At 72.3% G+C, this 54,310-nt stretch carries 50 protein-coding genes and 2 tRNA genes (2 of these 52 running past the window's edge); 27 read left to right on the forward strand and 25 right to left on the reverse strand.

Going from position 1 to position 54,310, the window contains the following annotated elements:
• The 3 genes in view from LOC65_RS06970 to LOC65_RS06980 are tightly spaced (at most 2 nt apart) and all read left to right on the forward strand, a layout consistent with a single transcriptional unit that may run on beyond the window.
• A protein-coding gene (locus LOC65_RS06970) for an ABC transporter substrate-binding protein (protein WP_230247035.1) crosses the window boundary here: on the forward strand, window positions 1–274 show its end. The gene continues 653 nt to the left of window position 1, outside the view; the window shows 274 of its 927 coding nt (coding positions 654–927); the start codon falls outside the window, past its left edge; it ends in the stop codon at window positions 272–274.
• Window positions 271–1,233, forward strand: coding sequence for an iron ABC transporter permease (locus LOC65_RS06975; protein ID WP_230247036.1), 963 nt, complete (start codon window positions 271–273; stop codon window positions 1,231–1,233). The genes LOC65_RS06970 and LOC65_RS06975 overlap by 4 nt, the downstream gene beginning before the upstream one ends.
• Before the next feature lie 2 nt (window positions 1,234–1,235).
• The gene (locus tag LOC65_RS06980) at window positions 1,236–1,973 is read left to right on the forward strand and encodes an ABC transporter ATP-binding protein (RefSeq protein ID WP_230247037.1); all 738 of its coding nucleotides are present in this window, start codon (window positions 1,236–1,238) and stop codon (window positions 1,971–1,973) included.
• 58 nt (window positions 1,974–2,031) lie between these two features.
• Here LOC65_RS06980 and LOC65_RS06985 read toward each other — a convergent pair.
• The 6 genes from LOC65_RS06985 to rsmB form a co-directional block, all read right to left on the reverse strand.
• Window positions 2,032–2,107: transfer RNA gene (locus LOC65_RS06985), tRNA-Gly, on the reverse strand.
• 1 nt (window position 2,108) lies between these two features.
• Window positions 2,109–2,184: transfer RNA gene (locus tag LOC65_RS06990), tRNA-Phe, on the reverse strand.
• A 26-nt stretch (window positions 2,185–2,210) separates the two neighbouring features.
• Window positions 2,211–2,924: a response regulator gene (locus LOC65_RS06995; protein ID WP_029718855.1), complete on the reverse strand. Its 714-nt coding sequence runs from the start codon at window positions 2,922–2,924 to the stop codon at window positions 2,211–2,213.
• Between the two features lie 9 nt (window positions 2,925–2,933).
• Entirely contained in the window at window positions 2,934–5,225 is a 2,292-nt protein-coding gene (locus tag LOC65_RS07000; protein ID WP_164963454.1) for an ATP-binding protein, read from the reverse strand.
• Window positions 5,222–5,800: a DUF4390 domain-containing protein gene (locus LOC65_RS07005; protein WP_009855748.1), complete on the reverse strand. Its 579-nt coding sequence runs from the start codon at window positions 5,798–5,800 to the stop codon at window positions 5,222–5,224. The genes LOC65_RS07000 and LOC65_RS07005 overlap by 4 nt, the downstream gene beginning before the upstream one ends.
• Before the next feature lie 19 nt (window positions 5,801–5,819).
• A complete protein-coding gene (gene rsmB, locus LOC65_RS07010; RefSeq protein WP_405048241.1) occupies window positions 5,820–7,151 on the reverse strand; it encodes a 16S rRNA (cytosine(967)-C(5))-methyltransferase RsmB in 1,332 nt (443 codons plus the stop codon).
• Window positions 7,152–7,242: 91 nt separating this feature from the next.
• Between rsmB and folE the strand changes: the two genes are divergently transcribed.
• Together folE and LOC65_RS07020 are read left to right on the forward strand one after the other, a co-directional pair.
• Complete coding sequence (folE, locus tag LOC65_RS07015; protein ID WP_164963455.1) at window positions 7,243–7,992, forward strand: GTP cyclohydrolase I; 750 nt, start codon at window positions 7,243–7,245, stop codon at window positions 7,990–7,992.
• 10 nt (window positions 7,993–8,002) lie between these two features.
• The gene (locus tag LOC65_RS07020; protein ID WP_009855751.1) at window positions 8,003–8,428 is read left to right on the forward strand and encodes a BLUF domain-containing protein; all 426 of its coding nucleotides are present in this window, start codon (window positions 8,003–8,005) and stop codon (window positions 8,426–8,428) included.
• Between the two features lies 1 nt (window position 8,429).
• Here the strand turns inward: LOC65_RS07020 and LOC65_RS07025 are convergent, their stop codons facing one another.
• From LOC65_RS07025 to LOC65_RS07035, 3 genes are all read right to left on the reverse strand, one after another.
• Window positions 8,430–8,975, reverse strand: coding sequence for a LemA family protein (locus LOC65_RS07025; protein ID WP_230247038.1), 546 nt, complete (start codon window positions 8,973–8,975; stop codon window positions 8,430–8,432).
• A gap of 4 nt (window positions 8,976–8,979) precedes the next feature.
• The gene (locus tag LOC65_RS07030) at window positions 8,980–10,263 is read right to left on the reverse strand and encodes a glutamate-5-semialdehyde dehydrogenase (RefSeq protein WP_230247039.1); all 1,284 of its coding nucleotides are present in this window, start codon (window positions 10,261–10,263) and stop codon (window positions 8,980–8,982) included.
• Between the two features lie 141 nt (window positions 10,264–10,404).
• Complete coding sequence (locus LOC65_RS07035) at window positions 10,405–10,872, reverse strand: Lrp/AsnC family transcriptional regulator (RefSeq protein ID WP_230247040.1); 468 nt, start codon at window positions 10,870–10,872, stop codon at window positions 10,405–10,407.
• A gap of 92 nt (window positions 10,873–10,964) precedes the next feature.
• Here LOC65_RS07035 and LOC65_RS07040 point away from each other — a divergent pair, with 92 nt between their 5' ends.
• Entirely contained in the window at window positions 10,965–11,582 is a 618-nt protein-coding gene (locus LOC65_RS07040; RefSeq protein WP_230247041.1) for a LysE family transporter, read from the forward strand.
• A gap of 1 nt (window position 11,583) precedes the next feature.
• Here the strand turns inward: LOC65_RS07040 and LOC65_RS07045 are convergent, their stop codons facing one another.
• Both LOC65_RS07045 and LOC65_RS07050 read right to left on the reverse strand, forming a co-directional pair.
• Window positions 11,584–11,895: a DUF167 domain-containing protein gene (locus LOC65_RS07045; protein WP_230247042.1), complete on the reverse strand. Its 312-nt coding sequence runs from the start codon at window positions 11,893–11,895 to the stop codon at window positions 11,584–11,586.
• Window positions 11,892–14,486: a DNA topoisomerase III gene (locus tag LOC65_RS07050; protein WP_230247043.1), complete on the reverse strand. Its 2,595-nt coding sequence runs from the start codon at window positions 14,484–14,486 to the stop codon at window positions 11,892–11,894. The genes LOC65_RS07045 and LOC65_RS07050 overlap by 4 nt, the downstream gene beginning before the upstream one ends.
• A gap of 98 nt (window positions 14,487–14,584) precedes the next feature.
• On the opposite strand from LOC65_RS07050, the gene LOC65_RS07055 reads away from it, so the two are divergent.
• The 3 genes from LOC65_RS07055 to LOC65_RS07065 are packed head-to-tail and all read left to right on the forward strand — an operon-like array spanning window position 14,585 to window position 16,642.
• Window positions 14,585–15,073 carry an SET domain-containing protein gene (locus tag LOC65_RS07055; RefSeq protein WP_029718853.1) on the forward strand — a complete coding sequence of 163 codons (489 nt, stop codon included), beginning with the start codon at window positions 14,585–14,587 and terminating at the stop codon, window positions 15,071–15,073.
• Window positions 15,074–15,077: 4 nt separating this feature from the next.
• On the forward strand, window positions 15,078–16,001 hold the full coding sequence (locus tag LOC65_RS07060) for a biotin--[acetyl-CoA-carboxylase] ligase (protein WP_230247044.1): 924 nt from the start codon (window positions 15,078–15,080) through the stop codon (window positions 15,999–16,001).
• The gene (locus LOC65_RS07065) at window positions 15,995–16,642 is read left to right on the forward strand and encodes a hypothetical protein (RefSeq protein ID WP_009855760.1); all 648 of its coding nucleotides are present in this window, start codon (window positions 15,995–15,997) and stop codon (window positions 16,640–16,642) included. Before LOC65_RS07060 ends, LOC65_RS07065 begins: the two co-directional genes overlap by 7 nt.
• Window positions 16,643–16,832: 190 nt before the next feature.
• Here the strand turns inward: LOC65_RS07065 and gap are convergent, their stop codons facing one another.
• Complete coding sequence (gap, locus tag LOC65_RS07070) at window positions 16,833–17,828, reverse strand: type I glyceraldehyde-3-phosphate dehydrogenase (RefSeq protein ID WP_009855761.1); 996 nt, start codon at window positions 17,826–17,828, stop codon at window positions 16,833–16,835.
• A 168-nt stretch (window positions 17,829–17,996) separates the two neighbouring features.
• A complete protein-coding gene (gene tkt, locus LOC65_RS07075; RefSeq protein WP_230247045.1) occupies window positions 17,997–20,024 on the reverse strand; it encodes a transketolase in 2,028 nt (675 codons plus the stop codon).
• Between the two features lie 78 nt (window positions 20,025–20,102).
• Here tkt and murU point away from each other — a divergent pair, with 78 nt between their 5' ends.
• Entirely contained in the window at window positions 20,103–20,795 is a 693-nt protein-coding gene (gene murU, locus LOC65_RS07080; protein WP_164963460.1) for an N-acetylmuramate alpha-1-phosphate uridylyltransferase MurU, read from the forward strand.
• 18 nt (window positions 20,796–20,813) lie between these two features.
• Here murU and LOC65_RS07085 read toward each other — a convergent pair whose 3' ends face one another.
• Window positions 20,814–23,003, reverse strand: a complete 2,190-nt coding sequence (locus tag LOC65_RS07085) for a PhoX family phosphatase (protein WP_230247046.1) — start codon at window positions 23,001–23,003, stop codon at window positions 20,814–20,816.
• A gap of 90 nt (window positions 23,004–23,093) precedes the next feature.
• Complete coding sequence (locus LOC65_RS07090; RefSeq protein WP_009855765.1) at window positions 23,094–24,074, reverse strand: aldo/keto reductase; 981 nt, start codon at window positions 24,072–24,074, stop codon at window positions 23,094–23,096.
• 92 nt (window positions 24,075–24,166) lie between these two features.
• On the opposite strand from LOC65_RS07090, the gene LOC65_RS07095 reads away from it, so the two are divergent.
• Both LOC65_RS07095 and LOC65_RS07100 read left to right on the forward strand, forming a co-directional pair.
• Window positions 24,167–24,835 (forward strand): histidine phosphatase family protein, encoded by a 669-nt coding sequence (locus tag LOC65_RS07095; protein WP_230247047.1) that lies wholly within the window; start codon window positions 24,167–24,169, stop codon window positions 24,833–24,835.
• Between the two features lie 32 nt (window positions 24,836–24,867).
• Complete coding sequence (locus tag LOC65_RS07100) at window positions 24,868–26,019, forward strand: FAD-dependent monooxygenase (RefSeq protein WP_230247048.1); 1,152 nt, start codon at window positions 24,868–24,870, stop codon at window positions 26,017–26,019.
• On the opposite strand, the gene LOC65_RS07105 is transcribed toward LOC65_RS07100, so the two are convergent.
• Window positions 26,020–26,820, reverse strand: a complete 801-nt coding sequence (locus tag LOC65_RS07105) for a carbon-nitrogen hydrolase family protein (RefSeq protein ID WP_230247049.1) — start codon at window positions 26,818–26,820, stop codon at window positions 26,020–26,022. It lies immediately after the preceding gene.
• A gap of 124 nt (window positions 26,821–26,944) precedes the next feature.
• Here LOC65_RS07105 and glnE point away from each other — a divergent pair, with 124 nt between their 5' ends.
• Entirely contained in the window at window positions 26,945–29,674 is a 2,730-nt protein-coding gene (glnE, locus tag LOC65_RS07110; protein WP_230247050.1) for a bifunctional [glutamate--ammonia ligase]-adenylyl-L-tyrosine phosphorylase/[glutamate--ammonia-ligase] adenylyltransferase, read from the forward strand.
• An 8-nt stretch (window positions 29,675–29,682) separates the two neighbouring features.
• The gene (locus tag LOC65_RS07115; RefSeq protein WP_230247051.1) at window positions 29,683–30,582 is read left to right on the forward strand and encodes a DMT family transporter; all 900 of its coding nucleotides are present in this window, start codon (window positions 29,683–29,685) and stop codon (window positions 30,580–30,582) included.
• 30 nt (window positions 30,583–30,612) lie between these two features.
• On the opposite strand, the gene LOC65_RS07120 is transcribed toward LOC65_RS07115, so the two are convergent.
• A complete protein-coding gene (locus LOC65_RS07120; protein ID WP_009855771.1) occupies window positions 30,613–31,452 on the reverse strand; it encodes a ferritin in 840 nt (279 codons plus the stop codon).
• Window positions 31,453–31,527: 75 nt separating this feature from the next.
• Entirely contained in the window at window positions 31,528–32,466 is a 939-nt protein-coding gene (locus tag LOC65_RS07125) for a MerR family transcriptional regulator (protein ID WP_009855772.1), read from the reverse strand.
• A gap of 480 nt (window positions 32,467–32,946) precedes the next feature.
• Here LOC65_RS07125 and LOC65_RS07130 point away from each other — a divergent pair, with 480 nt between their 5' ends.
• The 8 genes from LOC65_RS07130 to LOC65_RS07165 are packed head-to-tail and all read left to right on the forward strand — an operon-like array spanning window position 32,947 to window position 39,830.
• Window positions 32,947–34,239, forward strand: a complete 1,293-nt coding sequence (locus LOC65_RS07130; RefSeq protein WP_009855773.1) for an NAD(P)/FAD-dependent oxidoreductase — start codon at window positions 32,947–32,949, stop codon at window positions 34,237–34,239.
• On the forward strand, window positions 34,239–35,000 hold the full coding sequence (locus tag LOC65_RS07135; RefSeq protein WP_230247052.1) for a DUF1365 domain-containing protein: 762 nt from the start codon (window positions 34,239–34,241) through the stop codon (window positions 34,998–35,000). The genes LOC65_RS07130 and LOC65_RS07135 overlap by 1 nt, the downstream gene beginning before the upstream one ends.
• A gap of 13 nt (window positions 35,001–35,013) precedes the next feature.
• On the forward strand, window positions 35,014–36,237 hold the full coding sequence (locus LOC65_RS07140; RefSeq protein ID WP_230247053.1) for a cyclopropane-fatty-acyl-phospholipid synthase family protein: 1,224 nt from the start codon (window positions 35,014–35,016) through the stop codon (window positions 36,235–36,237).
• On the forward strand, window positions 36,238–36,777 hold the full coding sequence (locus LOC65_RS07145; RefSeq protein ID WP_009855776.1) for a chalcone isomerase family protein: 540 nt from the start codon (window positions 36,238–36,240) through the stop codon (window positions 36,775–36,777).
• Complete coding sequence (locus LOC65_RS07150) at window positions 36,774–38,072, forward strand: MFS transporter (protein WP_230247054.1); 1,299 nt, start codon at window positions 36,774–36,776, stop codon at window positions 38,070–38,072. Before LOC65_RS07145 ends, LOC65_RS07150 begins: the two co-directional genes overlap by 4 nt.
• Entirely contained in the window at window positions 38,069–38,596 is a 528-nt protein-coding gene (locus tag LOC65_RS07155) for a DUF3833 domain-containing protein (RefSeq protein ID WP_164963465.1), read from the forward strand. Before LOC65_RS07150 ends, LOC65_RS07155 begins: the two co-directional genes overlap by 4 nt.
• Before the next feature lie 5 nt (window positions 38,597–38,601).
• Window positions 38,602–39,387 (forward strand): SDR family oxidoreductase, encoded by a 786-nt coding sequence (locus tag LOC65_RS07160; RefSeq protein WP_009855779.1) that lies wholly within the window; start codon window positions 38,602–38,604, stop codon window positions 39,385–39,387.
• Entirely contained in the window at window positions 39,384–39,830 is a 447-nt protein-coding gene (locus LOC65_RS07165) for a nuclear transport factor 2 family protein (protein WP_230247055.1), read from the forward strand. Before LOC65_RS07160 ends, LOC65_RS07165 begins: the two co-directional genes overlap by 4 nt.
• 183 nt (window positions 39,831–40,013) lie before the next feature.
• Here the strand turns inward: LOC65_RS07165 and LOC65_RS07170 are convergent, their stop codons facing one another.
• The 5 genes from LOC65_RS07170 to LOC65_RS07190 all read right to left on the reverse strand — a co-directional run bounded on the left by LOC65_RS07170 (window position 40,014) and on the right by LOC65_RS07190 (window position 45,895).
• Window positions 40,014–40,496 (reverse strand): hypothetical protein, encoded by a 483-nt coding sequence (locus tag LOC65_RS07170; protein ID WP_029718848.1) that lies wholly within the window; start codon window positions 40,494–40,496, stop codon window positions 40,014–40,016.
• Window positions 40,497–40,620: 124 nt separating this feature from the next.
• Window positions 40,621–41,598 carry a magnesium/cobalt transporter CorA gene (gene corA / locus LOC65_RS07175; RefSeq protein WP_009855782.1) on the reverse strand — a complete coding sequence of 326 codons (978 nt, stop codon included), beginning with the start codon at window positions 41,596–41,598 and terminating at the stop codon, window positions 40,621–40,623.
• Window positions 41,599–41,763: 165 nt separating this feature from the next.
• Complete coding sequence (locus LOC65_RS07180) at window positions 41,764–44,388, reverse strand: PAS domain S-box protein (RefSeq protein ID WP_230247056.1); 2,625 nt, start codon at window positions 44,386–44,388, stop codon at window positions 41,764–41,766.
• Entirely contained in the window at window positions 44,388–44,759 is a 372-nt protein-coding gene (locus LOC65_RS07185) for a response regulator transcription factor (RefSeq protein WP_009855784.1), read from the reverse strand. The genes LOC65_RS07180 and LOC65_RS07185 overlap by 1 nt, the downstream gene beginning before the upstream one ends.
• Window positions 44,760–44,791: 32 nt before the next feature.
• A complete protein-coding gene (locus LOC65_RS07190) occupies window positions 44,792–45,895 on the reverse strand; it encodes a sensor histidine kinase KdpD (RefSeq protein WP_009855785.1) in 1,104 nt (367 codons plus the stop codon).
• A gap of 163 nt (window positions 45,896–46,058) precedes the next feature.
• Here LOC65_RS07190 and LOC65_RS07195 point away from each other — a divergent pair, with 163 nt between their 5' ends.
• Window positions 46,059–48,227: a prolyl oligopeptidase family serine peptidase gene (locus tag LOC65_RS07195; protein ID WP_230247057.1), complete on the forward strand. Its 2,169-nt coding sequence runs from the start codon at window positions 46,059–46,061 to the stop codon at window positions 48,225–48,227.
• 48 nt (window positions 48,228–48,275) lie between these two features.
• Here the strand turns inward: LOC65_RS07195 and LOC65_RS07200 are convergent, their stop codons facing one another.
• A complete protein-coding gene (locus LOC65_RS07200; protein ID WP_230247058.1) occupies window positions 48,276–49,004 on the reverse strand; it encodes a response regulator in 729 nt (242 codons plus the stop codon).
• On the reverse strand, window positions 49,001–49,624 hold the full coding sequence (locus tag LOC65_RS07205; protein WP_230247059.1) for an excisionase family DNA-binding protein: 624 nt from the start codon (window positions 49,622–49,624) through the stop codon (window positions 49,001–49,003). The genes LOC65_RS07200 and LOC65_RS07205 overlap by 4 nt, the downstream gene beginning before the upstream one ends.
• A gap of 103 nt (window positions 49,625–49,727) precedes the next feature.
• On the opposite strand from LOC65_RS07205, the gene LOC65_RS07210 reads away from it, so the two are divergent.
• From LOC65_RS07210 to LOC65_RS07225, 4 genes are all read left to right on the forward strand, one after another.
• On the forward strand, window positions 49,728–50,507 hold the full coding sequence (locus LOC65_RS07210; RefSeq protein ID WP_164963470.1) for an HD domain-containing phosphohydrolase: 780 nt from the start codon (window positions 49,728–49,730) through the stop codon (window positions 50,505–50,507).
• A 46-nt stretch (window positions 50,508–50,553) separates the two neighbouring features.
• Window positions 50,554–52,989 carry an ATP-binding protein gene (locus tag LOC65_RS07215; protein ID WP_230247060.1) on the forward strand — a complete coding sequence of 812 codons (2,436 nt, stop codon included), beginning with the start codon at window positions 50,554–50,556 and terminating at the stop codon, window positions 52,987–52,989.
• Window positions 52,990–53,278: 289 nt separating this feature from the next.
• Window positions 53,279–53,620 (forward strand): ribosome hibernation-promoting factor, HPF/YfiA family, encoded by a 342-nt coding sequence (gene hpf, locus LOC65_RS07220; protein ID WP_009855791.1) that lies wholly within the window; start codon window positions 53,279–53,281, stop codon window positions 53,618–53,620.
• Window positions 53,621–53,868: 248 nt separating this feature from the next.
• Window positions 53,869–54,310: the 5' portion of a PTS sugar transporter subunit IIA gene (locus LOC65_RS07225; RefSeq protein ID WP_009855792.1), read on the forward strand. The gene runs 29 nt beyond the window's last position; the window shows 442 of its 471 coding nt (coding positions 1–442); it begins with the start codon at window positions 53,869–53,871; the stop codon falls past the right edge of the window.

A 54,310-nucleotide genomic window follows, 5' to 3' on the forward strand; every position in this document is an offset into this window, starting at 1 on the left:
CAACGTCTTTACCGACCTGGCCGGCGCGCAGCAGGTCAGCGCCGAGGCGGTGCTGCTGCGTGACCCGGAGGTCATCGTCTCGCTGCAGGCGGTGCCGAAGCCAGCCGAGGAGATCGCGGCGCGGCCCGGTTGGTCGCGGCTGCGCGCGGTGCGCGAAGGGCGCGTCGTCGTGCTGCCGCGCAGCCACTTCCTGATCCCCGGGCCGCGTCAGGCCGAGGCCGTGCTGGCCTACGCGCGTGCGCTGCATCCGCAGGCTTTCGGAGCGGCGGCATGAGGGCGCGGCAGGCGATGCCGCTGCTGGCCGCGGCGCTGCTGGTGGCGCTGGTGCTGGCGCTCAGCGGCGGCGCGGCCTGGGTGGCGCCGGCGCAGTGGCTGGGCGGCGACGGGCTGATGCACGACCTGGTCTGGGTCTGGCGCGCGCCGCGTGTCGCGGCGGCGTTTTTCGTCGGCGCCTGCCTGGCGCTGGCCGGGCTGCTGTTCCAGGGCGTGTTCCGCAACCCGCTGGCCGAGCCCTATCTGCTGGGCAGCGCCTCGGGCGCCGCGGTGGGCGCGGCCGTCGCGCTGCTGCTGCCGCAGTGGCTGCCGCCGGGCTGGTCGCTGCCGCTGCTGGCGTTCGCCGGCGCCTGGGGCGCGAGCTGGCTGGTGCTGGCCGTCGGCCGCTGGCAGCCGGCACGGCTGCTGCTGGCCGGCGTCGCGCTGGCGGCCATTCTGTCGGCGCTGCGCGGGCTGCTGCTGATGCTCTTCGGCGACGAGTCGACCAATCTGCGCGCGCTGATCTCCTGGCAGTTGGGCGGTGTGCAGACGCCGACCGCAGCGCAGTGCGCGGCCTTCGTGCCGCTGCTGGTGCTGCTGGCCGCCGGCGCCCGGCGGCTGGCTTTCGGGCTGGACGCGCTCGGCCTGGGCGAACAGGCGGCACACGGCATGGGCGTGCGCGTGCCGCGGCTGGTCGCGCAGGCGGTACTGCTGGCGGCGCTGGCCACGGCGCTGGCGGTCTGCTGGGGCGGGCTGATCGGCTTCGTCGGCCTCGTGGTGCCGCATCTGCTGCGCTGGTGGCTGGGGCCGCTGCACGGCCGGCTGGTGCCGGCCTGCGTGCTCGCCGGGGGCACGGCGATGGTGCTGGTGGACCTGATCGCCCGCGCGGCGCTGGCACCCAGCGAGATCCCGGCCGGGCTGCTGACGGCACTGGTCGGCGGGCCATTCTTCCTGGGCCTGCTGCTGAGACGGCGGGAGTGACGATGGACACGACGACATCGCCGGCCCTGGCGACGCACGGGCTGGAAGTGCGAGCCGGCGCGCGCACGCTGCTGCTCGGCATCACCGCGTCGTGGCCGGCGCGCGGCCTGTTCGCGCTGGTCGGCGCCAACGGCGCCGGCAAGAGCACGCTGCTGCAGGCCTTGATCGGCCTGCGCCCGGCACACGCCGGCGAGGTGCGCCTGCTCGGCCGCCCGCTGGCCGCCTGGAAGCCGCGCGCGCTGGCCCAGGCCATCGGCTACCTGCCGCAGCAGACGCACAGCCACTGGGACCTGACGGTCGAGGAGTTGCTGCAGCTGGCGCAGGCGCCGCCGGACGCGGCGCTGATCGAGGCCTGCGAACTCGGGCCGCTGATGCGGCGCCGGCTGCACACGCTGTCCGGCGGCGAGGCGGCGCGCGCCGCGCTGGCGCGCGCGATCGCGCACCGCCCGCCGCTGCTGCTGGCCGACGAGCCGGCCGCGCACCTGGACCTGCCGCACCAGCACCAGCTGATGCGCCTGCTGCGCGCCTGCGCCGCCGACGCCGCCGTCCTGGTGGTGCTGCACGACCTGCACCTGGCGGCACGCTACTGCGACCACGTGACGCTGCTGGCAGGCGGCCGCGTGCTGGCCGCCGGCCATCCGGACGAGGTGCTGAGCAGCGCTTCGCTGAGCCAGGCCTACGGCAGCGCCGTGGCGCGCTGCGACCTGGGCCGCCAGAGCTTCTTCACGGCCGAGAGCTGAAGCGGGTCGCGGAAAAGACAAAGGGCCCGGCTTCTTACGAAACCGGGCCCTCGAATCTTGGAGCGGGATAAGAGGCTCGAACTCTCGACCTATACCTTGGCAAGGTATCGCTCTACCAACTGAGCTAATCCCGCTTGGTGGCCTGGGGCGGAATCGAACCACCGACACGCGGATTTTCAATCCGCTGCTCTACCAACTGAGCTACCAGGCCAAGAGCCCGCGACTATAGCACAGGTTTCAGGAAACGCCACGCTTGTTGCGCGTGAGATCGACACCCAGCTGCTTGAGCTTGCGATACAGGTGGGTGCGCTCGAGGCCGGTCTTCTCGGCCACGCGCGTCATCGAGCCGCCTTCCTTGGCGAGGTGGAACTCGAAGTAGCTCTTCTCGAACGCGTCGCGCGCCTCGCGCAGCGGGCGGTCGAGATCGAAGCTCTGCTCGGGGCGCGGCCCCGGGGGCACCGCCGGCACCGGCGCAGCCGCGACACCGGTGGACACCAGGGCCGGGCTGCCGTTGAGGAACGGCCTCGACGCCGGAAGCGGCTCGCGGGCACCGCCCGGCGCGACGCCGGCCGCGGCCAGGCGCTGGCCCGGGCGCACCAGCGCCTGCTCGACGGCGCGCAGCAGCTTCTGCAGCGTGATCGGCTTCTCGAGGAAGGCGACGGCCCCGTGTTTGGTGGCCTCGACCGCGGTGTCGATCGTGCCGTGGCCGCTCATCATGATGACCGGCATCGTCAGCAGACCACTCGTGCCCCACTCCTTGAGCAGCGAGATGCCGTCGACGTCGGGCATCCAGATGTCCAGCAGCACGAGGTCGGGGCGCAAGGCCTCGCGCACCTGGCGTGCCTGAGCCGCGTTTTCCGCCAGCTCGACCGTGTGGCCTTCGTCGCTGAGGATCTCCGAGAGCAGGGCGCGAATGCCCAGCTCATCGTCCACTACCAGAATCGTTGCCATGCGCTGAGGTCAAAGCACCTGTGTTGCGTCACCGGAAGCGGTGGCCGGACCGCCGTCGGTCTCGGGGTTCGGCGCAGGTGCGAGTAAGGAAAATGATAGCGAAACTCGGGCCCCGGTCACCGGGGATTCCGGGGCTTCGTCCAAGTGCATGTTGACGGCCCGCAGCCGCGCGTGATGTTCGTCGGCGATCTTCTTGACGACCGCCAGCCCGAGACCGGTGCCCTTGGCCTTGGTCGTGACGTAGGGCTCGAAGGCGCGCTTGAGCACCTTGTCCGGGAACCCGGGGCCGTTGTCCTGCACGAACAGCCGCACCGCACGCAGCTCGCCGTTGTCGCCCAACGAGCGCGCGGTGCCGATCTCGACGCGGCCGTCGGCACGCTCGGACACCGCGTCCAGCGCGTTCTGCACCAGGTTGTGGATGACCTGGCGGATCTGCGTCGCGTCGCCCAGGATGCGCGGCAGCGGCTCGGTCAGACGCACGACGAGCTGGCCGCGATCGTGCGCCTGGCCGTACAGCGCCAGCACCTCGTTGGCCAGGGCGTTCAGGTCCAGCGGCTTCATCTGCGCGGCCGGCAGCCGGGCGTAGTCGCGGAACTCGTTGACCAGGCGCTGCATCGCGTCGACCTGGGCGACGATGGTCGCCACCGAGCGCAGCAGCAGCGCCTGGTCGCTGCCCTCGAGCTTGCTCTCCAGCCGGTGCTGCAGCCGCTCGGCCGACAGCTGGATCGGCGTCAGCGGGTTCTTGATCTCGTGCGCCAGCCGCCGCGCGACCTCGGCCCAGGCCTGCGAACGCTGCGCCGAGACGACCTCGGTGATGTCGTCGAAGACCATCAGCCGCTGCTCGCCGGGCAGCGGTGCGCCGCGCACCAGCAGCGTCAGGGTCACGCCTTCGGGGCGCGCGAGCTCGAACGCGTCCTGCCAGTGGTCGCCGCCGAGTTCGCTGCGGTCGGCGAGCTGCTCGTAACGCTGCTCGACGCTGCGTGCGAAACCCTCGAGTTCGGGCAGCTCGCCCAGGTGGCGGCCGCGCCAGGCGGCCACCGACAGGCCGAGGATGCGCGTCGCGCCCGGGTTGACGGTGTCGATGCAGCCTTCGCGGTCGAAGACGATGACGCCGGCGGTCAGCGTGTCCAGGATGGTCTGCAGCCGGGTGCGCGCGCCTTCGAGCTGGTCGACGCCGCGCTGCACCTGCTCGCGCGCGTCGGCCAGCTGCGCCGTCATGTCGGCGAACGAGCGCGTCAGCCCGCCGAGCTCGTCGCCCGAGGCGAACACCGGCTTGGGCTTCAAGTCGCCGGCGGCCACCTGGCGCATGCCGTCGGCCAGCAGCAGCAGCGGCCGCGCGAGCTGGTTGCCCAGCAGGATGGCCAGCAGCACGGCGCCGAAGACGGCGAGGATCAGCGCCAGCGTCAGCGTGCCGATGTACATGCGCGACAGGCTGTCGCGCGCCAGCGCGCGCTGCTGGTACTCGCCGTGTGCGGCCTGCACCGCCAAGGCGTCGACCGCCAGCTTGCGTGGCAGCGGCTGCACCACCATCAGGAAGCGGTCGTCGCCGGGCGACAGGCGGATGCTGGCGTCGGGCAGCAGCGCCAGCGCACGCAGGCGCGGCGCCCCGCCGGCGCCGTCGCTGGCGCTCAGGGCCTCGTCGTCCAGGCCCTCGATCTGGCTGGCCACGCCCAGCGAGCGCGCCTGGCGCAGCAGCGTCGTCGGCGGCCGCTCCGGCGGCGACGAGCCCGGCGCGACACCGGCCGTGGCAAGGATCTGGCCGCTGTGGTTGAGCAGCGCGATCTCGCGCACCCCGGTCTGCTCGCGCAGGCGTTCGAGCACCAGCGGCGACGGCTGGCGCGAGTCGCCCAGCCGCTCGGCGGCCAGGCGCGCCTTGCCGGCGACGTCGGCCTGCAGCGCGTCCAGCGTCGTCTTGCCCAGCGCCAGCCCGGCGTCCAGTGCGCCGGCGACCTTGACGTCGAACCAGGCGTCGATGCTGCGCGAGACGAACTGGTAGGACACGGCATAGATCACCAGGCCCGGCAGCACGCCGACGAGGGCGAAGATGCCGGCCAGCTTGATCAGCAGCCGGCTGCCGAACTTGCCGCGCTTGAGGCGCAGCACCAGGCGCACCGCCGCCACGCCGATGACCAGCACCAGCAGCGCCGCAACCGCCGCGTTGACCCAGAACAGCCAGACGAAGTGGCGCTCGTAGAAGCCGCCGCCGGCCGTCGACAGCGACAGCACGAAGGCCAGCACCAGCGCCGCGCCGATGCCCGCGACCAGCGCGACGATCCAGATCCAGCGCGCCGGACGGTTCATGGCAGCTCGACCGGCAACTCGCGCTCCGCGCCGATCGCCCAGTCGGCCTGGCCGCCCAGGCCGATCTGCATCGGGCTGGGCAGCTGGCTGGTGTCGAGCCGCCAGCTGAACTCGATGTAGTAGTCCTTGCCCGGCTCGAGCTGCGACAGCTCGGCGATGCGCCAGCCGGCGCTGCGCGTGACCGCGGCCATCGCCTCGGCCAGCGTCGCGTAGGTCTGGTTCAGGCCGCCCAGGCCGACACGCCAGCTGGAGGTGAGCGGCTGGTAGACGACGCGCCAGCTGCGCGAGACCCGCGCCACACGCTCGTCGCGCCAGTACCAGCGGTCGCGCCGCAGCGTGGCCTGGGCGACGAAGTAGACCGGCACGCCGCGTGCCATCGCGTCCTCGACGGCCTTGGGCAGCGTCACGCGGGCGGCGAACTCCAGCGTCAGCGCGCCGTCGCTGCGGCCGGACTGCAGCTGGATCAGCTCGACGCCCTGGGCCCGTGCCGGCGCGGCCCCCAGGCCGAGCCAGCCGAGCACGGCCCACAGCCCCAGGCCCAGCAGCAGTCTTCGGCGGACCGGCGGCGATCGCATGACGGGTGGTGCTCGGGCGTCAGGCCTTGTGGACGAGGGCGTAGTAGAAGCCGTCGTGCAGCGCCTGGCGCGCCGACGGCTGCGAGGGATTGTCGGCCAGCGGCAGCAGGTGCCCGGGCGACAGCGGATCCAGGCTCGCGCCGCTGTCGGCGTGGCGTTGCAAAAACGCGTCGATCTGTTCGGCCCCCTCGCTGCGGAACAGCGAGCAGGTGGCGTAGACCAGGCGGCCGCCAGGCGCGAGCAGCGGCCACAGCGCGTCGAGGATCTCGCCCTGCAGCCGCGCCAGCGCGGTGATGTCGTCGGGGCGGCGCAGCCAGCGCACGTCGGGGTGGCGGCGCACGATGCCTGCGGCGCTGCAGGGCGCATCGAGCAGGATGGCGTCGAAGGGCCGGCCGTCCCACCAGCGTGCGGTGTCGCGGGCGTCGCCGGCGTGCAGCGTGGCCTGCAGCTGCAGCCGGTTCAGGTTCTCCTGCACACGCGCCAGGCGCACCGGGTCGCTGTCCAGCGCCAGCACGTCGAGATCGGCCAGCTCGAGCAGGTGCCCGGTCTTGCCGCCCGGGGCGGCGCAGGCGTCGAGCACACGCGCGCCGGCCGGCAGCCCGTCGCCGACGAGCAGCGGCGCCGCACGCTGCGCCGCCGCGTCCTGCACCGAGACCTCGCCTTCGGCAAAACCGGGCAGCTGCGTCACCGGACAGGGCTCGGCCAGCACGACGGCCTGGCCGCCCAGCGCCGCGTCGTCGACCAGCGTCGCGGCTCGGCCCTGGGCCGCCAGGCGCTGCACGTAGGCCTCGCCGCTGCCGCGGCGGCGGTTGACACGCAGCGTGAACGGCGGATGCACGTTCGAGGCCTGCAGCAGCGCCTGCCACTGCGTCGGCCAGTCGTGGCGCACGCGTTCGATCCACCACAGCGGGTGGTTGAACGCGCCCAGCGGCTGGTGGCGCGCCGCCGCGGCGAGCTTGTCGCGCTCGCGCACGAAGCGGCGCAGCACGGCATTGATGAAGCCGGCGGCCACCGGCGTGCGCTGGTGGGCGGCGTGCACCGCCTGGTCGACCAGCGTGTGGTCGGCATAGGGCGAGGGCTCGCCGGTCGGCCAGAGCAGCGCCAGCGCCGTCAGCAGCAGCGACTCGACGTGCGGCGGCGGCGACTTCGGTGCCATCAGCGCGCGCGCCTCGCCGGCGCTGCCGAGCCAGCGCATGACGTGGAAGCTGAGCGCCTGCACGCCTGGGCGGGCGTCGGGCGGCACACGCGCCAGCACGTCGGTCAGCGAGCGGCCCTGGCGCACCGCGTGCACGGCGTCGGCGGTCAGATCGAGCAGCCGCGACAGCGGCACGGACGAAGTCGGAGTGGTCACCAGGGCAGTCTAAGCGGAGCCTGCACGCCGACGAAGCGCGCCGCACAATACCGGCTCCCTTCGCCCCCGGCCGACCGGCCCGCCCATCCCCATGGCCAAGACCGTCCCGCTCCCGGAGTCCACGCCGCCGCGCCTGCTGCGCAGCGAGGAGGAACTGGCCTCGATGCCGGTGTCCGAGCGCATCCGCTACCGCCTGGTCTGCGCCGACAAGCGCTTCCACGCCAACGACAACATCGCCGACTTCGTGCGCGAGGGCGAACTGCCCGAGCTGAAGAAGGAAGTCCAGGCCAAGCTGGAGGAGCTGCTGCGCGCGCTGGTCATCGACACCGAGAGCGACCACAACACGCAGGAGACGGCCAAGCGGGTGGCCAAGATGTACATCGACGAGGTCTTCCGCGGCCGCTTCCACCCGATGCCGGCGGTGACCGAGTTCCCGAACGCCGAGCGCCTGAACGAGCTGATGATCGTCGGCCCGATCACCGTGCGCAGCGCCTGCAGCCACCACCTGTGCCCGATCTTCGGCAAGGTCTGGATCGGCCTGCTGCCCAACGAGCACAGCAACCTGATCGGGCTGTCCAAGTACGCCCGCATCACCGACTGGATCATGAGCCGCCCGCAGATCCAGGAAGAGGCGGTGACGATGCTCGCCAACGAGCTGCAGGAGCGTGTGCGCCCCGACGGCCTGGCCATCGTCATGGAAGCCGACCATTTCTGCATGCACTGGCGCGGCGTCAAGGACACCGACAGCGCGATGGTCAACAGCGTGATGCGCGGCGCCTTCCTGAAGGACCCGAACCTGCGGCGCGAATTCCTCTCGCTGCTGCCGCGCAAGCAAGACTGAAAGGGCCGCGATGCTCGTCCGCCTCATGTACGTCAGCCGCGCCGTGCCGGCGCTGGACCCCGAGGAGCTGCAGGCCATCCTGCGCGCCTCGCGCGCGCAGAACCCGGCGCTCGGCATCACCGGGGTGCTCTGCTACTCCGACGGGATCTTCGTGCAGGTGCTCGAAGGCGGCCGCAGCGCCGTCAACCGCCTGTACGCGCGCATCGTCGGCGACCCGCGCCACACCGAGGTCGAGATCCTGGTCTACGAGGAGATCGCCGAACGCCGTTTCGCCGGCTGGTCGATGGGCCAGGTCAGCGTGGCGCGGCTGAACCCGGCGCTGCTGCTGAAGTACTCGGAGACCGCGACGCTGGACCCCTACGCCGTCTCGGGCCAGGTCAGCAAGGCGCTGTTCGACGAACTCGTGGCCACCGCGGCCATCGTCGGCCAGTCCTGAGTCAGAGCCGCCCGGCGGGGCCGAAGCGGTACAGCCGGATCAAGAGCCGCGTCGGGAACTCGGCGATCGCCTCGTCGTAGGCGGCGCCGGTTTCGTTGAAACGCTGGCGCGCGAAGGCCAGCCGCGAGCCGCCGTCGGCCAGCACCGCGGCCTGCTCGGCGATCGCCGGCTCGACCTTCAGCAGCGGGTGCTGCTCCAGCAGCGCCAGCACGCGGCTGGCCGCGGCGCCCATCGCCGCCTCGCCCTTGACCAGCACCAGCGCCGCTTCCAGCCGCACCGGGCGTGCGCCCAGCGCGTCGGCGGCCTCGCGCACCTGGGCCTCGGCGGCGAGCAGCGCGTCCAGCGCCTTGGCTTCGCCGGCCATCGGCTCGCGCAGCGCCTGGGCCAGGGCCTGCGCCGCCTCGCCGCGGCGCGCCAGCGCCTCGGCGACTTGCTGCCAGGCCGCGGCGATCGCCGTGCGCAGCGCCATCAGCCGGTTGTAGGCACCGACCATCCAGAACACGAGCACGGCCGCCAGGGCCAGCACGAGGATCTGCCCGGAGGACACGGCGTCAGCGCCGGATCTCGCCCTGGCCGAGCACGATCCACTTCAGCGAGGTCAGGCCCTCCAGGCCGACCGGGCCGCGGGCGTGGAACTTGTCGGTCGAGATGCCGATCTCGGCACCCAGCCCGTACTCGAAACCGTCGGCGAAACGCGTGCTGGCGTTGACCATCACGCTGGCCGAGTCGACCTCGCGCAGGAAACGCATCGCGTTCGGGTGGTTCGTCGTCAGGATCGTGTCGGTGTGGTGCGAGCCGTGGCGGTTGACGTGGGCGATGGCCTCGTCGAGGCTGGCGACGACCTTGATGCTGATGACCAGCGCCAGGTACTCGGTGTCCCAGTCGGCCTCGGTGGCGTCGACGACGCGCGCGCCGGGCACGGCGGCGAGCATCGCCTTGGCCGCCGGGCAGCAGCGCATCTCGACACCCTTGGCGGCGAAGACGGCGCCGATGCGCGGCAGGAAGGCCGCGGCCTGCGCCGCATGCACCAGCAGCGACTCGGTCGCGTTGCAGGGGCTGACCTTCTGCGTCTTGGCGTTGTCGGTGACGGTGACCGCCTGCTCCAGGTCGACCTCGGCGTCGACGTAGACGTGGCAGTTGCCGTCCAGGTGCTTGATGACCGGCACACGCGCCTCGGCGGCGATGCGTTCGATCAGGCCCTTGCCGCCGCGCGGGATGACGACGTCGACGTGCTGCGGCATCGTGATCAGCCGGCCGACCGCGGCGCGGTCGGTGGTCTCGACGAGTTGCACCGCGTCGGCCGGCAGGCCGGCCTCGACGAGCGCGCCCTGGACCAGCTTCCACAGCGCGAGGTTGGAGTGCAGCGCCTCCGAGCCGCCGCGCAGGATGCAGGCGTTGCCGCTCTTGATCGCCAGCGACGCGGCCTCGATCGTCACGTTCGGGCGGCTCTCGTAGATCATGCCGAAGACACCCAGCGGCACGCGCATGCGGCCCACCGAGATGCCGGTCGGGCGGCGACGCAGCTCGCTGATCTCGCCGATCGGGTCGGGCATCGCGGCGATCTGCTCGCAGCCTTCGGCGACCGTCTCGACGACCTTGGCCGTGAGCTTGAGCCGGTCGACCATCGGCTCGGCCAGCCCGGCGGCGCGCGCGGCGGCGAGGTCGAGTTCGTTGGCCTGCTGCAGCGGGCCGAGGTTGGCGCGCAGCGCGGCGGCCAGGCGGCGCAGCGCGTCGTCCTTGGCCGCGGAGCCGGCACGCGCCATCGCGGTGGCGGCCACACGCGCGGCAGCGCCGACGCGGTCCATGTAGGCGGCGATGTCGTCGGTCGGGTTCATGGCGCAGGATTGTCCCGCAATGCGCCGGCGGCACCTCGGGGCGGGGTCAGGTCTCGCAGGGGTCAGGTCTCGAGGAGCAGGCGGGGTCAGGTCTCGTGAGACCTGACCCCCTGGCCGCAGAGACCTGACCCCAGATCGAAATCAGCCGCGCAGCGTGCCCGGCGGCACGAGGCCGCGGCGCGGGATCGGCGTCGAGAACACGATCTGGGTGCGTGTCTCGCCCCAGGCGTTGATCGAGCCGAGGAAGGCCTCCAGCGCCGGCAGGTCGGCGGCGACGACGGTCAGCAGGTAGGAATCGGCGCCGGCGACGTGGTGGCACTCCAGCACCTCGGCGGCACGGCCGATCTGCTCGAGAAAGGCCTTCTTCGCCGGCTGGCCGGCGACGGTGAGGCCGACGATCGCGCGCACCGTGTAGCCGGCACGCGCGGCGTCGACGTCGGCGACGACACCGCGCACGACACCGGCGTCCTGCAGCCGCTTCAGCCGCTCGGCGGTGGCCGGGATCGACAGCCCGGCGGCTTCGGCCAGCACCTTCAGCGGCGCGCGGCCATCGCGCTGCAGCGCGAGCAGCAGCTTCCAGGCCTTGTCGTCGATCGTGTTTTCAGTCATACGGCAGTTTGACCTGAAATTCCATCGCCAGACAGCATATCGACCTCAAGAATCCGCTGGAGCCACCGCAAATCGCTTCGCACAATGAAGCCGTGGACCCGCAACTCACCCTCTTTCTGCAATCCGCCGCGATCGGCCTGTCGATCGCCGCGCCGGTGGGCCAGATCGGCCTGCTGGCGATCCAGCGCACGCTGCAGTACGGCTCGGCCGCCGGCATCGCCACCGGGCTGGGCGCGGCGGTCGCCGACGCGATCTATGGCGCCATCGGCGCCTTCGGCGTCACGGCGCTGATCACCTTCCTCGTCGAGCAGCGCACGCTGCTGGCCGGTGGCGGCTCGGCGCTGCTGCTGTGGATGGCCTGGCGCATCGCGCGCCAGCCGCCGGCGCGGCGCGACGGCGGGCCGGGCGAACGGGCGCCACTGGCGCGCCTGTTCGCCGGCACCTTCGTGCTGACGCTGGCCAACCCGACGACCATCCTGTCCTTCATCGCCGTCTTCGGCGCGCTGGCCGGGCGCAGCGCGGTCGCCTCGCCGTGGGTGATGGTGGCCGGCGTCGCGGCCGGTTCGGCGCTGTGGTGGTTCATCCTGGCCGGCGCGGTGGGCCGGCTGCGCACGCGTTTCGACGCGCGCTGGCAGCACCGGGTGAACCTGGCGTCGGCGGCGCTGCTCGCCGGCTTCGCGTTCTGGCAGCTGGCGGCGCTGGCGCGCTGATTCAGGCGCCGAGCACGCGCGCCAGCCAGGCCGCCACGGCCTCGGGTGCCGCGTCGAGTTCGATCGTCTTGCGGCGGCCGGTCTGGCCCTGCGTCAGCCGCACCGCGCGCTTGGGCAGGTCCAGCTCGTCGGCCAGCCAGGCGAGCAGCGTGTCGTTGGCCTTGCCGTCGACCGGAGGTGCGTTCAGTCGCACGCGCAGCGCGCCGTCGTGCAGCCCGTCGGCGCCGGTGCGGCGCGCGTTGGGCACGACCGCCACACGCAGCCGGCTGGCCGCCGCGCCGGCCGCACTCAGGCACGGCGGCGCGCCGTTCACGCCGCGGTCTTGCGTGCCGGCGCCTTCTTCGCCGGCGGCCGCGCGGCACGCGGCTCGAACTCGAAGCCGACCTTGCCTTCCTTGGCGTCGTAGACGAGGAAGGCCTTGAACTTGCGCTTGGTCTTGTTCGAGACGAAGTCCTCGAGCAGCTTGGTGCGGCCGGTGGTCAGCAGCCGCGTCATCTCTTCATGCGTGACGGGCTGCTGCAGGATCACGGCGCCGCTCTTGAAGTCGCAGGTCGTGTGCGCGCCGACGGCGTGCTCGCAGACGTAGCTGCTGCCGTGCTCGTAGACGTGGCTGCGGCACTTCGGGCACGGGCCCAGGCTCTGCTGGCCGCTGAAGTCGACCGGCTCGCCTTCACCTTCGGCGGGCTTGTCGTCGTCGCCGAAGTCGAACTCCAGCTTCCAGTTGCCGATCTCCTCGTCGTGCACGATGCGCAGCTCGGCGCTGAACGGCCAGCCGGCCTTGGAGCGGAAGCCGTCCAGCGGGCCCAGGCGCTTGTCGCGCAGCAGCGCATCGGCCTCGGCGACCTCGAAGGTGCGGCCGGCCGGCAGCTTGGTGATGCTGAAGCCGCAGCCACTGCCTTCGGGCGAGCCGGCGGCGCCGGTGCAGGCGAAGCGGCGGTAGTTCTCCTTGACCACGCCGCCGCAGTTCGGGCACGGCGTTGACAAGGTCGCGTAGTCGCCCGGGATCGTGTCGCGGTCGTATTCCTTGGCCTTCTTGACGATGCGCTCGGCCATCTTGGCGATCTCGGCCATGAAACGCTCGCGGCTCAGCTTGCCGTGCTCCATCTGCGACAGCTGGTACTCCCAGTTGCCGGTCAGCTCGGGCTTGGTCAGGTCCTCGATCGCCAGGCCGCGCAGCAGCGTCATCAGCTGGAAGGCCTTGGCGGTGGGCTGCAGCTCGCGGCCCTCGCGCAGCATGTACTTCTCGAGGATCAGGCCTTCGATGATCGCGGCGCGCGTGGCCGGCGTGCCCAGGCCCTTCTCGGCCATCGCCTGGCGCAGCTCGTCGTCGTCGATCAGCTTGCCCGCACCTTCCATCGCCGACAGCAGCGTCGCCTCGGTGTAGCGCGCCGGCGGCTTGGTCTTCAGCTGCTTGACGTCCACGCCCTCGGTGCGCACGGTCTCGCCCTGCGTCACCGGCACGAGGTTGGCGTCCTCGTCCTGGGCTTCCTTGCCGTAGACCGCCAGCCAGCCCGGATTGACCAGCACCTTGCCGTTGGTCTGGAAGTGGTGCGTCGCCTCGGCCACCGCGACCTTGCTGATGCGCGTCGTGACCATGTACTCGGCCGCCGGATAGAACACGGCGATGAAACGCTTGACGACCAGGTCGTAGAGCTTGGCCTCGATCTCGGTCAGGCTCTTCGGGGCCTGCAGCGTCGGGATGATGGCGAAGTGGTCCGAGACCTTGGTGTTGTCGAAGACCCGCTTGGTCGGCTTCACGTAGCCGGCGTCCAGGCCCTTGCGCGCATGCTGCGACAGCGCCGCCAGCGGCCCCGGCAGCTCTTCATCGGCAAGCATCGCGAAGGTCTGCTTGACGACGCCGACGTAGTCCTCGGGCAGCGCGCGCGAGTCGGTCCGCGGGTAGGTCAGCACCTTGTGCTTCTCGTACAGCGCCTGGGCGATCGACAGCGTGGTCTTGGCCGAGAAGCCGAAGCGCGAGTTGGCCTCGCGCTGCAGCGTCGTCAGGTCGTACAGCAGCGGGCTGCTCTGCGAGCTGGGCTTGGCTTCCTCGGTGACGGTGGCCGGCTGGCCGCGCACGGCGGCGGCGATGGCCTGCGCGTCGGCCTCGTTCCACAGGCGGTCGGCGCGCGCCTCGGCGTCGTCGGGGTTCTTCTTCCACTTCGGGTCGAACCACTTGCCCTCGTACTGCCCGGCCTGGGCGTCGAAGGCGGCACGAACTTCCCAGTAGTCGCGTGCGACGTGCTTGCGGATCTTCTCCTCGCGCTCGACGACGATCGACAGCGTCGGCGTCTGCACCCGGCCGACGGTGGTCAGGAAGAAGCCGCCGTCGCGCGAGTTGAAGGCCGTCATCGCGCGCGTGCCGTTGATGCCGACCAGCCAGTCGGCCTCGGAACGGCTGCGCGCGGCGTCGGCCAGGCCCTGCATCTGCTCGTCGCTGCGCAGCTTGTCGAAGCCGTCGCGGATGGCCTGCGGCGTCATGCTCTGCAGCCACAGGCGGCGGATCGGCTTGCTGAAGGGCTTGCCGGCCGCGGCGTACTGGACGATCAGGCGGAAGATCAGCTCGCCCTCGCGCCCCGCGTCACAGGCGTTGACGAGCTCGGTGACGTCCTTGCGCTTGACGAGCTTGACCACCGCCGACAGCCGCGACTTGGACTTGTCGATCGGCGCCAGCTCGAAATGCGGCGGCACCACCGGCAGGTGGGCGAAGCTCCACTTGCCGCGTTTGACGTCGTAGGCCTCGGGGGCCTTGATCTCCACGAGGTGGCCGACCGCCGAGGTCACGACGTACCGGTCGTTCTCGAAATGGTCGGCGTGTTTTTCGAACTTGCCGGCCACCGGCGTCAGCGCTCGCGCGATGTCCTGCGCGACGCTGGGCTTCTCCGCAATGATGAGAGTCTTGGTCATGTCTGCCTTGGCTCACGGCGACGCAAGCCGTGCCTACAATCCGCCGTCTTTCGCGCGCACGCACACACGCGCGCGCCCCTGTAATTTCAATGTACCCAATGAATAAGACCGTGCAACCGGCGGCGCCAAAGAGCGATTCGCGGCGCATCCAGGTGCGGCGCAGCGGGGTGCACGGCAAGGGTGTCTTCGCGCTGCAGGCCATCGCAGCGGGCACCCGGCTGATCGAATACAAGGGCGAGCTGATCGACTGGCCCGAGGCGCTGCGCCGCCACCCGCACGACCCGGCGCAGCCCAACCACACCTTCTACTTCCACGTCGACGACGAGCACGTCATCGACGCCAACGTCGGCGGCAACGCCTCGCGCTGGATCAACCACGCCTGCGACCCGAACTGCGAGGCCCAGCAGCTCGACGATGGCCGCGTCTTCATCGACGCGCTGCGCGACATCCAGCCCGGCGAGGAGCTGTTCTACGACTACGGCCTGGTGATCGACGAGCGTTACACCGCCAGGCTGAAGAAGGAATACGCCTGCCATTGCGGCAGCCCGAACTGCCGCGGCACGATGCTCGCACCCAAACGCCGCTGACCCGATGGACGCCCCGGTTCCCTCGCCTTTCCACACCAGCAGCGGCGCGCCGCTGCGCTGGGGCGCCGAGGACATCTGGCAGCAGCTGCAGCCGCTGCTGCCCGGGGTCAGCGTCGAGGTCGTCGCGCGCACCGACTCGACGAACACACGCCTGATCGAACGCGCCCGCGCCCAGGCCGGCCAGCGCGACGCGCCGGTCTCGCGGCCGGGCGAGCTGCGCGACGTCGGCGACGTGCCGCGTGCCCCCTACGGCCGCCGCGCCGGCGACACCGAACCCTGCCTGCTGGTGGCCGAACACCAGACCGGCGGCCGCGGCCGCCTCGGTCGCGACTGGCAGGGCTCTGCGGGCGCGTCGCTGACCTTCTCGCTGGCACTGCCGCTGGCGCCGCGCGACTGGTCGGGGCTGTCGCTCGCGGTGGGCGTCGCGCTCGCCGAGGCACTGGACATCGCGCCGCCGCGCATCGGGCTGAAGTGGCCCAACGACCTGTGGATCCTCGACGGCCCGGGCCGCGGCCGCAAGCTCGGCGGCATCCTCATCGAGACCGTGCCGGTCAACCAGCGCCGCATGTGCATCGTCGGCGTCGGCCTGAACGTGCTGCCGCAGCCGGCCGAGGGCCTGACACACGGCTACGCCTGCCTGCAGGAGCTCGACGGCGACACCAGCGCGCCGCGTGCGCTGGCCGCGGTGGCCGCGCCGCTGGTGCGTGCGCTGCAGCGTTTCGAGGCCGAAGGCTTCGCCGCCTTCCAGGCCGGTTTCGAGCGCCGCGACCTGCTGGCCGGCCTGCCGGTGACGACCACCGGGGCCGAACCTCTGCACGGCGTGGCCGAAGGCGTCGACGAACGCGGCGCGCTGCGCGTGCGCGCCGGCACGCTGCACACGCTGGTCAGCGGCGAGGTCAGCGTGCGCCTGCGGGACGACGCATGCTGAGAGCCCTGGCCGCCCTGCTGATCGGCGCCAACCTGCTGTTCTTCGCCTGGGCCCGGGGCTGGCTCGACCCGGCGGTGCCGCCGCCGCAGCACGGCCAGCGCGAGCCGGCGCGGCTGGCCGCCCAGCTCAACGCCGACACGCTGCGCATCGTCAGCCCGCAGGCCGCCAGCGCGGCAGCAGCCAGCGTCGCCTGCGTCGAGGCCGGCCCGTTCAACGACGCCGACGTCGGCAGCGCCGAGCAGGCGCTGATCGCCGCCGGCCTGCCCGGCGACCTCTGGAAACGCCGCGAGCTGCAGCCGCCGCCGGTCTGGCTGGTCTACATGGGCCGCTTCAACGACGCCGCGCAGCGGCGCGCCCGCAGCGACGCGCTGCAGAAGCTGCGTGTGGCCCACGAAGCGCTGGACGCGCCGGCCGAGCTCGCACCCGGTCTCGTGCTGTCGCGCCACGGTTCGCGCGAAGACGCCGAACGGGCGCTGGCCGCCGCCTCGGCCAAGGGCGTGAAGACCGCGCGCGCCGTCGCGCTGCCGCCCCCGCCGCCGCAGCACTGGCTGCGTGTGCCGCGCGCCGACGCCACGCTGCAGGCCCGCCTGGGCGAGACCGCGCTGCCCGGCGGCACCCGCTTCCACCGCTGCCCGCGCTGAACGCGCCGCCCATGAAAAACGGCCCCGCGTGGGGGCCGTCGTCATCGCCAAGCCGCCGAACTCCCCTCGGGGACAGACCGCCGCAGGCGGTCAGGGGGAGCGGCGTCACCCGGCGCGGGCCGAACCCGATCCGGGTCTCCCGGTCGGGTTCGGAGCCCCCTCGGGGGGCGGCCGCCAGGCGGCCGGGGGCTCAGGCGATCACGCGCACCATCTCCAGCACCTTGCAGGAGTAGCCCCACTCGTTGTCGTACCAGGCCACGACCTTCACGAAGGTCTTGTCCAGCGCGATGCCGGCGTCGGCGTCGAACACCGAGGTGCAGCTCTCGCCGCGGAAGTCGGTGGCGACGACCTTGTCGGTGGTGTAGCCGAGCACGCCCTTCATCGGGCCCTCGCTGGCGGCCTTCATCGCCGCGCAGATCTCCTCGTACGAGGCGTCCTTGTTCAGCTCGACGGTCAGGTCGACGACCGAGACGTCGGAGGTCGGCACGCGGAAGGACATGCCGGTGAGCTTCTTGTTCAGCTCGGGGATGACCTTGCCGACGGCCTTGGCGGCGCCGGTGGAGCTGGGGATGATGTTCTCGAGGATGCCGCGGCCGCCGCGCCAGTCCTTGTTGCTCGGGCCGTCGACGGTCTTCTGCGTCGCGGTGGCGGCGTGCACCGTGGTCATCAGGCCGCGCTTGATGCCGAAGGTGTCGTTGAGCACCTTGGCGACCGGCGCCAGGCAGTTGGTCGTGCAGCTGGCGTTGGAGACGATGGCCTGGCCAGCGTAGGTCTCGTGGTTGACGCCGTAGACGAACATCGGCGTGTCGTCCTTGGACGGCGCGCTCATGATGACCTTCTTGGCGCCGGCGGCCAGGTGCTTCTCGGCGGTTTCCTTGGTCAGGAACAGGCCGGTCGACTCGACGACGATGTCGGCGCCGACTTCGCCCCACTTCAGCTCGGCCGGGTCCTTGATCGCGGTGAGGCGGATCTTCTTGCCGTTGACGATCAGCGTGTTGCCGTCGACGGCGATGTCGCCCTTGAAGCGGCCGTGCACGCTGTCGTACTGCAGCATGTAGGCCAGGTAGTCGGGTTCCAGCAGGTCGTTGATCGCGACGACCTCGATGTCGTCGAAGTGCTTGATCGCGGCGCGGAACACCATGCGACCGATGCGGCCGAAGCCGTTGATGCCGATCTTGATGGTCATGTCGTCTCTCCTGAACGGTGAAGGTGAACGGGCTTCGGCGCCTGGGCGACCGGGCCTCGCGGCCCGGCCGGCGCCATTAGGGAGCGATCTTGCCGCAGGCGGCGCGAGGGGTCACGCGCCGGCCCGCGGGCGGTGGAGGGCAAACGCGAGTGGCGCAGCCCACGGCGGTCAGCGGTCGAGCACCTTGCGCACGACCGCGGCGACGTTCTCCGGCGTGAAGCCGAAGAGCTTGAACAGCACGCCGGCCGGCGCGCTCTCGCCGTAGCGGTCGAGGCCGACGACGGCCGCGCAGCCGTACTTCCACCAGCCGTCGGTGACGCCGGCCTCGACGGCGATGCGCGGCAGCTTGGCCGGCAGCACCGAGAGCTTGTACTCGACGCTCTGGCGGTCGAAGGTCGTCGTGCTGGGCATGCTGACGACACGCACGGCGATGCCGGCGGCGGCCAGCTGGGCCTGGGCGTGCAGCGCCAGCTGGACCTCGCTGCCGGTGGCGATGATCACCGCCTGCGGCGCCTTCTTCAGGCCCACCTCGCTGGGCTCGGCGAGCACGTAGGCGCCCTTGCCGATGTCCTCCAGCGTCGCCTTCGGCGCGTACGGCAGGTTCTGGCGCGACAGCAGCAGCGCCGTCGGGCGGTCGGTGTTGCCGATCGCCACCGTCCAGGCCACCGTCGTCTCGGCGGTGTCGGCCGGACGCCAGACGTCCAGGTTCGGGATCAGGCGCAGCGACGCGGCGTGCTCGACGCTCTGGTGCGTCGGGCCGTCTTCGCCGAGACCGATCGAGTCGTGGGTGAAGACGTGCACGACACGCTGCTTCATCAGCGCGGCCATGCGGATCGCGTTGCGGCTGTAGTCGCTGAACGTGAGGAAGGTGCCGCCGTAGGGGATGAAACCGCCGTGCAGCGCGACGCCGTTCATCACCGCCGCCATGCCGAACTCGCGCACGCCGTAGTTGATGTGGCGGCCGCCGTTGGCCGCGCCGTCGTCGCCGAAACGCAGCGCCGGCGTCGAGCTGGTGTTGGTCAGGTTGGAGCCGGTCAGGTCGGCCGAGCCGCCGAGCAGCTCGGGCAGGGCCTTCGTGAAGACCTCCAGCGCGAGCTGGCTGGCCTTGCGCGTGGCGACCGTCTCGGCCTTGTCGTGGGCGGCGATCGCGGCGTCGGCGGCGATGCGCGCGAAACCGGCGGGCAGCTCGCCCTTCATGCGGCGCTCGTACTCGGCGGCCAGCTCGGGGAAGGCGGCGCGGTAGGCGGCGAAGGCCTTGTTCCAGGCGGCCTGCGCGGCGGCGCCGGCCTTGCGGGCGTCCCAGGCGGCGTAGGCGGTCTTGGGCACGACGAAGGGCTCGTGGGCCCAGCCCAGGCCTTCGCGCACCAGCGCGATCTCGGCGGCGCCCAGCGGCTCGCCGTGCGCCTTGGAGGTGCCGGCGCGGTTCGGCGAGCCCTTGCCGATCGTCGTCTTGCAGATCACCAGCGTCGGCTTGGTGGCCGAGGTGCGGGCCTGGGCCAGCGCCGCGTCGACGGCGGCGACGTCATGGCCGTCGACCGGGCCGACGACGTTCCAGCCGTAGGCGTCGAAACGCTTGGCGACGTCGTCGACGTACCAGGGCGCGACCTGGCCGTCGATCGAGATGCCGTTGTCGTCGTACAGCGCGACCAGCTTGTTCAGCTTCCAGGCCCCAGCCAGCGCGCAGGCCTCGTGGCTGATGCCTTCCATCAGGCAGCCGTCGCCGAGGAAGACGTAGGTGCGGTGGTCGACGATCTCGTGGCCCGGGCGGTTGAACTGCTGGGCCAGCAGCTTCTCGGCCAGCGCCATGCCGACGGCGTTGGTGATGCCCTGGCCCAGCGGGCCGGTGGTCGTCTCGACACCCGGCGTGACGTCGACCTCGGGGTGGCCCGGCGTCTTGCTGTGCAGCTGGCGGAAGTTGCGCAGCTCCTCGACCGGCAGGTCGTAGCCCGTGAGGTGCAGCAGCGCGTAGATCAGCATCGAGCCGTGGCCGTTGCTCAGCACGAAGCGGTCGCGCTCGGCCCACTTCGGGTCGGCCGGGTTGTGCTTGAGGTGGCGGCCCCAGAGCGCGACGGCCATCTCGGCCATGCCCATCGGGGCGCCGGGGTGGCCGGAGTTGGCTTGCTGCACCGCGTCCATCGCGAGCGCTCGCACCGCGTTGGCCATCAGCGCGGTGTCAGGGGAGGAGGTCTTGGCCATGCTGCGCCGGCAACCGCGAGGGCGCCGCCGTGGGTGAAGAAAGCCTTCGATTCTAGGGCGCCCCTACACTGCCGGCCGATGAGCGCCCGAGCCCTGATCCTCGCCGCCGGCCGCGGCGAGCGCATGCGACCGCTGACCGACACCACACCGAAGCCGCTGCTGCCGGTGCGCGGGCGGCCGATGATCGAGTGGCATCTGCTCGCGCTGGCCAAGGCCGGCGTGCGCGAGGTCGTCATCAACACCGCCTGGCTGGAGGAGCAGTTCCCGGCCGCGCTGGGCGACGGCTCGCGCTGGGGCCTCGTGATCCGCTGGTCGGCCGAGGGGGCGGCCTGGGGCGGTGCGCTGGAAACGGCCGGCGGCATCGCCACCGCGCTGCCCTGGCTGGCGCCGAACGGCGACGAGGCCTTCTGGGTCGTCTCGGGCGACATCGTCGCGCCAGACTTCGGCTTCGACGACGCCGAGCGCCGCCGCTTCGAGGACAGCGGCGACCTGGGCCACCTGTGGCTGGTGCCCAACCCGGACTTCAACACCCGCGGCGACTTCGCGCTCGGCCCCGGCGGCCGCCTGTCGCGCGATGGCGAACGCGCCTGGACCTACGCCAACCTGGCGCTGCTGCGCCCGGCGATCGTCGCCGGGCTGCAAGCCGGCACGCGTGCGCCACTCGGCCCGCACCTGTTCGCCGCTGCCGCGGCGGGCCGCCTGTCGGGCGAGCCCTGGCGCGGCGAGTGGCACAACGTCGGCACGCCCCAGCAGCTCGCGGCGCTGGACTGAGCAGCGCCGACAGCGGCCTCAGGTCCCGATGATCCCGCCGTCGTCTTTGGTGATGACGACGACCGTCGAACGCGGGCGCCCGCCCGGCAGCGGCGTCACGCCGTCGGACTCGACCGACCACTGCGACTGCGGCCAGTTCGAGTACTGCGTCGGGTTGGCCGCGCTCGAGTCCTCGCCCGGGTGCTGGACGCCGACGAACATCGTGCGGCCGTCGGGCGTCATCGTCACGCCGGTGACCTCGGCGTTCGGCGGCGCGGTCAGGAAGCGGCGCGTGGCCCCGGTGGCCGGGTCGGCGCAGACCATGCAGTTGGCGCCGATGTGCACCCAGTCGCCCTGGGCGTTGCCGGCCTGGTCGGTCTGCACCCAGAGGCGGCCGAAGGGGTCGAACCACAGGCCGTCGGGCGCGCCGTAGTCGGCGCTGCCGTTCGGGTCGTCGGCGATGTTGCCGCGGTAGTCGTTGCTCGGCTTGGCGGTCTTCGTCGTCGCGCTGTCGCCGGCCTGCACGAACAGGTCCCAGGCGAAACGCGTCGCGGCGACGCTCCTGCCGGCTTCGCGCCAGCGGATGATGTGGCCGTAGACGTTGTCCTCGCGCGGGTTGGCCGCGTCCACCGGCGGGCGCGCCGAGCCGGCGGCGGTGCTGCCGTCGGCGGCGTTGGCCGAGGCGCTGCTCGTGCCGCGGCGGTTGTTGTTGGTCAGCGTGCAGTAGACCTCGATCTCCTCGAAGCCGCCGATGCGCGGGCGTGCGCCGGTCCACTCCGGGCGGTCCATCATCGTCGCGCCGACGGCGTCGGCGGCCATGCGCGTCTTGATCAGGATCTTGGCCTGGACCTCGGCGTCGTCGGCGCCGGCGAAGTTCGGGTTGTCGCGCAGCTTGACGCCGTCAACGCCGACGGTGTCGGGCGCCAGCGCGATCCAGACGCCGGTCAGGTCGCTGTCGAAACGCGCGACGTACAGCGTGCCCTCGTCGAGCAGGTTGCGGTTGGCCGCGCGCAGCGCCGGGTTGTAGCGGCGCTTGGCGACGAACTTGTAGATGTACTCGTTGCGCTCGTCGTCGCCCATGTAGAAGGCGATGCGGTGATCGTCGTCGACGACGTGCTGCACGCTCTCGTGCTTGAAGCGGCCGAGCATCGTGCGCTTGACCGGCGTGCTGTCGGGGCGGAAGGGGTCGATCTCGACGACCCAGCCGAACAGGTGCGGCTCGTTCGGGTTGCTGCTGAGGTCGAAACGCGGATCGGTGGTGTGCCAGCGGTAGCCGTTGCCCGAGGTGCTCAGGCCGTAGCGGCGGTTGAGCTTGGCCGTTTCGGTGGCGGTCGTGGTGTCCAGCGCGCCGGTGGCGCCGAAGTTGCCGTTCCAGTTCTCCTCGCAGGTCAGGTAGGTGCCCCAGGGCGTCCAGCCGTGGGCGCAGTTGTTGATCGTGCCGTAGGCCACCGTGCCGTCGGTCGTGCCGCCGGTGGGCGTGGTCGCGGCGTCGGTGATCGTGAACTCGCGCGTCTTCAGCAGCGCGTGGCCGGCCGCCGGGCCGGAGATGCGCATGAAGGTGTTGGCGGTGATGCGGCGGCCGAACGGAGAGCGCCTGACGACACGCCACTGGCCGCGCACACGCGCCGCCTCGACGATGGACACGCCGTGTGCGGCCTGCGACTTGCGCGTCTTGGCCAGCGTGTAGCCGGCGCCGACCAGCCCGTCGGGGTGCAGCACCTCCTCGTGCGTGTATTCGTTGTTCACGCACAGCAGGCCGTGCTCGGGGTTCTCGCGGCCGTCGCGGCGCGGGAAAGGGAAGAAGTGCATGCCGTCGTTGTGCATGCCGAACTGCAGCGCCTGCTCGGCGGCGCTCTCGCGCGCATCGCCGGCGAAGGCCGGGCCGCCCGGCATGATCGGGTCGCCCCAGGCGACGAAGGCGCGCGCGGTGTAACCCGCCGGCACGGTGACGCGGTCGGCCACCGGCGCCAGGCTCGGCGGCACGCTGGTGAAGCCGATGCCCGGCAGGCCGCCGTCCGCTGCGGCGGCGCGGCCCAGCGGGCGCGCCTCGACGCTGTCGACCAGGCCGCCGAGCGTCAGCCCGCCGGCCGAGGCCAGCGCCGCGGCGCCCAGGCCACCGCCGACGAAACGCCGGCGCGTCGGGTCGACGGCGTCGACGACGGCGTGGATGTCACGCGAGGTCGACGGATTGAGGGAGACGTCGTTGCGCGGATGCTGCTTGCCCTTCATGCCTGGCTCCTGCTGGGGTGCTGGGCAGGCGGGGGCCTGCCGCGAAACCCCGGATGCTCCCGGGCGCCCGCGACAGATGCATGACAAACGTCAGTCCGCTAGACCCTGGGTAACCCCGTTGATGCGGGACAGGACTTCCGGCGTCAGGCGCTCGACCAGCGCCATCGCGCCGAGGTTGGCCTTCAGCTGCTCGACACGCGAGGCGCCGGTGATGACGCTGCTGACCCGCGGGTTGTGTGCCACCCAGGCGATCGCCAGCTGCGCCAGCGTGCCGCCGAGCTCGGCGGCGATCGGCTCGAGCTTGGCGACGGCCTCGTTCTTGGCCGCGTCGGTCAGGCCGTCGCGCAGGAAGGCCATGTTCTCCATCGCGCCGCGGCTGCCGGCAGGCACGCCGCCGCGGTACTTGCCGGTCAGCAGGCCCGAGGCCAGCGGGCTCCAGGTCGTCAGGCCCAGGCCCAGGTCTTCGTAGAGGCGGGCGTACTCCTGCTCGACGCGGCGGCGGTGGAACAGGTGGTACTGCGGCTGCTCGACCACCGGCTTGTGCCAGCCGTGGCGATCGGCCAGCTCCCAGGCGGCGCGGATGTCGGCGGCGCTCCATTCGCTGGTGCCCCAGTACAGCGCCTTGCCCTGCACGATGAGGTCGTTCATCGCGCGCGCGGTCTCCTCGATCGGCGTGTTCGGGTCCGGGCGGTGGCAGTAGATGACGTCGATGAAGTCCAGGCCGAAGCGCTGCAGCGAGCCGTCGACGGCCTGCATCAGGTACTTGCGGTTCAGCGTGTCCTTGCGGTTGACGGCCTCGCCGCTGCGGTCCAGGCCCCAGAAGTACTTGCTGGTGACGACGTAGTTCAGCCGCGGCCAGCCCAGGCGGCGCAGCGCCTGGCCCATCACGAGCTCGCTCTGGCCGCCGGCATAGGCCTCGGCGTTGTCGAAGAAGTTGACGCCGGCGTCGTAGGCGGCGGCCATCATCTCGACGGCGGCGTCGACGTCGACCTGGTTGTGGTACGTGACCCAGGAGCCCAGCGAGAGCGCGCTGACGCGCAGGCCGGAGCGGCCCAGACGGCGGTATTGCATGTGTGACCCTGACGGATGAGAGGAATGCGGCCGATGCTAGTGGGTCGCTGCGGCGACAGCAGCGCCCGCGCCGGGCGGCCACAATCGGCGCGATGGGAACGCTTTACCTCGTGCGCCACGGCCAGGCCTCGTTCGGCGCCGACGACTACGACGTGCTCAGCGAACTGGGCCAGCGCCAGTGCCGCCAGCTCGGCATCTGGTTCCGCGAACGCGGCATCACGTTCGACGCCGCCTTCCACGGTTCGCTGAAGCGCCAGCGCGCGTCCTACGAGGCGATCGCCGACGGCCACGGCGCGGTGCCGCCGGCGGCGCTGCGGCCGCAGCTCGACGAATACGACAGCCTGGCGCTGCTGAAGGCCGCGCACCCCGAGCCGCTGCCGGCGGCCGACACGCCCGAGTCCTACCGCCAGTACTTCCAGCTGCTGCGCTCGGCGCTGGCGCGCTGGATGGCCGGCGAGATCGCGCCCCAGGGCATGCCGGCCTACGCCGACTGGCGCGCCGGCATCGTCGGCGTGCTCGACGAGGTGCAGCGCATCCAGGACGGCAACGTGCTGCTGGTCGCCAGCGGCGGCCCGATCTGCACCGCGCTGGGCCACCTGCTGCGCACGCCGAACGAGGTGACGATCGACCTCAACCTGCGCCTCCGCAACAGCGCGCTGACCGAGGTCGCGATCACGCCGAAGCGGCTGATGCTCGTCGCCTTCAACCACCTGCCGCACCTGGACCATCCGGAACGCCGCGACTGGGTGACCTCGACCTGAGCGGGCCCGAGCCGGCCGGCGAGAATCGGACCATGCACGAGGTCCACATCGCCGTCGTCGGCGCCGGCCCGGTCGGGCTGGCGCTGGCCTTGCACGCCGCGCGCGTGCTGCCTGCCGCCCGCATCACCGTCTTCGACGCCCGGCCGGCGACGCACGACGTCGCCGCCGACCCGCGCACGCTGGCGCTGTCGCTGGGCAGCGTGCAGTTCCTGCAGCGCCTGGTCGACTGGGCGCCGCCGCAGGCGATCGCCGAGGTGCAGGTCTCGCAGCAGCCGCCGTCCTTCGGCGACGCCGAGGTGCGCATCCGCGCCGCCGAGCTCGGCGTGCCGCTGCTCGGTGCGGTGGCGACGTATGGCGAGGTCGTCGCGCCGCTGCAGCGCGGCTGGGAAGCGGCGGTGGCCGCCGAGCCGCGCCGGCTGCGGCTGCGCCTGGGCACCGCGGTGCAGGCGGTCAAGCCGATGGCCGGCGGCGTCGAGCTCGACGCCGACATCGCCGAGTGTTTCGACCTCGCGGTCGTCGCCGAAGGCGGCGTCTTCGCCGGCCAGGTGCGCAAGGCCGTCGTGCACGACTACCGCCAGACGGCCTGGGTCGGCACACTGGCGCTGGACGGGCTGCCGCCGGGCGTGGCCTTCGAACGCTTCACACGCGAGGGGCCGCTGGCGCTGCTGCCGCGCGCCGATGGCCGCGCCGCGCTGGTCTGGTGCGTGCCCAGCGACGCCGACCCGGTGCGCCCACTCGATGCGCGCCAGCGTCTGGCGCTGCTGGCCGAGCGCCTGCCGGCCGCCGCCGGCCGGCCACGCGAGATCACGCCGCTGAAAGACTTCGCGCTCGGCCTGAACGCCGAACGCACGCTGGTCGACGGCCGCTCGGTGCGCATCGGCAACGCCGCGCAGACGCTGCACCCGGTCGCCGGCCAGGGCCTGAACCTGGGCCTGCGCGACGCGCACGAACTCGTCGCCGCGCTGCGGCACGCGGCCGATGTCGACAGCGCCTTGGCGCGTGTCGAATGGGCACGGTCGCCCGACCGCTGGGCGACGATCGCGACGACCGACTTCCTGGCACGCAGCTTCACCTGGCAGCTGCCCGGGCTGGGCCTGGCGCGTGGCCTGGGGCTGGCAGCGCTGCAGCAGGTCGCGCCGGCGCGCCATTGGCTGGCACGCAGGATGATGTTCGGATCGCGCTGACTACAGCCGCCGGTGCGCCAGCGCCGGCAACTGCGTGCGCACCTCGGCCAGGCGCTGCGGCGAGACCTCGGCGAGCACCACGCCTTCACCTTCCGGCCGCACCGCCAGCACCTCGCCCCAGGGGTCGGCGACGAGGCTGTGACCCCAGGTGCGGCGACCGCTCTCGTGCTGGCCGCCTTGCGCCGGCGCGAGCACGTAACACTGGTTCTCGACGGCGCGGGCGCGCAGCAGCAGCTCCCAGTGCGCGCGGCCCGTCGTGTAGGTGAAGGCCGCCGGCACGCACAGCAGGTCGCAGGGCGGCGCCATCAGCGCGCGGTACAGCTCGGGGAACCGCAGGTCGTAGCAGACCGACAGGCCGACACGCAGCGGCCCGCACTGCAGCGCGATCGGCGTGTCGCCGGCGGCCAGCGTCGTCGCCTCGGTATAACGCTCGCGGCCGTTGTCGAAGGCGAAGAGGTGGATCTTGTCGTAATGCGCGGCTTCGACGCCGTCGGGCCCGTAGACGCAGCAGCGGTTGTAGACACGCTGGCCGTCAGGCGCACGCAGCGGCAGCGTGCCGCCGACCAGCCAGACGCCGTGGCGGCGCGCGATGTCGGCGAGGAAACGCTGGATCGCGCCGTCGCCCTCGGGTTCGGCAAACGGCAGCTTGTCGGTGTCGCGCAGGCCGATCAGGCAGAAGTACTCGGGCAGCGCGACGAGCCCCGCGCCGGCGGCCGCGGCTTCGCCGACGAGGCGGGCGGCGGCTTCGAGATTGCGCCCGAGATCGGGCGTGCTGACCATCTGGACGGCGGCGACCTTCATGCAGGCCATTCTGCGTCAGGGCGGCCCCACGGGGCCCGGACTCAGCCCTGCCGCCTGCACGCCACGGGGCTTCAGCGCAGAATCGGCGCCCTCGACAAGAGCAAAGACCTTCGGAGGGTCGTCCATGTCAGCCGTCCAGAGCGCCGCAGTGTCAGCGGCGCACAGCCGATTCGTGCAGCGCATCCGGCGCCGCTACGAAGCCGAGCGTGCGTTGCTGCCGCCGGGAGCGCCCGGTTTCGAGACCATCGTCGCGCTCGTCGCCACGCTGCGCGAACGCGGCCGCGAGCTGCCGGCGGCGCTGCGCGTCGCGCGCCAGCTGGTGCTCGAACGCCTGGCGGTGCTCGACGTCGAGGATGGCGCGCCGCTGGAGACCGTCACCACGACGATGACCTGGCTGGCCGAGGCCGCGCTGGAACTCGCGCTGGCGCAGGCCCGGCTCGACGCCGACGAACGCTACGGCGCGGCAATCGACGCCGACGGCCGCCCGGTGGACCTGTGGGTCATCGGCATGGGCAAGCTCGGCGCACGCGAGCTCAACGTCTCGTCGGACATCGACCTGATCTACGTCTACGAGGACGAAGGCCAGACCACGGGGCCGCGCCCGGTCTCGTTCCACGAGTACTTCGCCTTCGTCGCCAAACGCCTGTATGCGCTGGTCGGCGAGACCACCGAGGACGGCTTCGTCTTCCGCGTCGACCTGGCGCTGCGGCCCAACGGCAACTCGGGGCCGCCGGTCGTGAGCCTGGGCATGCTGGAGGAGTACTTCCAGGTCCAGGGCCGCGAGTGGGAGCGTTTCGCGTGGCTGAAGAGCCGCATCGTCGCGCCGCGTGCGGCGGTCGGCACGCAGCGTGCGCTGGCGCTGCGTTCGCTGGTCACGCCTTTCGTCTACCGCCGCTACCTGGACTACGGCGTCTTCGAGGGCCTGCGCCAGCTGCACCGCAAGATCCGCGACGAGGCCCAGCGCCGCGCCGCCGGCCGCCCCGAGCGCGCCAACGACGTCAAGCTGTCGCGCGGCGGCATCCGCGAGATCGAGTTCATCGTCCAGCTGATGCAGGTCGTGCGCGGCGGCCAGTTCCCCGAGATCCGCACGCGCAGCACGCTGCGCGCGCTGGGCAAGCTGGCGGCACGCGGGCTGATGTCGGCCGAGACCGCGCAGCGCCTGGCCGACGCCTATGCGCTGCTGCGGCGCATCGAGCACCGCATCCAGTACCTCGACGACCAGCAGACCCATCTGCTGCCCACCGGCGACGAGGACCTGGCCTGGATCGCCGCCAGCCTGGCCGGCGGCGACACCGGCACGATGCTCGACCGCCTCTGCGAGGCCCGCGAGACGGTCGCCGCCGAGTTCGACGCCTTGCTGATGGAAGGTGCGGCGGGCGGCAACGGCCAGGGCCGCAACGGCTGCCGCCAGTGCGGCACCGGGCCGCTGCCGATCGACAGCGAACAGCTGCTCGAGAAGATGCCGCCGGCGCTGGCCGAGCGCCTGCGCCACTGGGCGACGCAGCCGCGCGTGCAGGCGCTGCGCGACGAGAGCCGGCTGCGCCTGGGCCGGCTGATGCAGGCCGCGGCGCGCGGCATCGCCGACGGCGGCTGCACCGAGCAGGCGGCGCTGCGTTTCGTCGACTGGGTCGAGCCGCTGCTGCGCCGCGAGAGTTATCTCGCGCTGCTCGCCGAGCGCCCCGAGGTCCAGCGCCGGCTGCTGCGCCTGCTGGGGCTGGCGCGCTGGCCGATGCAGTACCTGATGCGCCACCCGGGCGTCATCGACGAACTGGCCGACGCGCGCCTGCAGCACCAGCGTTTCGACCGCGAGAGCTTCGCCGCGGAACTGGAAGAACGCCGCGCCGCCTGGGAGCGCGCCGGCGAATGCGACGAGGAGCGGCTGCTGGACATGCTGCGCCAGGCGCACCACGCCGAGGTCTTCCGCACGCTGGTGCGTGACGTCGAAGGCGAGCTGACGGTCGAGCAGGTCGCCGACGACCTGTCGGCACTCGCCGACACGATGCTCGCGATCACCGTGCGCTGGGCCTGGAGCCGCTTCCGCCAGGCCCACCGCGAACAGCCGGCGCTGGCCGTCATCGCCTACGGCAAGCTCGGCGGCAAGGAGCTGGGTTACGGCAGCGACCTGGACGTCGTCTTCCTCTTCGACGACGCCGACGAAGCCGACCCGGCGCGCGCGCAGGAGATCTACGGCGCCTTCGTGCGCAAGCTGATCACCTGGCTGACGCTGCGCACCGCGGCCGGCGAGCTGTTCGACATCGACACCGCGCTGCGCCCCAACGGCAACTCGGGGCTGCTGGTGACCTCGATCGCCTCGTTCGACCGCTACCAGGTCGGCCGCGGCAGCAACACCGCGTGGACCTGGGAGCACCAGGCGATCACGCGCGCACGCTGCGCCGCCGGCGGCCCGGCGCTGGCCACGGCCTTCGACGCCACGCGGCGTGCGGTGCTGGTCGCCGAACGCGACCCGCAGGCACTGCGCGAGGAGATCGGCGCGATGCGCCGCAAGGTGCGCGACGCGCACCCGGTGCGTGCCGGGCGCTACGACGTCAAGCACTCGCCGGGCGGCATGATGGACGTCGAGTTCGTCGTCCAGTACCTGGTGCTGGCGCACTCGCGCACGCACCCGGAGCTGATCGGCAACCTCGGCAACATCGCGCTGCTGGTGATGGCCGAGGACGGCGGCCTGCTGCCGGCCGGCGTCGGCCGCGCCGCCGCCGACGCCTACCGCGAGCTGCGCCGCGCGCAGCACACCGCGCGCCTGGACGAGCAGCCGACGCAGTTCGAGCCCGAGCGTCTGGCGCCGCAGCGCGACGCCGTGCTGGCGCTGTGGCGCGCGGTCTTCGGCGAAGGCTGACGCGCCCGATGTCCCCGACCGACCGCCGCGCGCGGCTGGACGCGCGCGCCATCGTGCTCGTCGTCGTCTGCTGCGCGCTCTGGGGCCTGAACCAGGTGGCGACCAAGGTCGCGCTGGCCGAGATCCCGCCGCTGATGCAGGCCGCGCTGCGTTCGGCCGGCGCCGCGCTGCTGGTCGCGGCCTGGGCGCGCTGGCGCGGCATCCGGCTGTTCGAGGCCGACGGCACAGCGCGCGCCGGGCTGGCGATGGGGCTGCTGTTCGCGCTCGAGTTCGGCTGCATCTTCGTCGGCCTGCAGCACACCGCCGCCTCGCGCATGGTGGTCTTCATCTACCTCGCGCCCTTTGTCGTCGCGCTGGGCATGCCCTTCGTCGTGCGCGACGAGCGCCTGCGGCCGGCGCAGCTGGCCGGGCTGGCGGCGGCTTTCGCCGGCGTCGTCTGGGCCTTCGCCGAAGGGCTGCAGGCGCCGACCGCCGGCGAGCGCCAGTGGCTGGGCGATGCGCTCGGCGTCGCCGCGGCGGTGATCTGGGGGCTGACGACGCTGACGCTGCGCGGCAGCCGGCTGGCGAGCGCGGCGCCGGAGAAGACGCTGCTGTGGCAGCTGGCGGTGTCGGCCGTCGCGCTGGCCGCGGCGTCGTGGGCCGGCGGCGAGACGCTGGCGGCGATGCCGGGGCCGGCCTCGCTGGCGCCGCTGGCCTTCCAGATCGTCGTCGTGACCTTCGCCAGCTACCTCGTCTGGTTCTGGCTGCTGCGCCACTACCCGGCGACGCGGCTGTCGGCGTTCACGCTGCTGACGCCGGTGTTCGGGCTGCTCGCCGGCGTGCTGCTGCTCGGCGAGCCGGCGACGGCGCAGCTGCTGGTGGCGCTGGCCGCCGTCTGCACCGGCATCGCGCTGGTCAACCGCGGCTGATCGCGCGCGGCGGCGGCGCTGCGCCGGGGTTCAGGCCGGCTGGGCGCCGCGGCCCAGTTCCTTGCGGTAGCGGTTCAGGTCCTGGACGTTGGCGAAGCTGCGCCCGAACAGCAGGCCGAGGTTGTGCAGGATGCGTTCGACGACGCGGCCCTCCCACTCGGCGTCGAAGCGGATCTGGCGGTCCAGCCAGGCCTCCAGCCAGGCCGGGTCGGGCAGGCGGCTCTGCACGGTGTCGTTCGGGAACAGGCTGGCGTTGACGTGCAGGTTGGTCGGGTGCAGGGCCTGCGCGGTGCGGCGCGCGCTGGCCATCAGCACGCCGACCTTGGCGAAGGCGGTGCGCGCCTCGTCGCCGAAGCGCACGAGGGCGCGCTTCATGTAGCGCAGGTAGGCGCCGCCGTGGCGCGCCTCGTCGCGTGCCAGGGTCTCGTAGATCGCCCGGATCACCGGCTCGGTGTGCCACTCGGCGGCGCGGCGATACCAGTGGTTGAGACGGATCTCGCCGCAGAAGTGCAGCATCAGCGTCTCCAGCGCCGGCGCCGGGTCGAACTCGAAACGCACCGCGTGCAGCTCGTCCTCGGTCGGCACGAGCTCGGGGCGGAAGCGCCGCAGGTACTCCATCAGCACCAGCGAGTGCTTCTGCTCCTCGAAGAACCAGACGCTGATGAAGGCCGAGAAGTCGCTGTCGCCGCGGTTGTCGCGCAGGAACATCTCGGTGGCCGGCAGCGCCGCCCACTCGGTGATGGCGTTCATCTTGATCGTCTGCGCCTGCTCGTCGCTGAGCAGGGCGGCGTCGAAACGCTCCCACGGGATGTCCGTGTCGAGGTTCCAGCGCACGGCTTCGAGCTGCTTGAAGAGTTCGGGATACAGCATGACGGGGCAAAGGTGTCGCGACGCTGCAGTCTAGGCAGCGACGGCCTCCCGCGTGCGCGGCGGGTTGTTCCGGCTTCAGCCCCGCGCTTCGCGCCAGCGCTGCAGCTCGACGCCGATGCGCTCCAGCGAGTCGAGGGCGGTGACGCCGTCGATGCGGCGGCGGAACAGCACCGGCGCGCTGCCGCCGACCCACAGCCCGGTGCCGGCCGGCAGCTTCTCGCGCAGCTCGGCCAGGCCGTCGACGACCTGGTTGGGGCTCATGCAGCCGGAGAAGCTCAGCGCGACGACGTCGGCGCGGTAGCTGCGCGCGGCCAGCACGATGTCCCACAGCGGCGTCTGCGTGCCCAGCGCGACGCAGCGGCAGCCGTCCATCGCCATCAGCGTCTCGCACATCAGCAGGCCCAGGCCGTGCGGCTCGCCGGGGAAGGTGGTCAGCAGCACCGACGGCGCACCGCCGTCCAGCGGCTCGGGCACCGAGGCGATGGCCTGGCGCAGCAGGCTCTGCACGGTCTCGGTGTACAGGTGCTCCTCGTAGACCTCGACCTGCCCGCGCAGCCAGGCGTCGCCGACGGCGGTGTTCAGCGGCGCGACGACGTCGACGACGAAGCGCGAGATGCCGTGGCGCACCAGCATGCGGCCGAGCTCGCGACGCAGCGCGGCGGGGTCGTGGCGGCGCAGCAGTTCGAGCGCGCGGTCGAGATCGGCCGCCGCCACCGGGTTCTCGGCGCGGCGCTGGGGCTGGTCGACGGTCGACGCGGTGAGCTCGTTGAGCTCGGCGGCCGGCATCGGCACGATGCGGCCCGGCCGGTGCCCGGCGTCGAGCAGGCGCTTGATGAGGCGGAGCTTCTCGACCTGCTCGAGCGGGTAGGCCCGCTCGCCCTGCGCGTCACGCGACGGCGACGGGAAGCCGTAGCGCCGCTCCCAGACCCGCAAGGTGTCTTTGCTGAGCCCGGTGTCGCGCTCGACAGCGGCGATCGACAGCGTCAGCGCTTCAGCCGTGGTGCGATCGCTCATCCGTCTCGCCTTGTGGTTGTCCTGGACAAAGCCATGCTTGATTTCAAAAGTTGGCCTAATATAGGCCCAAGCCCAGGTTTTGAACAGGACACAGCCTCGTCAACAACGTGGCATGAACTGCAAGACCTGAAAGATGACTGTATAGTCATACTCATACCGAGAGGTTCACATGACACCGAAGCCGCAGCCGATCCCCAGGTTCGCCTCCCCCGCGTGGCCATTGGCCGCGGAACTTTGCGCGACGGTCCCGGTCACAGCGGGCAAGCAGGTCGCCACCGCGGCCACGGTTCTCACGTCGTGCGGACTCACGGGTTCCCTGTCTGCCAAGCCTGAGCGTTTCTCCTCCTCCTCCCTCCCTCCCTCGTTCGCTCAGCGCCGCCGCACGACGGCTTTTCTTTCCCGGCGCACCGCCTCGCGCGGTGCGCCGGCCCTGCGGGGCCACGGCCCGCTGAACGCGCATGGCGCGGCGGGGAGCCGCTGATGCGCCGCGTCGCCGTCGTCGGCTCCGGAATCTCCGGCCTCGCCGCTGCCTACGAGCTGTCCGCCGATGCCCGCGTCACGCTGTTCGAGGCGGGCGACTACTTCGGGGGCCACACCAACACGATCGACCTGACGATCGACGGCGTCACGCACGGCGTGGACACCGGCTTCCTGGTGTTCAACCACCGCACCTACCCGAACCTGCTGCGCCTGTTCGCCGAACTCGGCGTCGAGACGGCGCCGTCGGACATGTCGTTCTCGGTGCAGGCGCGCGAGCACGACCTGGAGTGGAGCGGCTCGGACCTGAACACGGTCTTCGCGCAGCGCCGCAACCTGCTGCGCCCGCGCTTCCTGAAGATGCTGGCCGAGATCGTGCGCTTCAACCGCCTGGCGACGGCGATCGCCGAAGCCGCCGCCGAGGACGCGCTGGCCGAGCCGATCGGCGAGTTCCTGGACCGCCACGCCTTCGGCAACGATTTCCGCGACTGGTACTTCCTGCCGATGATCGGCTGCATCTGGTCCTGCCCGACCGACCAGATGCTGCGCTTCCCGGTGGCGACGATGATCCGCTTCTGCCACAACCACGGGCTCATCCAGGTGAACGACCGGCCGCAGTGGCACACGGTCAAGGGCGGCGCCCGCAACTACGTCCGGAAGATGCTGCCGCGCATCGCCGACGCGCGTGTCTCCTGCCCGGTGTTCGAGATCCGCCGCGACGCCGACGGCGTGAGCGTCACCTCGCCGGCCGGCACCGAACGGTTCGACGAGCTCGTGCTCGCCTGCCACAGCGACCAGGCGCTGGCGCTGCTGGCCGACGCCAGCGACGACGAGCGCGCTGTGCTCGGTGCGATCCGCTACCAGCCCAACCGCGCCGTCGTGCACAGCGACGCTTCGGTGCTGCCCAAGCGCAAGCTGGCCTGGGCGTCGTGGAACTACGTGCGCTCGCCCGACCGCGGCCGCGAGCAGGCGGCCGTCTGCCTGCACTACCTGCTCAACCGGCTGCAGCCGCTGCCGTGGACGACGCCGGTCGTCGTCTCGCTGAATCCCGTCACCGAGCCCGCACCGGGCACCGTGTTCCGCGAGATCGAGTACACGCACCCGGTGTTCGACCTCGGCGCGATCGAGGCCCAGCGCCGCGTGCCGGCGCTGCAGGGCCGCGCCCGCACCTGGTTCTGCGGCGCCTGGACCCGCTACGGCTTCCACGAGGACGGGCTGGCCTCGGCGCTGGACGCGGTGCGCTCGCTGCGTTCGCACTGGCAGGCCGGCCGCCCGGCGCTGCACGAGGCGGCGTGATGGACGGCACCACCCCGCAGGCCTTGCTGGGCACCGGCGTCGTGCGCCACCGGCGGCTGAAGCCGGCCGGGCACACGTTCGAGTACCCGACCTACTTCATGCTGCTGCCGATGCGGCGGCTGCGGGCGCAGCCCGAGGCCGCGGTGCGGCGCAACCGCTTCGGCCTCGTCGCCTTCCACGACGCCGACCACGGCGACGGCCGCGCCGACTCGCTGGCCTGGCTGGAGGAGCTGCTGGCCGCCGAAGGCATCGCCGACGCCGACGGCGAGATCTGGCTGCACACCTACCCGCGTGTGCTGGGCTACGTCTTCAAGCCGGTCAGCTTCTGGTACTGCGAGCGCCGCGACGGCTCGCTGGCGGCGATCGTCGCCGAGGTCAACAACACCTTCGGCGAGCGCCACTGCTACCTGCTCGCCGGCGAGAACCTGCGCTGGGGCCGAGAGCTCGTCGCGCGCAAGGTCTTTCACGTGTCGCCGTTCTGCCGCGTCGAAGGCCGCTACCGTTTCCGCTTCCTGCGCACCGCCGAGCGCACGGTGGCGCGCGTGGACCACGACGACGACGAAGGCCCGCTGCTGCTGACCAGCGTCAGCGGACGCCTGGCCCCGCTGACCACGGCCGCCGCGCGCGCGGCCTTCTTCGGCATGCCGATGATGTCCCTGGGCGTCATCGTGCGCATCCACTGGCAGGCGCTGCAGCTGTGGCTCAAGCGCGTGCCGTTCTTCAGCAAGCCCGAACCGCCCCGGGCCTTCACCACCCGCTGACCCAGGAACCGCCATGACGACGACGACCGCCGACGCCTTCGCCCTGCCCGAGTCCGCCCCCGCGGCCGCACGCACCGTCTTCCGCCTGCTGCGCCGGCTGGCCGTCGGCACGCTGGACGTGCAGCTGCCCGACGGCAGCCTGGCCCACTTCGGCACCGGCCGCGACGGCGAGCCCCGCGCGTCGATGCGCATGATCGACTGGGGCGTCTGCTCGGCGACGCTGAAGAGCGGCGACATCGGCTTCGCCGAGGCCTACATCGACGGCCAGTGGACCTCGCCCGACGTGGTCGCGCTGCTGCAGCTGTTCATCGCCAACCGCGACGCGGTCGAGGAGGCGATCTACGGCCGCTGGTGGGGCTCGCTGCTGCACCGCTTCAAGCACCTGCTGAACCGCAACTCGCGCCGCGGCAGCCGCAAGAACATCCACGCCCACTACGACCTGGGCAACCCGTTCTACCGTCTCTGGCTCGACGAGACGATGAACTACTCCAGCGCCTGGTTCGACGGCGACACGGACAAGCCGATGCCCGAGGCCCAGCGCGCCAAGGTGCGGCGCGCGCTGCGCGAGTGCGGCGTGCGCGCCGGCGACCGCGTGCTCGAGATCGGCTGCGGCTGGGGCGCGGTGGCCGAGGCGGCGACCAACGAGTTCGGCGCCCGCGTCACCGGCGTCACGCTGTCGACCGAGCAGCTGGCCTACGCCCGCGAACGCCTGGCGCGCCTGGGCCTGGGCACGCAGGCCGACCTGCGGCTGCAGGACTACCGCGACATCCAGGACGGCCCCTTCGACGCCGTCGTCTCGATCGAGATGTTCGAGGCCGTCGGCCGCGAGTACTGGGGCAGCTACTTCCGCACCGTGCGCGACCGGCTCAAGCCCGGCGGCCGCGCCTGCATCCAGTCGATCACGATCCGCGACGACCTGTTCGCGCGCTACCTGCGCTCCACCGACTTCATCCAGCAGTACGTCTTCCCCGGCGGCCTGCTGCCCAGCGCGTCGGCGTTCCGCGCCGAAGCCCGCAAGGCCGGGCTGGAGGTCGTCGGCGAACTCGCCTTCGGTGCCGACTACGCCGAGACGCTGCGCCGCTGGCGCGTCGCCTTCCTCGCGAACGAGAACACGGTGCGCGCCCAGGGCTTCGACACGCGTTTCGTGCGCATCTGGGAGTTCTACCTCGCGTACTGCGAGGCGGCCTTCGCCACCGGCAACACCAACGTCGTGCAGTTCACGCTGCGCCGTGCCTGAATGGACCGCACCCGCCGCGCCCTGCTCGCCGCCGCGCTGGTCCCGGCGTACGCGGCCGCGGCCCGGACGCCGCCGCCACCCGAGCTCGCCGCCTACGCGCCGCTGGCACTGCAGGGCGAAGGCCGCCTGCGCGTGCTGGGCTTCGCCGTCTACGACGCCCGGCTGTGGGTCGGAGAGGGCTTCACGCCCGAGCGCTGGGCCGACGCGCCGCTGGCGCTGGAGATCCGCTACACCCGCGCCTTCGACGGCGCGGACATCGCCTCCCGCTCGCTGGACGAAATGCGTCGCCAGGGCGAACTGCCCGAGGCACAGGCGCAACGCTGGCGCCAGACGATGGCGGCACTGTTCCCCGACGTGAAGCCGGGTGACCGCCTGGTCGGCGTGCGCCGCGCCGACGGCGGCACACGCTTCTACGCCAACGGCCGGCGCCTGGGCGAGGTCGACGACACCGAGTTCGGCCGCCGCTTCTTCGGCATCTGGCTGGCGCCGCAGACCTCGCAGCCGACGCTGCGCGCGCGCCTGTTCGGGCAGACGGCATGAACACGGCGGGCCTGGACGCACGCGGGCCCGCAACCCCGGCGGCCCGCTGGCGCGGCGGCTTGGCCGACGGCCTGCGCTACGGCGCGCTGGGGCTGCCGCTGGCCTTCGTCGCGCTGCCGCTGTACGTGCTGCTGCCGCCACACTACGCCGCCGAATATGGCGTGCCGCTGGCGACGCTGGGCGCGCTGCTGCTGGCGGTGCGGCTGCTCGACGCCGTCATCGACCCGGCGCTCGGCCGCCTCGTCGACCGTTTGTTCACCGGCTCGCCGGCTCGGCTGCTGGCCGTCGCCGCGGCGGCAGCGCTGCTGCTGGCCGCGGCCTTCCACGGCCTGTTCTTCCCGCCGGTGACGGCCGGCACGGCACTGCTGGCTTGGTGCGCGGCGCTGCTCGTCGCCGCCTACCTGGCCTACAGCCTGCTCGCCGTGCTGCACCAGGCCTGGGGCGCGCGCCTGGGCGGCGACGCCGCGGTGCGCGCGCGCATCGTGTCCTGGCGCGAAGGCCTGGCGCTGGCCGGCGTGCTGGTGGCCAGCGTGCTGCCGTCGACCGCCGGGCTGGCGGCGACCAGCGCCGTGTTCGCCGTCACGCTGGTGATCGGCCTCGTGCTGCTGGCCGGCGCGCCGCGCGCCGAGGCGACGCCGGCCGCGGCCCGGGTCGACTGGCGAGCGCCGCTGGCGACGCCGGCCTTCCGCCGCCTGCTCGCCGTCTTTCTCGTCAACGGCATCGCCAGCGCGGTGCCGGCGACGCTGGTGCTGTTCTTCGTGCGCGACCGGCTGCAGGCCCCGGCCTGGGAGCCGGTGTTCCTGGCCGCCTACTTCGCCGCCGGCGCGCTGGCGATGCCGCTGTGGGTGCGGCTCGTGGCGCGCCTCGGGCTGGCCGGCGCCTGGCTGGCCGGCATGGCGCTGGCCGTCGCCGCCTTCGTCTGGGCGGCGACGCTGGGGCCGGGCGACACCGCCGGATTCGTCGCGGTCTGCGTCGCCAGCGGCGTCGCGCTCGGCGCCGACCTGGCGCTGCCCGGCGCGCTGCTGGCCGGCATCGTGCGCCGCGCCGGCCACGGCGGCGGCGAAGGCGCGTACTTCGGCTGGTGGAACCTGGCCACCAAGCTCAACCTGGCGCTGGCCGCCGGGCTGGCGCTGCCGCTGCTCGGGCTGCTGGGCTATGCGCCCGGCGCCCGCGAACCCGAGGCGCTGGCGGCGCTCACCGCCGCCTACTGCCTGCTGCCCTGTGTGCTGAAGACCGCCGCCGCCGCACTGCTGTGGCGTTGGCGGCACCGACTCGACGAGGAGAACCCACGATGAAGCGACGCCTGCTGCTCGGCCTGGCCACCGCCGCGGTACTGGCCGGCTGCGCCGGCCCGACACCGGCCGACTACGCCGCCGAGACCCCGAAGCTCGACCTGAAGACCTTCTTCGACGGCGAGATGACGGCCCACGGCATCTTCAGCGACCGCTCGGGCAAGGTCGTGCGCCGCTTCACGGTGCAGATGACCGGCACCTGGAGCGGCGACGACGGCGTGCTCGACGAGCACTTCACCTACAGCGACGGCAAGACCGAGCGCCGCGTCTGGAAGCTGAAGTCGCTGGGCAACGGCCGCTACGAAGGCCGCGCCGACGACGTCGTCGGTGTCGCCCAGGGCACGGCCGCCGGCAACGCGCTGAACTGGCGCTACACGCTGCGGCTGCCGGTCGACGGCAGCGTCTACGAGGTCCAGTTCGACGACTGGATGTTCCAGATGGACGACAAGGTGATGCTGAACAAGGCCGAGATGAGCAAGTTCGGCGTCCGCCTGGGCGAGGTCACGCTCGCCTTCCACAAGCGCTGAACACCATGCCCCTGAACCCTCCGCTGCGCGACTGGCAGGGCCGCAGCGCCTGGCTGGTCGGCGCCTCCACCGGCATCGGCCGCGCGACGGCCTCGCGGCTGCACGCGCTGGGTGCGCGTGTCACCGTCTCGGCGCGCGACGCCGACGCGCTGGCGCGTTTCGTCGCCGCGCATCCGGGCAGCGTCGCGCTGCCACTGGACGTGACCGACCGCGCCGCGGTGCAGGCCGCAGCCCGGGAGGTGATCGCCGGCTCGGGCACCCCCGACCTGGCCCTGTACTGCGCCGGCACCTACACGCCGATGCGCGCCACCGCCTTCGACCTGGACGTCGCGCTGCGCCACGTGCAGGTGAACTACGCCGGCGCGCTGCACTGGCTCGACGCGCTGCTGCCGGCGATGCGCGCGCGCGCCGCCGCCGGCCAGAGCGCGCACCTGAGCCTGGTCGGCAGCGTCGCCGGCTACCGCGGCCTGCCGCAGTCGCTGGCCTACGGGCCGACGAAGGCGGCGCTGATCAACCTCGCCGAGACGCTGTACCTGGACCTGCACCCGGCCGGCGTCGGCGTGTCCATCGTCAACCCGGGCTTCGTCGAGACGCCGCTGACGGCGAACAACGGGTTTCGCATGCCGGCCCTGCTGACGCCCGAAGAAGCCGCCGAGGCCATCCTGCGCGGCTGGGCGCGCGGCGACTTCGAGATCCACTTCCCGCGCCGCTTCACGTTGTGGCTGAAGGCGCTGCGCCACGTCGGCTACGGCCCCTATTTCGCCGCGGTGCGGCGCTCCACCGGCCTGTGACGATGAAGAGCCCGCATCCCGACCCGCGTGTGCAGCGCCTGGTGGAAGCCTTCGAGACGCTGTCGCCGGCCGCGCTGGCGCGGCTGGGCGAGGTCTACGCGCCCGACGCCGTGTTCAAGGACCCGTTCAACGAGGTGCGCGGCGTGCCGGCGATCGCCGCGATCTTCGAGCACATGTTCCGCTCGCTGGAGGCGCCGCGTTTCGTCGTGCACGAGGCGGTGGCTTCAGGCGACCAGTGTTTCCTGACCTGGGACATGCACTACCGCATGAGACGCCTCGTGAAAGGCGAGCAGACGATCCGCGGCGCAACCCACGTCCGTTTTGCCGCCGACGGGCGCGTCGTGCTGCACCGCGACTACTGGGACGCCGCCGAGGAGCTGTACGAAAAGCTGCCCGCCGTCGGTGCCGCGATGCGCTGGCTCAAGCGCCGCGCGTCGAGCTGATCGAGCGCGGCGCTCGAAAGCCCGCAAGAACGCACGCAGCCCATCGTCAAACCGTCTGGAGCCTCCCTCGCGGAGGGAGGCTGGAGGGTGCCGTCGAACGAGCTGGAGCACCCTCCCGGAGGGGGCTCGGGGGAGCTCAACGGTCACCGCAGCGCTAGACGCGGGCGGCTTCGCCGCCCGCGTCTAGCGCTGCCCTTCGGTCAGCGCGTCGACCTGGAAGCGCCCGCTCTTGTCGACGAGCCAGATCTCGGTGAAGCGTGCGCCGCCCAGGCGCGCCGGCGCCGGGTAGGGTGCGGCGCGTTTGATCATTGCCACGACCCAGGGCGCGACCTCGTCGGCCGCGGGCTTGCGCACGACGTGCACGCCGGCGACCTGGCCCGTCGCGTCGATCTCGGTCTCGACGACCATCACCGAGTACAGCAGCGGCGGCAGCCGGCCCTTGTAGATGCGTGCCGGATAGGCGGCGTAGACGTGCCGCGCAGCCTCGACGCGGTACTGCTTCTCGTGCTCGGCGGACGAGGCCGCCGGCGGCAGGTCCAGCACGGGCGCGGGCACGGTGGCGAACTGGGCCCGGGCCGGGCCGGCGAACGCCAGGGCCGCCAGCGCGGCCACCGCGGCGGCATGTCGCAGGCGGGCACTCGCGGTCAGGGGCGGGAGTCGATTCATGGGTCCTGCGTCCGAATCGTGGAGGCGCGGCCGCAGGGCGCAGCCGCGACAGGAGACTACACGATGGTCGGTGGCGCACGCATGCTGACGCGGATGCGCCGGCGCCGCAATGAGCGAGCAGGAACTAACGCAACCAGCCTTTTCGGCGGAAGTACAGGAACGGCGCGGCGACCGAGGACACCATCACCGCGATCGCGAACGGATAGCCGTACTGCCACTCGAGCTCGGGCATGAAGCGGAAGTTCATGCCGTAGATGCTCGCGATCAGCGTCGGCGGCAGCAGCCCGACCGAGGCCACCGAGAAGATCTTGATGATCTTGTTCTGGTTGATGTTGATGAAGCCGACGGTGGCGTCCATCAGGAAGTTGATCTTGTCGAACAGGAACGCGGTGTGCGAGTCCAGCGAGTCGATGTCGCGCAGGATCTGGCGCGCCTCCTCGAACTGCTCGGCGTTGAGCATGCGGCTGCGCATCAGGAAGCTGAGCGCGCGCCGCGTGTCCATCATGTTGCGGCGGATGCGGCCGTTCAGGTCTTCCTCGCGCGCGATCGCGGCCAGCGCCTCGCCGGCGCTGCGGTCGTCGACGTCCTGGCGCAGCACGCGCGCGCTGACCTTCTCCAGGTTGTCGTAGACGCCCTCGAGCGCGTCGGCCGAGTACTCGGCGTCGGCGTCGTAGAGCTTGAGCAGCACGTCCTTGGCGTCCTCGATCAGCGCCGGGATGCGGCGCGCACGCAGGCGCAGCAGGCGGAACACCGGCAGGTCCTCGGCGTGCACCGAGAACAGCACCTTCTCGTAGAGGATGAAGGCCACGCGCACGTTGCGCGAGCCCTGGCCGTCGGGGCCGTTGTCGCCGTCGATCAGGAAGTCCGAGCGGATGTGCAGCTCGCCGTTGTCTTCCTCGTAGAAGCGGGCCGACTCCTCGAGATCCTCGTCGACGACGTCCTCGGGGATGGCCAGACCGAAGCGGGCGCGGACCCAGCCCTTCTCCTCGGCGGTGGGGGCTTCGAGATCGACCCAGACCGGCTGCACGCCGGCCAGCGCCTGCGGGTTGTCGATCTCTTCCTGGAACAGCCGGCCGTTGGCCAGCGTGAAGACGTTGAGCATCGCGAGTCTCGGCGTCGTGCCACGGCGGAACCTGCGTCCGCAGCGGCCGGTCGATGGGCTGAAGGGGCTGGACGGACCGCCGCGCTCCAGGTTCGACGCCGGAGCCGACGGTCAGCGACTAGGTGGCTGTTCCATGAGGTGTCCCGGTGGACGGGGAAGGCCAGATTATTGCACCGCGCCCGCGGTATCGGGGCTCCACGGCAGGGCCGCGGCGGCACGCGACAGCGGCAGCCACAAGGTCACCGTCGTGCCCCGTCCAGGGGTGCTGGCGACGTCGACGCGACCGCCCTGCAGCTCGACGATCTCCTTGACCAGGCTCATGCCCAGCCCGGTGCCCGGAATGTTGCCGGAGGGGTCGGCGCGGTAGAAGCGCTCGAAGACGCGCGCCAGCTGCTCGGGCGTCATGCCGATGCCGTGGTCGGTCACGCGCACGCCGACCGCCGGCTCGCCGTGCAGCTCGCCGGACTGCGTCGTCACCACGATCGTGCCGCCGTCGGGCGAGTACTTGACGGCGTTGGACAGCACGTTGGTCAGCGCGCGGTTGGTCTTCTCCGGGTCGACGTCGAGCACGCAGTCGGGATGGGCGACGTCGATCTGCAGCTCGTGCGCGCCACCCTGGATCAGCATCGGCCCGACGGCCTGCGTCACCAGACTGTCCAGCCGGCAGGGCTCGCGCTTCAGGTCCTTGCCCTGGCGAGCCTCGATGCGCGCCAGGTCCAGCAGCTCGTTGACCATGTTGATCAGCAGCGAGGCCTGGCGGTGGATGGTCTGCAGCATGTCGCGGCGGCGCTCCTCGGAGACCGGACGGCGCAGCAGCAGCTCGGTGAAGCCGAAGACGCTGACCATCGGCGTGCGCAGCTCGTGCGCCGCGGTGCTGAGGAACTCGCTCTTCATGCGGTCGACCTCGGTCTCGCGCGTGATGTCGCGGAAGAACAGGATGGTCTCGTGGTGGCCGGCACCGGCGCGGCGGGCCATGCGCGCGAGCACGCGCCGCTCGGGGCGCACCAGCTGCAGCAGGTCGGGGCCGTCGGCACGGTCGCCGGCGGCCAGCGCCAGCGACACCGGGGAGTAGGGCGTCGAGGCGTCGCACTGCTTGAGGAAGCGGCGGTCGAAGTCGTCGACGCCGAGCCCGGCGTCGAGCACGCCGGAGTCCCAGCCGGTCATCGCGAAGAAGGCCGGGTTGCCGTAGACGAGGCGGCCGCCGTCGACGCCGTCGAAGACGACGAAACCGTCGGGCGACAGGTCGAAGACCGCGTTCAGCCGCTCGCTGCGCTCGGCGATCGCCATGCGCGCGCGCTCGCGTTCGGTGACGTCGTTGAGCACGCCGACGTAGTGCTGCGGCGCGCCCTCGGCGTTGGGCACCGGCGAGACCGTCAGCTCGTTGAAGAACAGCGTGCCGTCCTTGCGGTAGTTGCGCAGCACGACCTGGGTCGACTCGCCGCGGCCGATGGCCCGCGTCAGCTCGGCGAGCTGCGGCTGGTCGCGGTCGTCGCCCTGCAGGAAGGCGCAGCTGCGGCCGGTCGTCTCGTCGGCGGCGTAGCCGGTGATGCGGCCGAACGCCGGGTTGGCGTAGAAGACCGGATAGCCCGGCAGCGACATGTCGCAGATGACGACGCCGTTGGTCGTGCACTCCAGCGCCCGGCTGTACAGGTTGAGCATCGAGAAGGTCATGCGCTGCTCGGTCATGTCGCGCACGACCGCGGCATAACGCAGGCCGTCGGCGGTCTCGGTGCGCGACAGCGACACCTCGGCCGGGAACGGCGTGCCGCCGCGGCGCAGCGCCTCGATCTCGAAGCGCGCGACGTAGGTGCCGCTGGAGCGCATGTACAGGCCGGCCAGCGTGCGCCGCTCGGCCTCCTCGCAGTCGAGCCCGGGCAGCAGGTCGGACACCGGGCGGCCCAGCGCTTCGTCGGGCTGCAGGCCGAAGATGCTGCTGACGCCCGGATTGACGACGCACACGCGGCCGCCGGCGTCGAGGCCGAGGATGACGTCGGGCACGGCCTGCAGGATGGCCTCGTTGCGCGACTCGGCGCGGCCGATCGCCGCCATCTGGTCGCGCAGCCGCGACGAGGTGTCGTTCAAGGCCTCGGCCAGCTCGCGGAACTCGCGGCTGCCGCCGTCGATCTCGAGACGGGCGCCGGCGTTGCGGCCGAGCTCGGTGGAGAAGCGCACCAGCCGCTGCAGCGGCGCCAGCGCACGCTGGATGAAGCCGTAGCTGACGACGATGGTCAGCAGGCTGACCAGCGCGATCGCCAGCACCGCCTCGTACGACAGCGCGCCGAGGCGCTCGCGCTCGGCCTGCAGCGAGTAGGTCACGCCGAAGCTGCCGAGGCGGCCGCCGGGGCCGACCGGAGCCCAGACCTGGACCGCGTCGTCACCGACGCGCGCGGCACGGCCGGCCACGGCCGGCGCGCCGCGTGCCGGCGCCGCGCTCGGCGTCTCGCGCGCGACCAGCCCTTCGGCCGACTGGCGCAGCGACAGCAGCTGCACGCCGCGCGAGTCGACGACCTCCAGCCGCTCGACACCCGGCATGCCGGCGAAGCTGCGCAGCACGCTCTCGAGCTCGGCGTCGTCACCGGCCTCCAGCGGCACGGTGGCCGCGGCCGACACGCCCTGGGCGATCGACTCCGCCCAGCGCAGGCTGGTCAGCGTGGCCACCTCGTCCAGGCGCGAGGCCGAGACGCGGTGCAGCAGCAGCATCGCCAGCGCCGTGCTGAGCACCAGCAGCGCCAGCAACTGGTGCCGCAGCCGCCGCGGCCAGGCCGCCAGGGGCCATGGCCGCGGGGCCATCAGGCGGTCTCCAGCAGGCGCTCGATGGTGTCGATCAGCTGCAGCGGACTGAACGGCTTGACGAGGTACTCGTCGGCGCCGGCGGCCTGGCCGGCCTCGCGGTCGCGGGCCTGGCCACGCGCGGTCAGCAGCACGATCTTCATGCCCCGCGTCGACGGGTCGTTCTTCAGCCGCTGGCAGACCTGCAGGCCGTCGAGCTCGCCGGGCATCATGACGTCGAGCAGCACGAGGTCGGGCTTGACGGCCAGCGCCAGACGCAGCCCGTAGGCGCCGTCGGCGGCCTCGTGGATCTCGTAGGCCTCGAACTCCAGCGTCATGCGGATCAGCTTGCGGATGTCGGCCTGGTCTTCGACGATGAGAACACGCTTCATGGCGGCTCCTGGTGAAACGGGTGGGAGGCTGCTCAGCGCGCGGCGGCGTCGCGCTTGCGGGCACGCGACATCAGCTCGGCCAGGTCGCGGGCGTACTGCTGGGCCTGCATGATGTCCAGCTGCGGCTGCTCGCTGCGGTGCGGCGCGCCGGTGGGCAGGTCGATGACGAAGTTGCGCATGCCGTCGTCGTCCTCCTCGCGCAGCTGGCCGCCGTGCAGCGAGACGATGTGCTGGCAGAGCTTGAAGCCGATCTGGTCGCGAGCGTCGCGCTTGGCCGGCGCGCGGCGGCCGGACGGCGGATTGCGCGGCAGGTCGACGGCATCGGCCACGCGCGGTGCGAACATGCCGCAGTCGCGGAACACGATCACCGCACGCGGCCCCATCTGGCGGTGCTCGATGTCCAGCACCGCGCCGGACGGCGAGCTGCGCAGCGCCGACTCCAGACACTCGAGGAAGACGCGGCGCAGCCAGTGCTCGCTGCCGTACAGCGTCGCCAGGCTGGCGGCGTCGGACTGGGCGCGAAAACGCACCTTGATCTGGCGCGCCAGCGCCACCGGCTCGACCTCGGCCCAGACCGACTGCAGCAGCGCCCACAGCTCGATGCGGTCGTTGGCGAACAGCGCGCCGCTGCCCCACAGCTGCGCCAGGTCGACCAGCTTGTCGAGCACACGCACCAGCTCCTGCACGCCGTCGACCAGAGCGTCGAGCTCCGGGCCGCCGCCGTGCTCGCGGGCGAGGGCCATCGCGCCGCGCGTCTCGGCCAGCGGGTCGCGCAGGTCGGCGCGGATCACCTGCATCAGGTTGTCGAAGGCCGAGCCGGCGTCGTCGGCGGCCTCCGGCGCGATCAGCACGAAGGCGTCCTCGCGCGACAGCCCCGGGATCACGCGGCACTGCAGGTCCGGCGGCGGCAGCCCGGGCGCGGGCGCCACACCGACCGAGACCAGCTTGCGCGCGGTCTGCTGCGTCACCGCGGCGGCCACCGCGGCGGCGAGGTCGGGGTCGAAGAGCCGGTGCCCCGGCGCCAGCCCGGTGCGCAGGCCGGCATCACTGTTGGCATAACGCACCGTGGCGTCGCGGTGAACCCACAGCAGCCCCGACTTCATGTTCTCAAGCAGTTCGGTCAGCGTGGAATGCATGATCAGCGTTCGTCCCTTGGGATCGCATTTTGCATCTTTATCACTTTTGCACGCGGTAATCGGTCACGCTTTCAAGCCGGGGGCCGGCCGCCGCGGCCCGCCGCAGGCCGTGCCGCGGCCCGCTCGTTATCCTGGGCGCCCCGCATCGCTGGAAGGCCGCGCCGTGATCCGCCTGCTCCTGTCCGCCGCCTCGCTGCTCGTCGCCGTCGCGGCGCCCGCCTCGCCCGCAAAGGCCCCCGACGCCGGCAGCCCGCGCCCGGTCGTCGAGGCGTTGCACGGCATCGAGGTGGCCGACCCGTTCCGCCACCTCGAGAACGTGCGCGACCCGGCGGTCGCGGCCTGGATGCGGGCGCGTTCGCGCGAGGCCCGGCGCACGCTCGACAAGATCCCCGGCCGCGCCGCGATGGCCAGCGACGTCGCGCACCTGATGGCCGACGCCGGCACGCGGCTCGGCGAGGTCCAGCGCCGCCCCGGCGGGCGGCTGTTCTACGAGAAGCGCGGCGCACGCGACGACCAGTTCCGCCTCTACCTGCGCCAGGGCGGGCGCGAGCGCCTGCTGGTGGACCCGCAGGCGCTGGGCCGGCCGCGCGGCACGCCGCATGCGATCGACTACTTCGTGGCCTCGCCGCAGGGGCGCTACGTCGCCTTCGGCCTGTCCGCAGGCGGCTCCGAGGACGCCCGGCTGCACGTCGTCGACACACGCAGCGGCCGGCGCGTGCTCGGCCCGGTCGAGCGCGCCCAGTACGGCAACGTCGCCTGGCTCGACGACGAGAGCGGCTTCTTCTTCACCCGGCTGCGCGCCCCGGCCGCCGACGCCGCGCCGGCCGACAAGTACGCCGGTTCGCGCGCCGTCTTCGTGCGCCTGGGCGCCGACCCCGAACACGCCCCGGTGGCCTTGTCCTTCGAGTCGCCCGGCGTGGCGATCGACGAGGCCCAGGACTCGCCGTCGGTGCTGCCGGTGCCCGGAACGCGCTGGGCGCTGGGGCTGGTCAGCCACGGCACCGACCGCGAGCTCGCGGTCTGGGTGGCGCCGCTGGCCGACGCCGTCGCCGGCACCGCACGCTGGCGCCCGGCGTTCGGGCGCGAGGCCGGGGTCACGGCGCTGGAGACCGCCGGCGAGCGGCTGTTCCTGCTGAGCCACCTCGGCGCGCCGCGCTCACGCTTGCTGGAAACCTCGGTCGCGGCGCCGGACCCGGCCGGCGCGCGTGTCCTCGTGCCCGAGGGCGAAGGCGTGCTGACGGGGCTGGCGCGCGGCGCCGACGCGCTGTACCTGCGCCGCCGCGACGGCAGCGCCTCGTCGCTGCTGCGCCTGCCGCTGGACGGCGGCGCCGCACCCACGGAAGTCGCGCTGCCGCTGCGCGGCGCCTTCGAGTTCGCCGGCGCGGACCCGGGCCTGCCCGGGGTGATGCTCGCGCTGCAAGGCTGGACCGAGCCCGAGCGCCTGTGGTCGGTGGCCCCCGGCGCCGACGGCGCGGTGACGGTGACCGACACCCGGCTGCTGCGCCCGGGACGCACGCCCGCGGCCGGGCGCTACGTCGTGCGGGAGGTGCTGGTGCCCGGCCACGACGGCGTGCGCGTGCCGCTGGCCATCGTGCACCGCGCCGGGCTGAAGCTCGACGGCCGCGCGCCGGCACTGCTCTGGGGCTACGCCAGCTACGGCATGACCGACGAACCCTGGTTCTCGGCCACCCGGCTGGCCTGGCTGGACCGCGGCGGCGTCTTTGCCGTCGCCAACCCGCGCGGCTCGGGCGCCTTCGGCCAGGACTGGTACCGCGGCGGCCTGCGCGAGACCAAACCCAACAGCTGGAAGGACTTCATCGCCACCGCCGAGTACCTCGTCGCCGAGGGCTACACGACGCCGGCGCGGCTGGGGGCCTGGGGCGCCAGCGCCGGCGGCGTGCTCGTCGGCCGCGCGATCACCGAGCGGCCCGACCTGTTCGGGGCCGCGGTGCTGTCGGTCGGCGCGCTCGACATGGTGCGTGCCGAGCTCGAGCCCAACGGCCCGCCCAACATCCCCGAGTTCGGCAGCGTCGCCACCGCGGACGGACTGCGTGCGCTGCTGGCGATGAGCAGCTACCACCAGGTGCGCGACGGCGTGCGCTATCCGGCGGTGCTGCTGACGCACGGCGTCAACGATGCCCGCGTCGAGGTCTGGCAGAGCCTGAAGATGGCCGCCCGGCTGCGGCAGGCCACGGCCAGCGGCAAGCCGGTGCTGCTCCGGCTGGACTACGCCGGCGGCCACGGCGGTGGCGCGACCCGCGCCCAGCAGGCCGCCGAGACGGCCGACATCTACGCCTTCCTGCGCTGGCAGGCGACGGGCAGCGCACGCTGACACGCGGCGAGGGCGGGCCGGACCGGCCGGCGCGGCTGCCGTGCCGTCTCAGCCGGCTTCGACGATCGCCAGCAACGCGCCGCGCAGCAGGGCCCAGCCGTCGCGCGCGGCCGCCGCGTCGCCGGCAGCCGACGCCCGGTCGAGCGCCGCGGCGCGTTCGGCGTCGGCGGCGTAACCCAGCGTCAGCAGCACCGACTTCAGGCTGTGCGCCAGGCGGCGCAGCGCCGCCAGGTCGCCGGCGTCCAGTGCTGCGTCACCCTGGCGCACGTCGCGCAGGAACTGCGGCAGGCAGCTGGCGCGATAAGCCTCGTACAGCGCGGCGTCGCCGGCGAAGAACTGCGCCACGGCGCCCGGGGCGGGCACCGGTGGCGGGGCGGCCGGATCGTGCAGCGCCCGGCGGGCGCAGGATTCCAGCTCGTCCAGCGGCACCGGCTTGGACAGGACCTCGTCGACACCCAGGGCCTCGAGTTCGTGGCGGCGCTCGGCCGAGATGCCGGCGCTGAAGGCGACGAGCCGCGGCCGCGCGGGGCCGGTGGCGGCCAGCTCGTGCAGCAGGTCCACGCCGTTGCCGTCGGGCAGCATCAGGTCGCAGATCACCAGCCTGACCGGCTCCCGGGACAGCGCGGCGCGCGCTTCGGCCAGCGTCGCCGCCTCGACCAGATGCAGCGGCAGTTCCTCCAGCGCGATCTGGACGAAACGGCGGATGGAAGGATCGTCCTCGACGAGCAGCACCCGCGGCAACGACGCCGTGACGTCGTCGGCGGGCGCCGCCGTCATGCGGCCGCCGTGGTGGCTTCGAGTGCCGCCTTCAGCAGGCCGGGCAGTTGCGCGACGAGCTGCGGCTTGTGCACGACGGGCACGCCCTCCAGCGCGAAGGCATAGGGCGCGCGGCCGGCCTCGTCCAGCGAGGTCTCCACGACCAGCCGGCTGCGGCTGAACTGCGAGTGCGAGCGCAGGCTGGTGATCAGCGTCGCGCCGTCGATGCCCGGCAGCAGGATGTCGACGATCAGCACGTCGGGCTGCAACTGGCCGGCCAGCGCGAGGCCGGCGATGCCGTCGTCGGCGACGTGCAGCTCGACGCCGGGCAGGTGCTGCCGCACGAGCAGCGACACCAGGTTCTGGTAATGCGCGGAGTCTTCGATCAGCAGCACGCGCCGCGCCGCCGGGACGGCTCGCGCCACGGGCGCCGGGCGCGCCGGACCGGAGCGCCGACCCTCGCGCCAGCGTTCGACCGATTCGCGCGAGATGCGGCGGTGTCCGCCGGGTGTCTTCCAGGCCTCGAGCTCGCCGCGGTCGACCATCATCTGGACCGAACGCACGGCCATTCCGAGCAGGCGCGCGACTTCCAGCGTGCTGAAGGTGTCTCGTACGTCGTCGGGCATCGGGGTCTCGGCCATCGAGTAATTCTGCCGAATTTCCGGGCTCGCGGAACGCCTGGGAGCAAGTGATAAAAACATCATTGCTGATAATCCATCACGACCGATGAACGATTCTTCGCCCATGGCCGCCGCGACAGGCCACCCCAGCCCCCCGGACTCGAGCGCGTCAGCAAACCGCTTCGACGAGGCCGCGCATGCACAGATGGAGTGTTTCCTGCGTGACTTCGGCGAGATGTACCAGGAGGTCACGCGCGCCCACCACGAGACGCTGTTTCGCCTCGCGCTGGCGGCCGAGTACCGCGACAGCGACACCGGCGAGCACATCATCCGCATGGGTTTCCTGTGCGAGGCGCTGGCGCTGGCCGTCGGGCGCAGCGACCGCTGGGCCGCGATGCTGCGCAAGGCCGCCCCGATGCACGACGTCGGCAAGATCGGCATCCCGGACAAGGTGCTGCAGAAGCCCGGCGTGCTCGACGAGCAGGAGCGCGCGACGATGAACGAGCACGCGCGCATCGGCGCGGAGATCCTCGGCCAGTCGCGCATTCCGCTGTTCCGGCTGGCGGCCGAGGTCGCGCTGTCGCACCACGAGCGCTGGGACGGCACGGGTTATCCATCGGGGCTGAAAGGCGACACGATTCCGCTGTCGGGGCGTATCGTCGCCGTCGTCGACTTCTTCGACGCGCTGACGATGGACCGCTGCTACCGCAAGGCCTTCTCCGACGCCCAGGCCCTGCAGATGCTTCGGGAGCAGGCCGGACGCGCCTTCGACCCGCGCATCGCCGCGGCATTCCTGGACCATGCGCCGCAGCTGATCCGGCTGCGCGACACGATCAACCGCCGCAAGCCCAGCTTCGGCGAACTCGTCGACGGCCCGACCCCGGCCGAAGCCCTCGCGCCATGAGCCCGGGCTCGTCGCTGCCTGGCGGAACCGGCCGCGGGTTGTCGCCGTGAACACGCAGGCGGCCAACCCTCGCCGCCGACGCCCGCGGCCGCTGACCGCACGCCTCGTCATCGGCGGCGGCGCGGCGCTGCTCGCGCTGCTGCTGGCCGTCACGGGCGCCATCGCCGCCTACGAGTACGGCGAAGCGCGGGACGTTCAGCTGGACCGGGCCGAACTGCTGGCCCGCATGGTCGAAGAGCACGCGACGCACGAGTTCGAAGACGCCGGCCGGGTGCTGGCCGCCGCCGCAGACGTGGCGAGCCGCGTGCCGGTGGAGCGCCATGCCGAACTGGGCACCGCGTTCGCGCAGACCGCCGCCGGCCAGCCGCTGGTCGCCGCCACCGTGCTGGTGGACAGCCGCGGCCTCGTCCTCGCGTCCAGCGTGCCGGGCGCACGCGGACGCACGATCGAGCTGGCGCGGATCTCCCGGCTGCCGGCGCCCGGGCAGCTGGCCTATGGCGGCTACCTCGCCGACGCGTCGCCGGTGCTGCCGGCTCGGGCGGCGGTGCCGGTGCTGCGCGGCGTGCTCGCCGCCGACGGCCGGCCGCTGACGCTGGTGGGCCTGCTGGACCCCGCCGAGCTGGCGCGCTTCCAGCGCCACGCACTCGAGGACCCGGGCACCAGCGCGATGCTGGTGCGACACGACGGGCTGGTGCTGAGCGCGACGCCCGCGGCCGTCGCGGCCGCCGGCGAACGCATCGCCGCCGGCGAAGACGGCCGCTTCACGGTTGACGACCTGCCGCAGCACGTCACCGCGGCGCGCACGCTGGCCTCGCAGCCCGAGCTGACGGTGCTCGTCACGCGCGACCTCGACGTCGCGCTGGCCACCTGGCGGCGGATGGTCGCGTGGCTGGCCGCCGGGGCCGCCGCGGCCGCCGCCCTGATCGCGGCGATGACCTTCGTCGCCGAACGCAGCGTGCGCGCACGCGAGGCCGCCCGGCGCCAGCGCGACGCCGCGCAGCTCGCGGTGGCGCTGCGCGAACGCGAGCTGAGCGTCATCGTCAAGAGCGTGCAGGAGCTGATCTTCCGCACCGACGCCGAGGGCCGGCTCACCTTCGTCAACGCGCGCTGGCTGGCCGCCACCGGGCAGCCGGGCGAACGGCTGATCGGCCAGGCCCTCGTCGACCTGATGGCGCCGTCGTCGCGCGAGGCGGTCGCGGCGCTGCTGGCGCCGTCGGCCAGCGGCTCGCGCGCCGCCCAGGTGAGTTTCGCCGGCACCGAGCAGCGCCTGTTCGACCTCGCCGTGTCGCCGCTGATCGAGGGCGGCCGGGTCGTCGGCCACGCCGGCAGCGCGGTCGACGTCACCGAGCGCTGCGCGGCGCAGCGCGAGCTGCAGGAGCAGCTCGCGCTGTCGGCGCTGATGCTCGACACGATGCCGCTGCCGGTGGCGCTGATGGACCGCGAGGCCGCCTACGTGACGGTCAACCGGGCCTGGGAGCAGCAGTCGGGCATGCCGCGCGAGGACCTGGTCGGCAAGCGGGCGAGCGACTACCTGCTGCCAGCCGAGGCCGAGGTGCACGAACGCCACAACCGCGAGGTGCTGGAGCGTGGCGGCTCGCTGAGCTACGAGTCCGAGGTCTCGCAGGCCGACGGCACGCGGCGCACGATGGCCGTGACCAAGGCCGCCGTGACCGACGCCGACGGCCGCCCGCGCGGGCTGATCGCGGCGCTGACCGACATCACCGAGTTCCGCGAGGCCGACCGCACGATGCGCGAGGCGCGCGACATCGCCGAGGAGGCCTCGCGCGCGAAGTCCGAGTTCATCGCCAACATCAGCCACGAGCTGCGCACGCCGCTGCAGGCGATCATCGGCTTCTCCGAGCTGGGCATGGTGCGCGGCCGCGCGCACGAGCTCCTGGCGTCGATGTTCGGCGACATCCACGCCGCCGGGCAGCGCATGCTGGCGCTGGTCAACGACCTGCTCGACGTCTCCAAGATCGAGAGCACGGTGGGCACCTTCCACCTCGAGCGCACCGACCTGCGGCCGCTGGTGCGCGAGGTCGCACGCGAGATCGACCCGCTGCTGGCGCGGCGACGCCTGCACCTGGACCTGGCGCTCAGCGACGGCCCGCTGGTCGCCAAGGTCGACCCGATGCGCTTCCAGCAGGTGGTGCGCAACGTGCTCGCCAACGCGGTGCGCTTTTCGCCCGACGGCGAGACGATCACGGTGCGCGGCGACGTCGACGCCCGCAACCAGATCGTCGTCGCGGTGCGCGACCACGGCCCGGGCATCCCGCCGGGCGAGCTGGAGAAGATCTTCGAGGCCTTCGTGCAGTCGAGCAAGACGAAGGACGGCTCGGGCGGCACCGGGCTGGGCCTGGCGATCTGCCGCAAGATCGTCGAGGCGCACGGCGGCAGCATCCAGGCCGAAAACGCCGACGGCGGCGGCAGCCGCTTCACGATCGCGGTGCCGGCGCGCGGCTTCGCGGATACCGTCGTCTGACCGGACAACTGCCCATCATGCCGCGCGGCAGCGGCCGGCGGGGGTTGTGGATCGTGTGTTTCTGCGCGCCGTCAAGGGCTTTGAAACCGCCGTTCGGAACGCCCTCACGACCGCTCCGGAGCCCGCTTGTCATCGTTCTGCAACGGGTGCACACTGGCCCGGACGGCCCTCGAAAAGCCCCTTCCGCCCCCTCCCAGCACCGCTACCGAACTCCCGCCTTTTCACCCAGCCGGGCCCGCTCGCACCACCAGGGCACGGCGCGTTCCCACCCCTCTCAAAGGAGGTCTAGATGAACCTGACGATCAGCGGCCACCACCTCGAAGTCACGCCGGCCCTTCGTGAGTACGTGCTCACCAAGCTGGATCGCGTCACGCGCCACTTCGACCAGGTCGTGGACGTCACGGTGCTGCTCACCGTCGAGAAGCTCAAGGAAAAGGAACGCCGCCAGAAGGCCGAGGTGACGCTGCGCGTGAAGGGCCGCGACATCTTCGTCGAGCAGGCCCACGAGGATCTGTACGCGGCGATCGACCAGCTGATGGACAAGCTCGACCGCCAGGTCGTGCGCCACAAGGACAAGGTCCAGGATCACCACCACGCCACGGCCAAGCGCCTGGAGGCCAACGCCGGCTGACGCCGCCGCGCCCGGCCTCTGCGACGGCCCCGAGGGGGCCGTTTTTCATGGACCGCCGCGGCGCGCGGGCACAGGGTTTTTCATCTGCCGCAAACACTTGTTGTGATGCAGCCGCAAGAATTCTCGGTTCCCCTGCATCGGGTGGCCCGCTCGCGAGCCGGTCGGAACCCCGATTGCTATCATCCATCGTCTAGCAACACGACGCGGCAGCAGCGCAGCAGAAACGCGGCCCGCGAGGGGAAGTCCCCATGAACCGACTCGCCGCCATCCTGCCTGCCAGCAACGTGCTGGTGAACGTCGAAGCGACGAGCAAGAAGCGTGTCTTCGAACAGGCGGGGCTGCTGTTCGAGAACCAGCATTCGATCGCACGCGGCCTCGTCACCGACAACCTGTTCGCTCGCGAACGCCTGGGCTCCACCGGTCTGGGCCACGCCGTCGCGATCCCGCACGGCCGCATCAAGGGCCTGAAGAATCCGCTCGCCGCCGTGCTGCGGGTGCAGCAGCCGATCCCGTTCGACGCCCCGGACGACGAGCCGGTGTCGCTGCTGATCTTCCTGCTCGTGCCCGAGGCGGCGACGCAGCGGCATCTGGAGATCCTCTCCGAGATCGCCGAGATGCTGTCCGACCGCGAACTGCGCGAGAAGCTCAAGACCGAGGCCGACGCGGCCGCGGTGCACAAGCTGATCCACG

This window comes from Rubrivivax sp. JA1055 (genome assembly GCF_020966565.1).
GTDB lineage: Bacteria > Pseudomonadota > Gammaproteobacteria > Burkholderiales > Burkholderiaceae_C > Rubrivivax > Rubrivivax benzoatilyticus.

Excerpts from the sequence above, each read along its gene's own strand:
- LOC65_RS06975 (WP_230247036.1), top strand. The coding sequence starts at position 271 with ATGAGGGCGCGGCAGGCGATGCCGCTGCTGGCCGCGGCGCTGCTGGTG.
- LOC65_RS06980 (WP_230247037.1), top strand. The coding sequence starts at position 1,236 with ATGGACACGACGACATCGCCGGCCCTGGCGACGCACGGGCTGGAAGTG.
- LOC65_RS06995 (WP_029718855.1), bottom strand. The coding sequence starts at position 2,924 with ATGGCAACGATTCTGGTAGTGGACGATGAGCTGGGCATTCGCGCCCTG.
- LOC65_RS07000 (WP_164963454.1), bottom strand. The coding sequence starts at position 5,225 with ATGAACCGTCCGGCGCGCTGGATCTGGATCGTCGCGCTGGTCGCGGGC.
- LOC65_RS07005 (WP_009855748.1), bottom strand. The coding sequence starts at position 5,800 with ATGCGATCGCCGCCGGTCCGCCGAAGACTGCTGCTGGGCCTGGGGCTG.
- folE (WP_164963455.1), top strand. The coding sequence starts at position 7,243 with ATGGCCAAGACCGTCCCGCTCCCGGAGTCCACGCCGCCGCGCCTGCTG.
- LOC65_RS07020 (WP_009855751.1), top strand. The coding sequence starts at position 8,003 with ATGCTCGTCCGCCTCATGTACGTCAGCCGCGCCGTGCCGGCGCTGGAC.
- LOC65_RS07030 (WP_230247039.1), bottom strand. The coding sequence starts at position 10,263 with ATGAACCCGACCGACGACATCGCCGCCTACATGGACCGCGTCGGCGCT.
- LOC65_RS07035 (WP_230247040.1), bottom strand. The coding sequence starts at position 10,872 with ATGACTGAAAACACGATCGACGACAAGGCCTGGAAGCTGCTGCTCGCG.
- LOC65_RS07050 (WP_230247043.1), bottom strand. The coding sequence starts at position 14,486 with ATGACCAAGACTCTCATCATTGCGGAGAAGCCCAGCGTCGCGCAGGAC.
- LOC65_RS07055 (WP_029718853.1), top strand. The coding sequence starts at position 14,585 with ATGAATAAGACCGTGCAACCGGCGGCGCCAAAGAGCGATTCGCGGCGC.
- LOC65_RS07060 (WP_230247044.1), top strand. The coding sequence starts at position 15,078 with ATGGACGCCCCGGTTCCCTCGCCTTTCCACACCAGCAGCGGCGCGCCG.
- LOC65_RS07065 (WP_009855760.1), top strand. The coding sequence starts at position 15,995 with ATGCTGAGAGCCCTGGCCGCCCTGCTGATCGGCGCCAACCTGCTGTTC.
- gap (WP_009855761.1), bottom strand. The coding sequence starts at position 17,828 with ATGACCATCAAGATCGGCATCAACGGCTTCGGCCGCATCGGTCGCATG.
- tkt (WP_230247045.1), bottom strand. The coding sequence starts at position 20,024 with ATGGCCAAGACCTCCTCCCCTGACACCGCGCTGATGGCCAACGCGGTG.
- murU (WP_164963460.1), top strand. The coding sequence starts at position 20,103 with ATGAGCGCCCGAGCCCTGATCCTCGCCGCCGGCCGCGGCGAGCGCATG.
- LOC65_RS07085 (WP_230247046.1), bottom strand. The coding sequence starts at position 23,003 with ATGAAGGGCAAGCAGCATCCGCGCAACGACGTCTCCCTCAATCCGTCG.
- LOC65_RS07090 (WP_009855765.1), bottom strand. The coding sequence starts at position 24,074 with ATGCAATACCGCCGTCTGGGCCGCTCCGGCCTGCGCGTCAGCGCGCTC.
- LOC65_RS07095 (WP_230247047.1), top strand. The coding sequence starts at position 24,167 with ATGGGAACGCTTTACCTCGTGCGCCACGGCCAGGCCTCGTTCGGCGCC.
- LOC65_RS07100 (WP_230247048.1), top strand. The coding sequence starts at position 24,868 with ATGCACGAGGTCCACATCGCCGTCGTCGGCGCCGGCCCGGTCGGGCTG.
- LOC65_RS07105 (WP_230247049.1), bottom strand. The coding sequence starts at position 26,820 with ATGAAGGTCGCCGCCGTCCAGATGGTCAGCACGCCCGATCTCGGGCGC.
- glnE (WP_230247050.1), top strand. The coding sequence starts at position 26,945 with ATGTCAGCCGTCCAGAGCGCCGCAGTGTCAGCGGCGCACAGCCGATTC.
- LOC65_RS07115 (WP_230247051.1), top strand. The coding sequence starts at position 29,683 with ATGTCCCCGACCGACCGCCGCGCGCGGCTGGACGCGCGCGCCATCGTG.
- LOC65_RS07120 (WP_009855771.1), bottom strand. The coding sequence starts at position 31,452 with ATGCTGTATCCCGAACTCTTCAAGCAGCTCGAAGCCGTGCGCTGGAAC.
- LOC65_RS07125 (WP_009855772.1), bottom strand. The coding sequence starts at position 32,466 with ATGAGCGATCGCACCACGGCTGAAGCGCTGACGCTGTCGATCGCCGCT.
- LOC65_RS07130 (WP_009855773.1), top strand. The coding sequence starts at position 32,947 with ATGCGCCGCGTCGCCGTCGTCGGCTCCGGAATCTCCGGCCTCGCCGCT.
- LOC65_RS07135 (WP_230247052.1), top strand. The coding sequence starts at position 34,239 with ATGGACGGCACCACCCCGCAGGCCTTGCTGGGCACCGGCGTCGTGCGC.
- LOC65_RS07140 (WP_230247053.1), top strand. The coding sequence starts at position 35,014 with ATGACGACGACGACCGCCGACGCCTTCGCCCTGCCCGAGTCCGCCCCC.
- LOC65_RS07145 (WP_009855776.1), top strand. The coding sequence starts at position 36,238 with ATGGACCGCACCCGCCGCGCCCTGCTCGCCGCCGCGCTGGTCCCGGCG.
- LOC65_RS07150 (WP_230247054.1), top strand. The coding sequence starts at position 36,774 with ATGAACACGGCGGGCCTGGACGCACGCGGGCCCGCAACCCCGGCGGCC.
- LOC65_RS07155 (WP_164963465.1), top strand. The coding sequence starts at position 38,069 with ATGAAGCGACGCCTGCTGCTCGGCCTGGCCACCGCCGCGGTACTGGCC.
- LOC65_RS07160 (WP_009855779.1), top strand. The coding sequence starts at position 38,602 with ATGCCCCTGAACCCTCCGCTGCGCGACTGGCAGGGCCGCAGCGCCTGG.
- LOC65_RS07170 (WP_029718848.1), bottom strand. The coding sequence starts at position 40,496 with ATGAATCGACTCCCGCCCCTGACCGCGAGTGCCCGCCTGCGACATGCC.
- corA (WP_009855782.1), bottom strand. The coding sequence starts at position 41,598 with ATGCTCAACGTCTTCACGCTGGCCAACGGCCGGCTGTTCCAGGAAGAG.
- LOC65_RS07180 (WP_230247056.1), bottom strand. The coding sequence starts at position 44,388 with ATGGCCCCGCGGCCATGGCCCCTGGCGGCCTGGCCGCGGCGGCTGCGG.
- LOC65_RS07185 (WP_009855784.1), bottom strand. The coding sequence starts at position 44,759 with ATGAAGCGTGTTCTCATCGTCGAAGACCAGGCCGACATCCGCAAGCTG.
- LOC65_RS07190 (WP_009855785.1), bottom strand. The coding sequence starts at position 45,895 with ATGCATTCCACGCTGACCGAACTGCTTGAGAACATGAAGTCGGGGCTG.
- LOC65_RS07200 (WP_230247058.1), bottom strand. The coding sequence starts at position 49,004 with ATGACGGCGGCGCCCGCCGACGACGTCACGGCGTCGTTGCCGCGGGTG.
- LOC65_RS07205 (WP_230247059.1), bottom strand. The coding sequence starts at position 49,624 with ATGGCCGAGACCCCGATGCCCGACGACGTACGAGACACCTTCAGCACG.
- LOC65_RS07210 (WP_164963470.1), top strand. The coding sequence starts at position 49,728 with ATGGCCGCCGCGACAGGCCACCCCAGCCCCCCGGACTCGAGCGCGTCA.
- hpf (WP_009855791.1), top strand. The coding sequence starts at position 53,279 with ATGAACCTGACGATCAGCGGCCACCACCTCGAAGTCACGCCGGCCCTT.